Here is a 56853-nt window from a genome sequence, read left to right as displayed (position 1 = left end):
ATAGCCATACCGGTCATAGGCCTCTTTTCCGGACAGCTTTTCCGAAAATCCGTTATCCTGGCCCAGCGCTTCCAGGATCGTGGATGCCTGCTCCTTCTCGGCTTCTGACATCTCTGTCCGTATTTCTTTGGTTCGGGTCTCCGCCGTCCCTCCCTGATCGGCCAGGTAGGCAGCCTTTAAAGCCTCCTCTCTTTTCGCGTACTCCAGAATCCCCTCTTTTCCTCCATAGCGGTCCAGGTTGTAGTCCAGGCTTTCCACGAAGCTCTCGGCTCTTCTTTTGTATTCTTCCGGCAGGGAGGCTTCCGGAAGTTTTTGCAGCACCTCTCGTGCCTTCCGGACCGCTTCTTCATTTACCTCATACTCTACCTTCGGGAAGGTGGGCGTCCAGGCATCAGCGCCAAACACCTTGTTCTTTTTGTTGGCCGGATCAATGGTCTCTTTCCGAAACAGGAGGGAAATGTCTCCAAACTGCGTATGGCCAAGCTCCGCTTTGGTGATCGCGATAGAGGGCATGGGAAATCCGCCCAGCTCCAGATCCTTCAAGAGTTTTTCCTCCGACAGGTTGTGTACGGCGATCAGATCCTTTGTCTCCTCCACCGGCACGTCTAGGGAAAACTTTGTCTTTTCTGCTGCAGGCTTCTGTGTCTCAGCGCCCGTTTCCGCTGCCTGGCTGTTTTTGTCAAAACTTATGCGACGATTTTCCTTGACTTTCTCCCGGAACCGTGTTAGATTTTCAGTAAAGTCAGCAGTTGCAGAGATGTTTGGGTATGGTACCCTTGGGTCGACTTGCAACTGCTGGCTTTTTGTTCGGTTTTCATACAAAATTCGATCTTCTTCCAGTGCGCTTTCAATATAATTTTCCGTATTTCCTCTTCCATAGGCGGACAAAATAAAGTTCGTGTCAATATACGTCCCCCCTATTTTCCCTTTTCCCGCAATCCGGATCGCCGCCATAACCGGCGCGTTCTTTTGATCTAAAATCTCTGTGAAAACCGCAAGATCCAGGCTTTCTGGATCTGTGGTGGATTTTGCGATCAGAACCGGATCCTCCAAAGCTTCCATGGCACGTATCAGCCGTTCAGTTCCCAGTCCATGGTAGTTTACATTCTTCCGGAAGTTTCCTTCCCTCTTCGCCTCTTCAGCTGTCTTCACCACAGAATAGATGTGGTTGCTGGTCATCAGCATCGGGAGATCTCCGATCCCCAGGATTTCCTGGAGGCTTTTGGGTGTGTCCTGGATGTAGATATGGCTCTGCTCCTTTGGATGCTCCAGGGCGTCCTGGATCCGCTCCTCCAGGATGGTCCCTTCAACCACCTCCAGGGAATACTTCACTTCCGCCTCTGTCAGATCGCCGGTTTTGGCCGCCTTCGCCTGATGTTCCGACGCGACGCTTAGCGCATCCAAAATCTGGGTGCGCAGCTTGTTCGCTCTTTCGATATTCATTTCCGCCACCGTCTTGGTGGCCTCGCTCAGCCGGGAACCCGTCAGGGCCTTCTTTAAGGAATCCACCACGTTCTTGATCCAGTCCGCCAGTTTCTGCAGCACGTTCCTTTTAGATGCCTTCTGGTGGCCATCCAGCCACTTCGCGAACTGGCGCATCCCCTCCTTTGAGGTAAACAGGCCGCTTATGCCGTCGTTGACGTACTCATCCATCGCTTCCCGGAAGCTCTTTGTCCCCTCCTGGGCCATATAGGCGCTCTGGTAGCGTCTTCCTGTGCGGCTGAGATACTCCGCGCCTTTGGTATCCACCACGTAGGAAAGGATCGCTTCCTGCACCTCCTTCATCCCTTCGGCGTTCCAGGCCTGCGTATACTCGCCCACAGCTTCATGGAAGAAGGTGGAGAAGGCCTTGTCCGAGCCCGTGTTAAAGACAATCTCGCTGGCCGCTTTTTGGAAGCTTCCGTTGATGTGGGCGTCCATATCATCTTTCAGAACAATGGTAGTCCCTGTCGCTTTGGCATACGCTTCATAAACCGGCAGAAGGGCCACCTCCTGGGTTTTATTGGTCCGCAGGTCCTTGACCGTCCCTGTGCCTTTGCGTATGGCCGTTTTAACGGCTGTTTGGTCTTTGATGGACAATTCCCTGCCTCCCAGGGTAAAAACCGATTCCAGGGTTCTTTCTGGGACGAGAGCAGACATATACCGGTTGGCCTTCATGGTTTCCTTGAAGCTTTTCACACCGGCCGCCCCGGCGTCATAAAAGGTCTGGAAGGCTTTCGTGTATGAGGTGATCGGCACCCCGGCCGGGTAATGCGCGAGATATCCGTTCGCGGCCACCTCCGTGTTCTGGTTTAAGGCCTGGTTCACCAGTGTCTGTACGCCGAAGTTTTTGGCGCGGAAGTCCTCCGCCGAAACCGTCGCCTGGTTGTAGGTGACGGACGCTTGTGTGCCCACTCCCCGGATCCGGATTTCCCGGATGTCTTCCGCGTTTTGTACCGTCCGGGAGGCCAGCTCCTCGGTGCGGCGCCGCACGCCCTCATTGTAGGCGATCCGGGTCTCATCCGTCAGATCCAGCGCATCCTGTGCCGTCCCGTTCGCCCCTTCTAAGTAGGCTTGTGCTTTTGTGGGCCGACTCATCGCCGCATCCAGCTGTGCCTGGGTAACCTTTCCTTCTGTCAGCAGCTTTCCGGAATACTGCTGGTAAGCGTTGTCCGCCAGGCGCCGGGCTGTACCATCCGCCGTTTCCCGGCCGGATCGGTACGCTTCGGTCAGCTCTTCTGCCGTCTGTGCCTTCGCCATGCGATCGAACATCTCACTCTCGGAGATGCCCTGGCTTTGGTACGCCTTCGGAACATCCGTTTCCTCATACGTCTGCTCCGGGATCTCCAAAGACCGGCGGGTTGTCTGCCCGTCCTTTTTGCTCTGCCGCTCCACTGCGTTCGCTTCCGCTTTCCGGTTCCCGCTTTCAATTTCTGCCGTATCCATCACAAGGTTGTAAAGCTTCCTCTGCTCCTGTGTGCGGATGCTCCCTCCCTCTTTGCTCTGGGCGGCATAGTCCCCGGCCAACGCCTGCGCCTCTTTGGCCGTCTCCCAGGCGTTCCGGTTCGTATACGATCCCTCTTCCGTGTCGATGGCCTCTGCGAAGCTCTGGTAATCCCCGTCCGCAAACATCTGTTTGGCAGACTGGGTGTCGGTGACCAGCTTGACGCCCTGGGCGGCGCTGCCCATGATGCCGCCGGAGGCCGCGCCCCCTAAGAAGGATTCGACTGTTCCCTGGATTGCCTCTTTGGTCGCCTTCTGTTTGGCTTCCTCTTCGGTCATTCCCTGGGAAATAGATTCCTGTACAGACTGGTTGTAGGCAGACTGATCCCCGTTGATGATGGCGTCCGCTGCCCGGTTGATGAGATCGCTGGCTACCTCCTCGCTTCCCTCTACCCCTGCCTGCACCAGCACATCGATGACGGCGTTTCGGGCCGCCTTTGTGCCCTGGCTCTTCGCGATGTCCCAGAAATGATCCAAAGACCAGACTTCCGTCGCCATTTCCGCCAAACCGGCCACCAGTGCCGTGGCTACAGCATCATCCGTATCAATCCCCCGGTTCTGGGCTTCCTGGAGGGTGACTGCGTAGGCATTCGCGCCGAAGGAAGGGAGAGTCACCAAGTGGTTCACTGCCTGAGCGGTCTTTTCCGACAGAGACGCCACTCCCAGCCCTTTTCCAATTCCTGCGCCGATCGCCATGTTAAAAGCAGATTCTCCGATCGACGTTCCCACCTGATAAGCTTTCGCTCCCAGTTCACCTGCCGGTAACTCTGCGATCCTCTGGGCAGTCGCATTTTTCCAGTCCGTATTCCTATTTGACAGCCCATAAAAGGTGGAGTTCGTGTTTACCGGGGCTGCCTGATCCGGATAAAATGCCCGGTTAACCGTTTCCATCAGTGCTCCAAAACCTGATACAGGGGATACAGCGATCGCTTTTGCTGTATTCAGGATGCCACCTCCCACATCCCCTGCTGCGCTTCCCGTATGGACAGAATCATAGGCCTTTTGCTGCTGTTCCAAGCGGTCGTAGTAACTGTATAACTCGCTGGCATACTGATTGATCTTTTCAAACTCCTCTTCCGTAACGCCGCTTTCTATGAGCTTGGCCTTCGCCTCACTGACGGCCCTGGTTTGGGCAATCGCTTCCGGATCTTCTCCCTGTTGTGGCTGCTTTCTTCCATCTGCATAGTCCTTATACTCCCGCAGATATCCCTTCTGCTCCTCGGTCAGTTTGGAATTGATGTAATCGGAGGCATACGCTAACTCCTCTTCAGGGGTACGGGTCGTTTTCACCTCTGCCCCTCTTCGGATATTCACAAGCTCATCGATTTCCTCTTCACTCAATCCACTTTTGACAAGCTCGCTTTTCGCATAGGCATCCTTGTCCTGGGTCCGAAGCCCATGTTCATCGGAGATTGCCGCCGCCGCTCCTCTTCTTCCTGCATTTTTATGAAAAGCCAGGATATCCAGATACTCTTCCTGTTCTTTTGTCAGACGATCCACCCAGTCCTCTTTCGCCTTCACTTTCTCATCCCATCGATCGACCGTCATGGCGTTGTCGGCTTCCTCTTTGTACTGTAAAAACTGCCGGAAACCATCCTCTCCCAGGTAATCGTCATAGGTGTCGTTTATGTATTTGGCAGAAGAGGCTGCCTTTTTCCGGGTGGCTACGTCCACGGTCGGGTTTATGGAGAGATCCTGGTATTTCTGGTACTGGCGCAGGCTCTCCTTAACCGCATCGCTCAGAAAATCATAATTCTTTTGGTAGCTGAGTCTGTCTGTATCCGCCTGGGTGAGCTGGTTGTTTAACAGGTTGTTTCCCTGCGCCCGGTAATCCGTCGCTTTTGGATCTATGAAGTTATCGGTTCCCTGGGCATGGTATAAACGTTCCCTCCCCTGATAAATGTCCTGGGTGGGACCTCCGAAGGAAAGCTTCGCCCGGTTTCTTGACTGCTCCTGCGTCCGCTTTTTCTGCTCTGCCCGGATCCTTTCTTCAATCTCCTGGCTATTCCTCTGGGACTGGCCGGCCGTATTCCCGCTTCCCTGAACCGCGCTCTGCCTTCTCTGCTTTTGCGCTTTTCGGATTTCCTCTTCAATCTCTTCCATCGTTCTTGCCATACTTTTTCTCCTTAATAGCTGATGCCAAACAGGTTGGCGTAATCCGCCGCGTCAGAGGCGCTGATTTTTCCGTTTCTTACCAGATCCGTAATCACGTTTCTTCGCATCCCTGGAGACGCCGCCCGGTCGATCTGCAGAACAATGTCGTTGTCCAGGCCTCCGGCTGCGCCAAGCTTCTCCTTCACTCCATTTGCCAGCCTCTGATACCAGGGCACCTTCCCTTCTGTCTCTCCCAGATCAAGTCCGTTTTGGGAGTCGTTCCCAAACAGCGCGCTTAAGGTGTCCTCTTCCTTGGGCGTCAGACTCTCTGTATTGCTCCAGCTGCTGGTGTTCTGGGTACTGCTTGTGTTGCTCCAGTCCCTGGTGTCTGTCTGGCTCCACTGGGAGGTATCCGTCCGGCTCTCGGTCGTTTGTGCGGCATTCCGTTCGTTCCAATATTCCTGGTTCCAGTAGTTCCGGTTGTTGATGTAATCCTGGTAATCGAAGGTCCTTTCATTCTGAAACTGGCTGGAGAGGAAGTCCCGGTTGTCCCGGAACTGGTTATAGTCAAAGGTGCGCTCATCGTTATACCGGTTGTAGGCGTAGGACCGGTCTGCGTTAAACCGATCGTAATCATAGTCCCGCTCCGACTGGTAGTTGCTCTGCGCGAAGGATCGGTCTGCCTGCCAGTCAGACAGAGCATCCCGGTACTGCTGGTATTCGTTGTTATACTGCGTTCCGGCCACGCTGTACTGGTTTAACAGGTTGGCCCCCTCATCCTGATATCTCTGATAGGCCTGGTTATACAGGGTGGGGACGATGTTATTTAATTCCTGCAGGTAATTCTGGTACTGCTGCTGGCCGGCCGTGGCCGCGTAGCTGTTCCCATACCCTCCGGTTAAGGCAGACGCCTGGGCGATGGTGTCCTTCATGGCATTCTTCCCCGCCTGGGTGTACTGCTGCTTATACTGCTGGTACAAGGCGTCCGTGTTCATGTTGTAGCTGAAATCTTCCCGGTTCACAATCTGATTGTAGATGTTGTCCAGCTGTTCCTTGTAGGAGGAATGGAATTCCCCCGGCCGGTTATTTAAGAGGTTCTGCAGGTTTTCATAGGCGTTCTTTACCGTCTCGCTCTGCTGGTACTGTCCGTACTGCTGAAGCTGGCTGTAGGCGTCCTTGACCGCGTCGCTCTGCTGATAGTTCTGGTTCTGTTTCAGCTGGTTTCTAAGATCCGAGACTGCTCCCGACTCTTGGTACGGGTTGTTGTAGCGGTTTAGGTTCGCCTGGGTATTCGCGTTCACTTCCCCGGAAGCGTAGGACTTGCTGGTGGTGGTGGAGGTTCCGCCGCTCTGGGTATGGGTGCTGGATCCGCCCTGGGTGCTGGTATTGGTGGTGGTGGTGCTCCCTCCGGTCGTTTTCTGTGTGGTTTTCTGATAGTTTGCTGCCATGGTCTTGCCTCCTCTGTCTGGTTCACGGTCTGTTTTCTTCTTACCATCTTACAGAATTTAGATGCAAAAAGATACCTTACCACTTTGGGCCCCTTTTAATCACTTAAAAGTTATTGACATTTTAATAACTTTTAAGTATAATATTTGTAGAAAGAGGAAAGTTAATCTTGCACCAGATATATTTTTATAGGGACAAAAACGGAAAAGAACCAGTAGCGGACTATTTAGCCGAATTAGCAAGCAAGAAAGATAAGGATAGCCGTATTAAGCTCAATAAAATTAGAGACTATGTAAAGACTTTGAGCGAGTACGGAACACAAGTAGGAGAGCCTTATATAAAGCACCTTGACGGCGAAATATGGGAGCTTAGACCCCTTAGAGATAGAATTTTATTTGTCGGCTGGGTAAATGGTAGTTATGTACTACTTCATCAATTTATGAAAAAGACACAGAAAACACCCGCAAGAGAGATTGAAAAAGCAAAGCGAGAACTTGCAGACCTTATAGAAAGGGGCGTAAAGTATGAGTAACACAAATAATTCTGCTATCGGCAGAAGCTGGGAAGAAGTAGAAAGAGAGCTTTTCACCCCAGAAGAAATAGCGGAGAGCAATTTAAGAGTAGCTCTTATTGGAGAGCTTATTAAGGCAAGACAGGAAAAGGGCATAAGCCAAAAAAGGCTTGAAGAAATGAGCGGAGTAAAACAGCCAATCATAGCCAGAATGGAAAAAGGGAACACGAATCCACAGCTTGAGACCGTCTTAAAGATTTTAGCTCCACTGGGAAAAACTCTTGCCATTGTTCCGCTTGATCCTACCAAATAACCCGTATAAGGGCCTTGTGAAAAGCGGGCGTCACCGTAAGCCATCCACTGGCTTTTAAGGGGCGCCCGCTCTATTTTTTAATTGACCAGCAGCCATAAGGCTCCTGTGTAGACAATCTGATATTTGCAGCTCTTTCTGTTATTCATATTTTTTATATATAGCAAGCGTCATTATACCAATTTATCATACCCCCCCCCCCATTTTTCTTGCTTTTTTTCATATTGTCAGATATTATAGACTCATAAATAAATATATGAGGGAGGTACTTCTATGACAAAAAAGAGTACAATGTTAAAGGTCATCTCTATTTTGATGATCATCTTCGGAGCGATTGCCCTGATCATCAGTATCGGCGCAGTTGCTGCACTGGGATTCATCAATGACTTGGCAAGTTCCGTAGGTGTGGAGGGCGTTTCCATGGCTTCTGTAGCTCTTCCTTTAATCGCTTCCATTTTGGAGCTGGTTGCAGGAATCGTTGGATTGGCTTCTAAATCCCGTCCGGTGCTGATGGGCTTTGGGGTGATCGTAGTGCTTATCGCGCTCATCTCCCTGATCGTTAATACCGTATCGAGCGGATTCAACGCTATGAACCTGGTATCGTTCGTTTTGCCGATTCTTTACGTGATTGGCGTTGTGCAATGTAAAGCTTCCTAAAAGAGGTTGCTTCTATCGCTTCACCCTTTTTAACCCCTTCCGCCATCCCTGGGCGGCAGGGGTTTTCCATTTCTTATCCGACCAATTCCCAAAGACTTCCGGTCCATACAAAAAAATAAGCCTTCTTTGTTTTAATTGCATTCGCTGCAAGGAGCGTTTCCCCATCGTAAATGGCATCCTGTGTCCCCCCATTGATTCTCAATTTCGGGGATGCAACCGTGTTCCCGTAAGCAAAGCGCACCAGCAGGAGTGCCCCGGTTGTCTTTTGGAAGCCATCCAGCCGTACCTCTTTGACCTGTGCATCTGCTGCTGTGGTGCACTGGACATAGTGCTTTACGTTTTCGCTTCCGTTGAAGGGAATGCCGTCCAACAGGCGGCCAGTTTTCAGGCATTCCGCCTCTGCCGCCGTCCCTTTTAAGTACCCCTCAATGGTTTCCACCATCAAATCTTCCGACAATTCATAGACCTTTCGGTACACTATCACCGCCAGCGCTTCGTATGCGCCCTGTCCGCACAGGCTCCACACTTCCTGCCCCTCCTCCACAAACAGCACAAAGGGCTCTTTTGTATCCTCATGTTCTCCCCCCGGGATCAGGGCCGCATTCCCCAGATACGGCGTATGATAGGTTTCCCCCTCCAATTCCTTCCTCGCGCAGGCATACACGATTTGGTTCCACCGGACAAAATAGTTTTTCCCTTCCTTCATTGGTTCTGACGCACTCAAAAGCTTCACCTGCCCCGCCGACAGTGCGCCGGTATATTGTGCAACCACCTGTTCTCTTTCTATGGCATCCGGTTTATTCTGTAACGCCTGCTGTACGTAAGCGCGCAGGCGCGCATCGCTTTTTTCGTTCGCGCTTGACGCGCTTTCTGTTCCCGTCTGCCCCTCCATCCGGGAGAAAAAGAAGTTTAGCTTATCGGCCGTGTCATGGATCCAGGTGTCGATGGCTGCCAGGCTTTTTTCCACCTGGCCCGGATTTAGCTCCGGCTTCTTAATGACGATATCACTCATGGCTCCTCACTTTCCGCGCACAACGTCCGCGACAGGGTATAGATCCGCACGTCCCCATGTCCCTCCAGCTTCAGCCGGAAATGGTCGCACCTGGTCGGGCAGAAGGAGAAGCTCTGGCTTTTCACCGTGCCTGGGCCACGCAGCACGCCCACCTCCTGCCAGGGGCCGTCGTCATAGCTGATGCTGAGTACGATCTCCGAGCGGATCGGCAGGTACGCGCGCAGGGTCAGCCGGTTGACGTACTTATAATCCGGATACTCATACCCCATCTCCCCGGTAATGGCGTACCATTTCACATACTCCTCCGATACCTCCTGCTCTAAGTAGGCCATGTTGTCGGCATCTCCAAAGCCGTAGACCTTATTCCCCGCGTAGCCGTACATCTGTCCGGAGACGGAATAGGTGAACGCCTCCACGAAAAGGGAGTCCTCCTTGTGCCACAGGTTGTAATCCATATCATAGACAAACAGGGTGGCATTCCCTTTCGCGTCCCTCATGGAAATATAATACTTGTTTAAGCAGGCGCCCGAGACCGCGTTGTAATACAGGCAGCCTTTCCCTAAGGCGTTTGAGATGGACACCGGTGTGCTGCCGTCATAGATGCAGACGTCCGCCACGCTTTTGTAGAGCAGGTATTCCCCGCAGATCGCCAGGGATTTATACGAGCCGTCCTGCACCCCGCGGCAGTTGGTGGTGACCAGCTGGTACTCGGAAGGATACCGGCCGTAAATCCTGTAGATGGCATTTTCCTTGAAAAATGTTGGATACCCCTGGTATTCGATACAGCCGGTAAAGCAGCCGTCTGACCCCAGGGAGATGGCATAAGCGTCGGAGGAGAGTCCCTCATAGCAGTACCAGTTCTTCGGATCCCCAAGCTTCGAGGCGTAGATCTCATTGACCTGCTTTCCGTTTACAATTCCATAATAGCAGCCCCACACCCGGTTGGCGGATACACACACGTAGTTCAGCGCAGGGACTTTCCGCTCTATGGTAAGACGCCAGGTGCTGTCCGTACTCTGGGTGCGCATCACGCTGTCCCCCATAAGCCCCGTGACCACCAGGTAATCCTCTCCCACGTACTGGATGATGCTTCCGGTATTGATCTCCGGTACGGAGGTGTTCATGGATACGGCATCCCCTTGTGCGAACCGGGTATTTAATTGGCTTCCCGGCACCTGGATCTTCACATAGGTGGTCAATACCACGTTCCACATGGAGGCGTCCGCGTCCCACACATACAGCCCTCCGTCGTAGGTATTCAGCCAGTAATCCCCCTCTTTCATCCCCTCCTTGGGCGCTGTGGTAGAAGCGGTCACGTTTCTCTGGTAGCCGTCAGGATCTGCCGCGTCCAGGGCGTTCCCCGTCTCGTCGCAGACCATGTAGGTGACGGTTACGCCTTCCGGCGCGGTATACGCGCTTCCCAGGCTTCCGTAATCCGCCCGGTCCGCCGTATGAAAGTACAGCCCTAAGGGGAAGATCAACAGGTAGGCGCCAAACTTGATCAGCTGCTGCTCGCTTTCCAAATCTGTCATATAGGAGGACAAATCATACGAAGCGCTGCCCAGGTACAGGGTCCCTCCGGAGAGATAGGCCAGGTCCCCGTCCGTATATAGAAGCCCCCGCACCGCATCCGGCAGGGAAGCCAGGACGGGGCGCTTTTTCCTGGGTGAGATGAGCGGATAGTTGTCCGAGCTTAAGTTTTCGCAGTCGTAAAACTCCCCGTCCCCGATTCTTAGGTTATGGTTATACCCCAGCCACTGGGAGATGGACTGGCGGGTGTTCGCATTGTCTGGTACTTCCGGATAAAACACGGCTTCCTCCTTTCCTACAGGCACTCGTGCCGCAGAAACCGCTTGCTTTTTTTGATAGGCCGGTACGTGCGGTTATAATACTGCTGGAAGGTGAGCATGGCATTATTATACAGGCTCGTCATCTGGTTATAGCGCTTCGTTTCTCCCGCATTTAAAGCCTGGCGCATATCCAGGTAATAGGTATACACATCTTCGTAGGGAGGCGGCGCGAGTAACTCCGATTCCAGGCCCCAGGTGTCAAAATAGCGCTCCGGGTCAAAGGGGGCGCTTGTTTCCTCCCCCGGCTTTGTCCGCGGGGTAAAACGTGGGTCGTTTGAATGGGTGAGGACGGTCTCCCGCAGGATCATCCATTCCACCTTTTGGATCCAGGATAGCTTTACCCCTGTATCGATCTGGTTGGGGCGCTCCGCATCATAGGCGCCGATCAGTTCCTGTGCTGTCATGGGTCTTCCTCCTTCTTTTTTGGCCGTTTCTCTTTTTCGCAAAACAGGCAGGGGATGTTTGCCCCTGCCTGTCCTCTATGCGGCCTTTGTGCCGTTTATACCTGCTCTACGGTTTCCGCGTAGGCGTCCGCTTCTTCCCTGGCCGCTTCCGCGTGCTCCAAGATCTCCGCGATCGCTTTGGGCACCTCCACCTCCACGCCGCGCTGGATCTTATAGACCACGCCGTTACAGGAGGCGATCACGTAGTTCGCCTGCCCTTTTGCCTCTTTTGGAAGCTTGATCCGTGTCTTGTCCTCCTTCCAGGACAGCTGCGGCCCTGCTTCCGTCGCTTTCTGTTTCATCGTCTTCTTCTCCTTTCCCGTGCCTCTAAGGATCAGTTCGCTTCGTCCTTGTCGGAGTAGAAGCTTCCTACCTCCAGGCGCACTAGCCGCTCCTGGTAGAGGATCTTCGCCGCGTGGCTGGCCTTCCAGCCGACCGTACTCCTCTGATCCAGGGGATCGGCTGTCCCGGAAGAGCCTCTCTGCTTCACAATCACCTCTAAGGACTCCGCGCTTGGGTCAATGATTCCGTAGGCGTCACGGCCAAAAATCGTGATCGCGTACACCGCCACGTTTTTTTCGTTCGTATCTTTGTAGGTCCAGACCTTCTGGTCCGCGCTTTCGATGAAGCGCACGTTGTGCAGCTTTCCGATCTCGCCGTTATAGATCTCCTGCGGCTGGGCATATTTATGCACGTCCAGCCACTCGGTGGATTCCCGGAGATCATAAGAACAGGAGGGATGGATGATGGCGATGTAGCCGCCTCCCTCCACCTGGGGCGCGCGCATCTTCTTTAAGAGGGTGACTGCCTGGTTAATCAGCGCCGGCGTGACCTTGTCGGCAGACGTAATGGTGGTCCTTGAAGCCTTCCCCCCGCCGTAGATCACCTGGGTTCCGGTGATCACCTCGTTTCTTGTGATGGTATCCAAAGTTTCTCCGGCCTGAGCGCCGTGCTCCTCCGTTACCCCTAAGATGATGGGATCCACCGCCTCTAATTCCAGCCGGTCGGAGATCGTGGTGTAATCGCCGTACTGGGCGATCGCTCCTTCGATCTTGGTCATGTTGACCTTGTTACCGTCCGGGGTGACGCCCTCGGTCAGCGGCGTTAAGGCTTTGGCAAAGGTTTCAAATTTTCTCCACTCCACCTTGTTTCCGCCGTTTTTCGGCAGCTGCTGCTTCTTCCCGAACTGGTTGAAGTAATTCTCCGAACGGCTGTTTTCCAAAAGCGACGTGTCGTAAAACGTCTTCATGGTGGGGGATAAATCGTTGCCTGTGGTATTTGCTGTGGTCACGTTGGTATTCGGTTCTGCAAAGAGCTGCAGGTTTAATTCCGTGTTTCTTGTATGCTCCAAAGGTGCAAACATCTGTTTCTTCCTTTCCGCGAAGGTTACCGGAACGTGATGCGTTCTCCCCGTTCCGCCCTCGCTTTGATCTGGGCAAAGTCTTTTTGGGTCAGTTTACTGGGATCCAGACTTCCAATTTCCGCGCTCGCCTGGGAGGAGGCACCGTTTTCCGAGGGCCTCGCAAGGCCTGACTGGATGGATTTACTGATCTTTTCCTGGGTCTTCTGCACTGCGTACTGCATGCCTCCGGAGAGGATCTCGTCCTTGTGAACCACCTCATAGACAGTCCGAAGCGGCACGCCCACCGCCACCAGGCGGCCAAAGGCGGGATTCTGCATTTCCGCATGCAGGTCAAAATCGGGATACACCGTCTTTAATTCCTTCCCCGCACGCACTAAGGCATCGTATGCCTTCCGGCTTTCCGCTTCCTTCGCGGCTTCGCTTGCGCTTCTTTGAAGCCTCGCGTTTTCTATCTCCAGCTGCTTCATCCGCTTAAGATCCTCCACCTGCATGCCGCGCTGAAAGGCCTCCTCCTCATACATGGAGTTGTCGTCCACAAGCTTCTGGTAGAGGGCCTCATAGTCCAGCCCCTTCTTCTCGTCCGGTACAAGGCCATAGCGCTGCGCCATCAGTTCCATGGCCGGGCGCATCCTATCAAGGATCGCCTGATGGTCCTTCTGGTTTTTAAAGCGGCTGCTTAAGATCTTCTGTACCTGCGTATCGAAGTCCTTTTTATACTTCCCTTTGATCAGCTCCTCAAAGCGTTCCGTCTGTTCCCCTGCAGGTGCGGCCTGCTCTCCGGCTGTCCCTTCCGGGGCCGGGTTTTCTGCTGTGGTGCTTTCTGGTGCGCCGTCTTCTGCTATGGCAGCGCTTTCCCCTTCTGCAAAGCACTGTAAATCTAACATCGGTTGCATGAATAGGGCAATCTCCTTTTTTCAGTCTGTGGGTTCGGCCCACGGCTCCTTTTTCTGCGGGTTCGGCCCGCGGCTCCTGATCCGGATGCTTTTTCCCCGGGCAAGAGGAAAACACCCGTTTGTCTTACAGGATAGCACGTTTTTTTCGTAAAGTATAGTCTACCCCTTAAGGGGTGATGGGACTCTTTTGCACCCTCACATACTCCGGATAAGACTCCTGCAAAAGAAAGAAGCCAGTCAGGATGAGCGCAAGGTCTTTTTCGGCCTCTTCTCCCTTCGCCGTCAGGAATGCGTCCCCGTTTCTTTTCGTCACCTGGGCCTCTGCTTCTTTTCTTGCTGACAGATGGTTTGCCAGGGTGTAAAAGAGGATGCTGGCGGCGGCGCAGACGATGTCACTTCCCCTGGCTGCATACCCGGCATGGCCCTCCACCCGAAGGCTGCAGCTTTCCCGGCTCTTCTCATAGGTGACCACAATCACCGCGGAGTCGCCGTCTGGGAAGCCCGCTGCCTGGCGTTTGTCATGACGGCATTCTCCCCTCCTGCCGTTTTTGTTTCGCCGCCCTGCGTACGGGCCTGCCCTTCCTGAATCCCCCGGTTGATCCCTTTTGCCATTTCTTCCGCCATCCGGGTCTGGCCTCCGGTTAAGGAATCAATGGTTTCCGCCATCTGGAGCATCTGCTGCTGCATCAGGAGCATCTGCTGGTACATCCCTCCGTTTCTTTGCACCTTCTGTACCACCTGCTGTTTTCCCGTAAACTCCATCATGTCCAAAGCCACCAGGGCCTGGTCCGCGTACTGGGGGTTAAACATGCCGTTCCCATAAAACTGCAGGGCCAGCTCATTCTGAGAGAGCTGGGAATAGGCGCTTTCCTTCTGTGCCTCCACCCGGATATCGAAGACCGGCAGCCGGTATCCCATATCCTGCCCGAATTCCACGCCCTGGTGCTTCGGCTGCAGGCCGGCGTTGCTGTAGGAGACAAATTCCTCCTGCCCCTGCTGCCCGGTGATCCGAAACTCTCTTGGCAGATCATAAAACTGACGGATCAGCTCAATGGCCAGTGTGACCACCTGTTCATAGGCCCGGTAGGTAGTCTTGATCTGGTCCCGGCTGGTTTTTCCGGACTGCTCCTGCATGGCGGCGATGGCTGAGGCCGCCGTCACACCGCTTGCCGTGCCCCCGTTGGTGGTGTCCCGGTTCCCGGCTGTCTCTTTGAGCTCGTCAATCTTCTGGTTTAAAATGGCAATGTAGTTGCTGTTCACCAGGGTGGGCGGCGTAATCGGCACCAGGCTGTCCTGGCTTAGATTCCCGTCCGTATGGACTAACAGCGCGTTTGGATCGGCAAACTCCGTTTCATTCATGCCACCGTCGTTCCTCGTTAAATACCTTGGGTTGGCGGTGAACTGCACGTTTTTCTCGAATGCGTTGTTGTAGATGTCAATGGAGGTCTGGGCGTTTTTGCAGACGTCCACAAACCCAAAACCCACCGGCATGCCCGCTTCCGGAAACAAGGCGTCAAACACGAACGGGTACATCCCATGGTCATACCAGCCCTTTGTCCGCATGCTGGGCGCGGATGGGCGCTCCACATAGCGAACCTGGTACTGCCCGTGTTCATCCAAAGCCGGGTTCCCGCGTTCATCGTACACGCCCTCCGCCTGCACCGTGGTTTCCACTTCCGTATCATTCTCTGTCGCGTACAGCACCTCTTCATCCACAAACTTGCAATACTGCAGGGTGCGCTTCCCATCGATTGTTTTGTGGTAATACCAGTCGATCACCGCCGACTTCCCCGTGGTGGAAATGTTTTCGTCGTACCAGTATTTCTTCAGCAGCGTATCCGTATCCTTGTGAAGCTTCCCCCTCAGGTGGGGGTACTGCTCCTCTAAACGGTCATTGTCCACCAGTTCCACGGAAAAAAAGTGTTCGCTTTTCTGGATGTCAGTCACGCCCGGCTGCCAGAACAGGTTTAAAAGATCTAAGGGCCGGATGCTGATGTCCCCTAAACCTCCCAGCTTGCTTCCATCCCAGAACACCCCGAACACTCCGGTCCCGTGCTTTAGCTTATACCACACCTCCTCCGAGTAGACCGCCTCAAACTCATTCTGCTCCAAGACCACCGGAAGGATGGAGGAGAGCTTTTGTGCCTCCTCTTGATCCCCGATCTCCCGGGGCAGGATGCTTGCCGAAGGATAAGAATCCATAAAGTCCGCGTGCTTGCTGATGATGCAATTAAACAGCCACCCGGAAGCCGGCTTGGGATCGTCTAAGGTTTCCTCGGTCTTTAGTAAATCCCAGTGACGCATCTTAAACCACTTTTCGTTGCGGACGATCTTCTCCTCCAGCATCTTTTTTCCGTCCTTGTAGCGTCTTAGTATCTCCCGCGCCCTCCGAAGCTCATCCACCCCAACGGCGGGAGGCGTCTGCGGCTGCTCATACGGCACAAAACCCGGCATCCCTCCGGGGCCCGGATCGTCTCTCTTCGGGCCGAGAGCATCTCCCTGTGCACGGGAGATCTGCTGCCTGAGAGGGCTGGAGGCTGTCCCTTTGGATGTGCCGGCTGTTTCTCTTGTCTCCTTCTTTTTGCTCATGCTCTGTCTCCTCCTATAAACCTTGTTTTGGGTTTCTTCACCCGCTGGTTGAGCGGATCGTCTGCCAGCGAACGTTTTTGCTGCGGCGCCCTTGGCGCGATGGGGCGGTCCATGCACAGATACCGAATTTCGTCTGCGCAGTTGTGCGCTATCACTCCGCCTTGTATGACAAAATCATGGGTGTCTTCCACCTCCATGTTGTATACGTCTGCTTCACCGGCAAACTCAACCTTTATTACTTTCAAGTTTGATTCTCCTCCTCCGATACGCAGCCTTGCAATTATTACTGCAAAAATGATTTCTTCCTTCCCCGTAATGGTAGATCGTCGAAAACTCCTTCTCGCAAAAAGAGCAGTGATAGACTCTTGGCTTTGCAACGATTCGGTTTAATTTCCCACGCATGGAATGCCATTTCCTACCCTCTTCGCTTTTATGCCAGGCTGGGGCTGCTTGTATCGCTTTGTATATGCTTTTTCTTGATCGTTCTTTTTTCTCCGGCGTCATATGCATGGACAAATGTTCGCTCTTTTCCACCAGTAGCAGATTCTCAATCTGATTATTGCTCCGGTCACCGTCCTTATGGTGAACATGAAATCCTTTCGGTATCTCTCCCCTGTGATATTTCCATACTTCCCGATGCAGGCGTTTCCCTTTGCGTTGAAAATAAAGCCCACAAAGGTAAAAGCGTTCGCCTGCGAACTCTTGAATTGTGTCTGATATTTTACTTACCTGCATATCCTTAGCTCCTTCCCCTGCAGTTCTCCAATCGGGCACCACCCCTCATGTTCAGTCAGGATCCTATGATCTTCTGTCCCCGTAAACTGCGTCCCATCTTCCAGCGTCACGGTAAACACCTTGGCCTTTTCTCTGGTCCTCCTTACGTCGTGATATTTATGCCACTTACCATCACTTGATCTTACCTCGCCACTGCTTCCGACCAGATCCTTGATTTTCCTTTGCCCTGTCCGTGTTGTTATCTGTGTGTCACCCACAAGGCAATGATCTTCCAGATTAGTATCCAGATCCTCCGGAATGGTTTCTGAGTACATCATAAGCGGCAGCGTCCGGATCGCCGCTTTGCAGTTGCTGAAGAAATACATCATGGGAATCCCGTGTTCGTCGAACTGCAGCCGGTAATGGACCTGCATCCAGCCAGCAATCCGTTTATGGTCTCCTTTCTCGAAATAGATCCCGTGCTTCGCCGCCGTCTCCGCCACAGACTGGCCACTGGACGCCTCCCAGATGGCCGGGTCGGCCACTCCCTGGATGTGCTTGCCCTTCAGGTATGGGTGCTCGTCTTCGATCTGGCGGATCTTGGAAAACTGCTCCTGCGGCGTCCACTTAAGGCCCTCATTCGGCGTATTTCCGCAGCCATACAGCTCCAGGATCCGGTACAGCCGGCCGTCCTGGTCCACGGCCCACCAGGCGCAGGAAAAAGGCTTGCTGTAGCCGAAATCGTAGGATCTGTAGATCCTCCAGCCAATGGGAATGTCAAAGGGCTCGATCACATGGGTCCAGGCCCGGTCCTCATAGTGCTTGGGATCGTCTAAAAACTCCTCAAAAAACTGCCCCTGAAAGATGTCCCAGCTTCCATTCAGCCAGGCCTCCCGAAGCTTTGGAGGCAGCGCCTCCAGCATCCGCAGGTACTCCGGATCTTTGCTCATCAGTGCCTGGTTATCCGTTACCTTCGCCTGGATAAAGGAATAATCCTCCGGGTTTTCCCCATCCACGTAGCGTTTATCGATAAAGATCCGTTTGATGTAAGCGTGCCCCTGGCCTCCCGGGTTGCAGGTATAATAGATCCGTTTTGGAAAATCGTTCGCCCCACGGCAGCAGGCGGCAATCACCTTTAGCTGGTATTCCGACAGCTGGGTGGCCTCGTCCACGAAGATCACATCGAACTCCGCCCCCTGCAGCCTTCCCAGGTCATCATCTCTTTGGCAGTAGGCAAACTCGATGGTGCTGCCTGTCACAAAGGTGAAGATCCTCCGGGTGGCATTGTATTTGGCAATCCCAAGCGGAAGCAAGAGATCCTTTAACTGCCGGATATGGTTCTTCTCCAGCTCCTCATAGGTCCTTCGCACGATCAGCATCTTGATCCCCTCCCGCCGAAGACCTAAGATGATTGCCTTGAACCGGATCGACCAGGACTTCCCGCCGCCCCTGGCACCTCCATAGCCTACATACCTGTGCGTATCCTTTAAAAACATCCACTGTTTTTCACTGGGTTCGTTTAGCCTAAGGATGACCTTTTTCATCGGTCTGCCTCCTCTGCCTTTTTCAGCTCGATCTCTATCTTCGTCTGCTCCTGCTCCTGTGGTTCTATGCCGTAATATTCCTTCAAAGCCCTTATCGCCGTCTGCTTGTCGTACAGCTTGATCATCGGGCGCCCGTAAGGATCAAACCGTATTTCCTGGATCGCCCGGGTATCGAGGGAGTCCAGATCCTTGATTTTGGCCGTTAAGCGTCCGCTTTTGTCCCTTCCCAGCTCATACACCTTCCCCAGATCCGCCGAGGCAATGGCGATCTCTGTTTCCAGGATCAGGGCCCGCACGGAGGCTGCGTCCTGCCCCGCAAGATCGATGGCCCTCTGCTTGAGCGCTTCCCGCCTCTCTGCCACCTTTGGATCCTTCAAAAGCTTCGAGGCCTGCGCATCAATCGCCGAAACCTTCCAGTTCTTACAGCCATAGGCGGCCTTGTAGGCGTCCCGCTGGGTGGCGCCACGCAAAAGCTCCTGCACAAACCGTTCCTGCTTGTCCGTCAATTTCGTTTTCCTGTTCATCTGCTGCCCTGCCCTATAGTCTTTATTGTGACATATTTGGAGGGATTTTCATACCTTACCCCTAAGGGGGTAAAATGGGGGCGTTTGGGAGGAATTTTGCAGGTGGCCATTTACCTTAGGTGTTACTTAGGTGTTTTTTGGCCCTTAAAAATGCCGGCAGTACCAGTATTTATGCGGGGTTTGGGGGTGTGGTAAACTGCCCGGTTTTGGAGGGTGTTTTTTAGGGGGTATCGGCCCTTTTTTAGGGGGGAGAGACCCTTTTTGGGGGTGAAAACGCTCGGCCTTGTCTCACCCCCTTCCAAAAACGGGAAAAAGAGCGGGCCTTGATCCGCTCCAAATGCGCATATTTCCTATACTCCAGAGTATCCCGTAACTCATGCCCCTGTCGGGGCAGGGGAACAGCACACGCTGTTCCACAGGGTATACTCCAGAGTATCCCGCAACACATGCCCCTGACGGGGCGGGGGAACAGCTTTGCTGTTCCACAGGGTATACTCCAGAGTATCCCGCAACACATGCCCCTGACGGGGCGGGGGAACAGCTTTGCTGTTCCACAAGGTATATCTGCGGGGCATTCGTAAAGACGCTCCCTATGCTTCACGTATCCTCCTCCAGTGCCCGGTACAGCGGGCAGTTCCAATAGTACCCGGTGCAAAAGTCTTCCTTAAAGGCGTCCTTCTTCCGTTTTCCGGCAAAGATGTTGTTGGTGTACCTCCCGCACAGGCCCTCGCATTTGATCTCCAGGCGGTTCTCCCGCTTGTAAAACGGGCACCGTACGTACCGGTCTTCCTGATAGTTCGTTCCCATCACCCGCTCCTTTTCCCATCTGTCTAGTAAACCGGCAGATCCTCCCTGCAATCATAAAGCTCCGGCGCGCTTAAAGGCCTGCTCTTTTCTGCCTCCTCCAAGCCTTCGGCCTCCCCGTCTGCTTTGGTTTTCCCCTTTCGCACGGCCAGCTGTTCCTCCAGAATGCAGATACGTTTTGCCAGTTCTTTCAGCATCCGTCTGTACTCTGTCTGTTCCCGATCGCGCTCCTCCAGGATATCTCCTATCCACCGGGTAATCTGTTCCTCCAGCCTCTGCAGACGATTTTTCATCTTTATCCGGTCTTCGATGAGTGTTTTGTATTCTTTTCTGGTTCGTTTCATGTCGTTCTCTCCTTCCAATTTCTGCAGGATGCGCAGCGCTTCTTGCTGCTGACCAGCACCCCTTTGATCATCGTTGCCTTAGGGCAGGACGGACGCACATACACCGCATAGCTCCCAACCTCTTGTACATGGATGCAGGTTTCATACTTTGCTTTCATCTTCCTTGTCCCCTCTCCGCTTTCCGCTGCCGCCGCCCCGGCAGCTTGCTTGAAGGTTTGCACTTTAGGGATGAGGGGTTCTCCTTTCTTTTCTCTTTATTTGATCACATGGCGGATGGATCACACCTGTACGTCTTATATTTTGATTCGGGCATTACCCCGGGTATATCGGCTATGCTCAGCTGGCCCTCTATGTCCTCTGCCGCCTTCTTCCGCTGCCCTCCCTGGATCACGGGTACTCCCTGGTAATCCAGGTTAAAGGCCTTGCAGGCAATGTGCTGGGGCTGCCAGTCCGTTTCCGGTGTTTCTGTTACCCCGTAAATCCTGCACTTATAGGCTGTCCTCTGCCTCTGCTTTACTTTTACGAGGTTGCGGCACCACTTGCAGACATTCCGGTAATCGGCTCCTTTGCTCCATTGATACATCTTTGATATTTTGCGCATACTCTTTTTCCCTCTTTCTTTTGCTTTCTGCTTTACTTCCTGGCAGTTCCCCGAAATAGGCGTTCCGTTTGCTTTCTCCTGGGAAACAGCCATAGGTTTCACAGTCCTTTAGCGGGCAATGCTCACAGTCCGGAAAGACGCAGCCTGGCGCTTTCTTGTAGCTCATTTGTAATTTCTCCCAAAGATTTCAAGGAAATCAAGATCCGGAAAACGCTTTTCAAAGGCCTCCTGGCCAAGCCGGTGAAGAAGAGCGGCTATTTCCTGGTTTCTGTGTGCTGCCTCTTTCCCTTGCGTATGATGCTCCGGACACAACGGTACGGTCAGGCCGTACTGTTCCGATGCCTTCCGGTTCGGCCCTCCGAACACGTGATGCGTGTGCAGCACTCTCTTTTGCCTCTCATCCTCATGCAGGAGCGCGCACAAAAAGCAAGATCCGTTGTGAGCAGAGGGCAAAATGCTCCGTCTATGCCTGATGCGTTTTTTCTTCCATTCCTGCTTTGGATATCCGGTCATATTTTTCCCTTTCTGGTAAAATATTCACTTTTTCTGATTGTTTTGTTGGTATCAATAAAATGCCCCTCCGATTCAGTATTTACTGATTTAGACGCCAATTTTTCCCCATCTGATTTTCTATAACGATTTTCACTTTTATGCCCCTTCCCCCTGTTCGATCTGCCGCAGCTGTTGCCAGGTGAAGCATTCCCGAATGCCGTGTTCATCCACAAACAGGCCGAAAAACCGGTATTTCTCCATGAGCACCATCTTTTTCTTCTTTGGCCGTTTCGTCTCAGGATCATATCTTTTCACCTGTACTTCTGTCCCCAGCATCATTCCATCCACCTCCCTTCATCTTTTCCTGCATCCACTCTGTATAGGCGTGCTTCCCCCTCTTACAGAGGATCGTATGCTCCTTCGCCTTCAGCCAGATATGCATCCATTCCTTCTGCCAGGCAATCGGCGCTTTCTTCCCGGTCAGAAAGTTCTGAGCCGCCCATTTCTCCAGCTGGCTCTCCAGCATGTTCAGCGTCCAGGCGTCCGGCGCATGGATCGTGATTTCACAGGGCTTTTGAAACCGGGCCAGGGCTTTTTTGATCGCCATCACCATGCTTCCATGGAAGCTCTCCTCCACCTCAAAGAACTCGTCTTTGGTCCTTATCTCTCCCCTGACCGTACTTTCCAGCACGTAGCCTACGATCCGCTGTTTCTTTTTCGGTTCGCGGCTGTCGGCCTCTATGTATACGTTTGCCTGCATGTTCTTCCCTCCTTAGCCGTATCATGGTGTACCTTCGGTACTGATAGCCCGTCACCGGGTTGATCCCCTCCCGGACGTTCAACAGATAGTACCCCTTCTTCGATTCCGGCTCCTTCTTCCATCTGACTAACCGCTCCTCCTTGGGAAGCGGAAGCGGCATGTTCCGGCTGGTCCCATAGCTGGCTTCCCGGATGCGGGGAAGAGACAAAGATCCGTCCTTTTTCGTTTGGGTGGTGCGCGCATCTTTCGTCAGATAGCTGGCCAGCTTCGTGAAATCCTCATCGTAGATTTTTTCATTTTTCCGGATCTGTGTCAGATAGGTCCCTCCATGGGGCCAGGCCTTGCGTACGATGTCCCCGCTCTCCCCAATCTCCTTGACCACCAGGTGGATGTGCCAGGCTCCTTTGGTCCCCCTCTCAATGTTTCGGATCCAGAAAAGGGGCTTTCCCCGTTTTTTGTATTCTTTGCGCACCTTCCCGATCGCCCTCTTAAAGTCCCGCAAAGCTCCTTTCATATCCTTTGGTCGCTCCCTGGGCTCATAGGTCCAGGTCGCGAATAAATCACCCGGGTCAAAGTATTCCAAAAGCCTCTGGCGGGCCCGGCGCATCTTGTGATACGCATTGACTTTCTGCATCTGCTCGTTCGTTGCCTTCACCTTCTTTTCCCGACGCTTCCCGGGTGACCCGTAATTCCCGTCATGGTATTCTTCCACGTCTATGATCTCTCCTTTTCGTAAGACCGTCGTTTTTCGCTTTACTCCCATCGCACCCGCCCGCCTTTGGCTAAATTTAATATCTTTATCGAGGTCGAAACAGGCGAAAAAAACGCCTGTTTCCCTCTTGCTTTTGGGGGCCTATGCATGCTATAATAAGCATGACTTAACGATTCCAAATTTTATAATTGCTTGGGATTCAGCACATGGGGCCCCTCCTATGTGCTGTTTCTTTTTATCCAAAGCTGCTGGTCAATTTCTCCAGCATAGAGCTTGCCTGCCCTTCCGTCAGCTCCATCCAGCTGTACCCTCTCTGAAACAGCCAGCTCTCTAAATCGACCCGGTTTGCGTCGCACAGCTCCTTGATCTCGCTTTTCTGGCGCTCACTGGCCGGACGGCACTGCCTCTTTGGATCCTCTCTCCTTACCTCCTGCTCTCCGGTCGCTATCGCGAAGGTACGCAGCAGCATATATTTATACGCATTGGTCAGGGCCTTCCCCATCCCTTTGTCCGTAGAGTCAAACCCCTCTCCCTGGGATGCTACCTCCACAAACTCCTCTGGTTTTTCCGTGTTCACGATCCGGTAAGTGACCGATACGGTCGTCAGCTGACCTTCCCGGTGGCTCTCCTGACGCACCGGCAGGATCACAAGCCCTGTCTCTAACAGCTTCTCACGGACGGCCTCTGTCACTTTTCTGGCACTTAAGGTTCTGTACTTCATCTTCCCGTATTCCGCTTTCCCATCTTTCGACAGGTAGCCAACCGCTGCCATCACTTCGTAAATCTTCTGATATACGTTCATCTCTTCTTCCTCCTTTTCTCCTCTTCATCCTCCAGATACCCCAGCTTGTCCGCCAGGTCCCCTAACAGGAACAGCTCCCCGCCTTGGCTTTCGATCCGAAAGGAGCCGGCATGGTCCAGCCAAACCCTGTATCCCATCCCCTGCGGGTTCTTGCGCGTCATCCGTTCCTTCATTTGTTGGTTCCTCCTCCTGTTTTCAGACGCTGTGTACACTTTCTGTCGTTTTTGCACGCAATTTTTGTCGTTTTTCTTGACTTTTTTCTCAGTCCACCTTACAATGAGGATACAACTAGTGGTCTCCTTACTATTATCCTCTGGCCCCGGATTTGGCTCATTCCGGGGCTTTTGCTTGAGGTAAGCTCATCTTTTGACCAAATCGAAGATCCTTCTGAGCTGGCTACTTGTGTAGCAACTATCGCCGGCAGTCACGACTCCGATCAAAAAGCAACGGATACGGTCATCCTCCCAACCTGATGTCTCTCGCAGCTCTCTTACCTCTTTTACTATCCATGTGTATTGTCTTTCAAGCTCTGCCTTTTTCATGTTGCCTCCTTCCCCGCCCAGCTCTGGGCGATTAAGGCACCCACCAGTAGCGGGATTGCCGCCAGCCCCCAGCGTGGGTCTTGTTCTACCCGATATAATAATATGATTCCGGCAACTCCTGCGGCAGCCGTTAAAACCTTCAACAGCGTTCTCTTGTGCCGCTGCCAGTATGTAGGCTGTGGCCGCTGACGTAGGTGGATGTTCCCGGCCTGGGGCCATTCTGTCCATTCAGGCATCTGTTACACCTCCTTCCCAATATGCCGGTACAGCTTCCGGCGGTAAATCACATATGAGTTTTGTTTGTTCCCAGTCTTTTCCCGTGGGATTCGTTCTCCGAAATCCCATATCCCGGCTTTGATCCTCTCTCGGACAGCCTGTGCATTGCAGCCTAAAATCCGTGCAGCTTCAGGCACTGACATGGTTTCTTTCGCTGGATCGCGGCAATTTGATTCTTGCATCTCACACCACCTCCTTCTCTTCTAACAGTTTCTCGATCGATACGCCGAAGTAATCAGCTACCTTTTGTACCTTTCGTATTCCGGGCTCGTTTTCATTCCACTTGCAGATACTGCTACGCGGAAATTCAAGTTCTCTTTCTAGCTTGATAACTGGGATATGCCTCTCGTCACAAAGTTTTTTTACATTGTCGTATAGCAATGTTTTTCCTCCTTTCTCATAAACGCTTTTTTGAAAATAATACGCAATTTTATTGACTTTTTGCGTAAAATATTCTATAATCAGAATAACCACAAACTGAAAGCTATTTTACATATTGATATTACGTATTATTTTCAACTTTCTACATTTCATTATACGTATTATTTTCAATATGTCAATACCTTTTGCGTATTTTTTTCAACTTTTTTAGGAGTGCGTTATGTTGACATATGAGATGATTAAAGAGTTGTGTAAGCAAAAAGGCGTGACAGTTACAGGCACTGAAAAAGAATTGGGATTTGCCAGAGGATCTTTATGTAAAATCAATACGAGCAAGCCAAGCATGGAAAAAGTCCAGAAACTTGCAGATTATTTTGATGTATCTGTAAACTATCTTATGACAGGAAAAGAAAACGAAGGAGACAAATATTACTTAAATGATGATACCGCCGCAATGGCACAGAAATTATTTGAAAACAAAGATCTGAAGGTTCTTTTCGATGCAGCCCAGGACGCGACCCCTGAGGACCTAAAAACTACTTATGATATGCTTATGGCATTGAAAAGAAAGGAGCGCGGTGACAATGACACCGGTTGTTAATGTCGTCCTTATGGATTGGCCAGATACCAAGGCAAAGGAAATAGTAACAGAAAATGAAGATGGAAGTTTTACAATTTTTATAAACGCGAGAATTTCAACGGACGCTCAGGCTAAATCATATTGGCACGGCATGGAACACATCAAAGGATTAGATTTTCAGAGGGAAGACGTGCAGCAGATCGAAGCGCTGGCGCATGCGCAAAGTCAACATTCGCCACAGGTCGGAACTCAAGATCAAAAGCCTGTGATTATGACCGGAAATCAGTTTCTTAAGCGCATACAGGCCATTAAACGCAGGCAGAGGCGCATCCGTAAAGAACTGGCGCGGGTTGAAAAAGACATGCAAAAGCTGGAACGCTACGGAGTAGATTTCTTCGCGCGAGCGGAAGAAGAACATTTGTATGGAGGATTGTGATTAATTCGCCACTGGCGTTTTAATTTCCCGCCCCACGGGGCGGGGCACCTTGACAATATAATATGCTTACCAGGGCAGCCAGTAGAGCGGCTACGGTTCCTCGTCCTGAGTCTTGACAGGAGGGGATGCTTATGAACACATATGAAGAGTTTATGATTATTTTAGCATTTGCTGGTTTAATTGTATCCATCCTCAATTTGACACATAAGAAATAGCCGCCCTGCTCTCTGGAAAAGAATAGGCGGCTAAATCTTTAGCTTACATATTTTTGCCAGAACGGGGAGCCCTAACCTCCCTTACTGGCTGTCTTGTTAAGTATATTATATGTCAACATCACTATTTTGTCAAACAAAAACCGGCCCCTGCGCCAACAGGAACCAATCTAACCGAATGCGATTCCATACGGTTAAGAAGTTAGACAAAAAGGAGGAATATGGATAAAACAAAACTTACATTTATAAAATCTAAATATGACAGTATACTACAAAACAATGATGATTATGGCATCGAATTTTGGTATGCTCGTGACCTAATGCCGTTACTTGGATACGAGCGATGGGAAAATTTTGACAAAGCAATTCTTCGCGCGATGGATTCATGTCAAACTAGCGGCATTGATACCTTTGATCATTTTCGTGAGGTCACGAAATTGATCCAAATAGCTAAAGGTGGGCAACGACCTGTTAAAGACTATATGTTAACAAGATACGCTTGTTATCTTATCGCTCAAAATGGCGATCCAAAAAAAGAAGAAATCGCATTTGCGCAAAGCTACTTTGCTGTTCAAACTCGTAAGCAGGAGATTATTGAAGAAAGACTGTCATTTATTGAAAGAACAGCAGCTCGCGACAGGCTTAAAGAATCTGAAAAAAGACTTTCTCAAAATATATACGAAAGGGGAGTTGACGATGCCGGATTCGGCAGAATACGTTCAAAAGGAGATTATGCATTGTTTGGTGGAAATACCACTCAAGAAATGAAACAGCGACTGGGCGTTAAGGAGAATCGTCCTTTAGCCGACTTCCTCCCGACGTTAACGATTGCGGCCAAGAATCTCGCCACAGAAATGACCAATTATAATGTAGAAGAAAAAGATTTGCGCGGAGAATTTTCTATTACAGAAGAACACGTGCAAAACAATTCTTCTGTAAGGGATATGTTGGGAAGGCGAGGTATTAAACCAGAAGAACTTCCGGCATCAGAAGATATAAAAAAGCTTGAACGTCGTGTTAAATCTCAAGACAAAAAAATTGTTTCAAATTCCGGAAAGCTTCCGGATAATCCATAATAAAACCGGCCCGGTGCTACCAACACCAGACCGACCGATCTCCGAAGAGATACACTATTATGACCATGTATATTGTATCATCTTCGGAGCAGCCACGCAAGAGAATAAAAGTTCTCTGGCTGTTATTTTTATGCGCTTTTTTAGGAGGATGATACTATGCCAAAGAGAAAAAAATACCCTAAACTGCCAAACGGTTACGGAAGCATCCGCTATCTGGGTAAAGGCCGGCGGAACCCGTATGCAGTCCACCCGCCAACAACAGAATTTACGCTGGATGGACAGCCGATGGTACCGAAAGCCCTGTGCTACGTAGACGACTGGATAAAAGGATTCACAGTCCTGACGGCCTACAAGGCGGGAACCTATACTCCAGGCATGGAAAAGACACTGGAAATCGGCGCCGACAGCAGATCAGATCTGGCCAGCGTAGCCCAGCGCATCCTCGCGGACTACAATCTGGTTAAGGGTGTAAAGACACAGGAAAAGAGCAAGACATTCAAAGAGGTATATGAGGAATTTTACCACTGGAAATTTGAGACGGATCAGAGCCGCGAGTATGCAAAATCCACATTAGACAGCACTAAAACGGCCTTTAAAAACAGCGCCTCCCTACATGACAAGACTTTTGCCGACTTGCGTCACCAGGATCTACAAGACGTTGTGGATAATTGCCCTCTGAAACACGCCAGCAAGGAGCTTATAGTTTCTCTGTTCCATCAAATGTATGGATACGCAGAGATTTATGAGTTGTGTGAAAAGGACTACTCTGCGCATGTCAAGATCAACACTGAAGATGATGACGAACATGGCGTACCGTTTACTGATGATGAGCTAAATATTCTCTGGGCACATAAGGACAATGATATTGTGGCATTTATCTTGATCATGTGCTATTCAGGATTTAGAATTCAAGCTTACAAAACGATAGAAGTCAATCTAAAAGAAAATTATTTCAAAGGCGGCGTGAAAACCCGCTCCAGTAAAGATCGCATTGTCCCGATCCATTCGGCTATCCGTCCATTTGTATATAAGCGGTTAAAAAAATACGGATGTCTGTTGGGGCGCGTGGCCACGTTGCGAGAGGATATGTATATCTCTCTGGAAGCTATTGGCATCCCCAAACACACTCCGCACGACTGTCGGCACACATTCTCCCGACTTTGCGAGAAATTCAAGGTCGAGGATAATGACCGAAAGCGAATGCTGGGGCACAGCTTCGGGTCAGACATTACCAATCGAATCTATGGACACCGCACTTTGGAAGACCTTCGGGTAGAAATAGAGAAGATAAAAATTTGTGACTAACCTGTGACAAACCGTTCCGTTTTATCCAATTTTTTTAACCCAAATTTCAAGACATTTAAAACGCCGAAAACCATTGATTTTACTGGGGTTTCCGGCGCTTTTGCCTATAAATTCAGCATTGTCTAAATTGTATGAAAATTTAATAGCATTTTATGAAACGCCACCAAAATTTCCAAAGATTTCCGTGCTTTTTGCAGAAATAACTCTCTAAACGGTGATATACACAGAGACATTCCTTTACTTCCTGCGCCGTAAGCATTTCTTCCGAAAAGCAGGCATGCTCGCCCAGTTCCATAAACCGGACAAACTCATCCGGCTCCAACAGCTCAAAATCCTCCTGCACCTTTTTCGCATAATCGGCATCCGACAGTCCCTCCGGGGGATGATATCCGGCGCTTCCCATCATCTTCTCAGTCTCTCTTACAATCGCCAGAACCGCTCTGCTGTAATTTCGCAGCCCGAATTTCTTGTTTCTCCTCATGCAGATCCACATCCGCCGCAGTACAAGCACCAGAACTGCGGCGGCGGCAGCCGACAGTACCAACAATACAGCCGGCAGAGCCGGCGGCAGCGGCCGTTCTAAGGTCTTCGTCTCCGGCGCTCCCGGAATCTCCGCTCCCGATGGCGTCCTGTCGGGAGCCGGAGTCTCTTCCTTCGTAGGCCCAGGCGTCTGAATCGTCACAGCCTCATAGGGGTCCGCACCGCCTATTTCCGCCTGTGCAGCATCGCCGCCGCCACTGGAAAATCCCGGCGTCATCTCAACCGGAACCCATCCCAGCTGTGGAACAAAGACCTCCGCCCAGGCATGGGCGCTCTCATCTTTCACCTCCGCGGTATAAGAACCTTCCTCATTCTCCCGGAATTCCGAAGGCTTGGCAATATACCCCGTCACATATCTGGCCGGATACCCTGACAGACGGTACATCAATACAGCCGTGCTTGCAAAATGGGTACAAAAGCCTTCTTTCTGGTCAAAAAAGAAATTTTCCGTATAATCCACATCGGAGGGCAGAGGTCCCAGGTTCAGACTGTAGCTGCAGCTTGACAGATCTTCTCTGATCATATCTGTCACTTCTATGAGAGTCGGATAATATCCATTCGCGCCGGTAAAAGCCTGAATCCGCCCGTTTACATGCTCCTTCATCCTGTCCAGTCTATCTTTGGGCACATACATATAATTTTCCGACACATATTCTTCATAGGCGCTCATCCCCTGAAATTCCTCATTCCCGCCGGCATAGACGGTGGAATACAGATATGGGCTTATCAACAGCGGCGAATCTTCGATCAGCGATCCCTCAAATCCTGAACTGCCATTTCTCAGAGCCTCACCGTCCGCCAACAGCCGCGGCATACCGGAATCCCCATTTAATACACTGGAAAAATACGGGAGGTATGCATAGTCCCCGGCCACCTCCTCAAGCTCCATATCAAACGCCACCTGGTCAGCGCCGGAAGCCCCCAGCCACTGATAGGGAAAAGACTGCAGCAACGCTTTCGCCTGCTCCCCGGCCTGACCTTCCTCATAGATATTCCAGCTCTCCGCAGCAGCGTTGAAATTCTCATCTGATATTTCCTGCCAGTATTTCCCCTGATACACCCCTCCTATAAAGCCTTTAAAATAAATTGCCTGATCCGGCCGGCGGCCGGCTGTCACACGAAGCGCCGTCACATGCTCCCGTCGCGCCACCTGATTGGATAGCGCTCCACTCTCAATCATTCCCTGCCAGTTCCCGAAGGGACTGTTTCCCTGAAACACCGAATCCTCCAGCGCATTGCCCAGCCTGGCCTCCACCCGGTTTTGGAAATCCTGTACGTCAGGGTGCAGCGCGATCATTCTCTCCGTAAGCGGCGGGCTTATCACAAAATAGCTGATAAGGGCTACAGCCCCCGCCAGCAAAAGCCCACAGATACCAGCCTTTGCCTGCATACACCCGGATGCGTCTCTGCCTCCCCGGCTCTTCATGCAGGTAATTCCATAGGCTGCCAGCACTGCAGTCACAGCCGGCACCGGCTGTGGGAACTGATTAACCGTAAGCCCGGCGCACAGCAAAACCAGCGTCATGAGAATTAATGCCCTGGCCCTTCTCTTCCATATAATTGAATAAGCAGCAAAAAACAAGGCTATGGCGGCTCCCGCCGCTATGACCGGTATCAGAGATTCCGGCTCGCTATCCGCTTCCAGATACCCCGGGCTGTACTGATAATGTTCCTGGATATATCCGGCATAAGTATTGGCGATCCATGCCAGTCCCCGCCAGATTTCGTTCCACTGCCAGTACACGGCAGCCGCAACCCCCGCCGCTGTGACAGGCACCAGGATTCTCATTGTTTTCTTAGACAGAAATACCAGCGCATACCAGAGATCCCAAAAGACTACAATAGCCGTCACCCATCCGGTGGAAATATCCAGCCGCATCATAGAAGAAAACCAGAATGCCAGAGACAGCGACGCGATTAGGTAATAGAGATACCAGACACTGTTCCACGGGTTCCCGGAAATTTTACCGTTATCCCGGCCCGCCCGATATCTGCCGGGAGTCAGCCGGATGGACCGGTCTTCACTCTTTCCCAATACAGCGTCCCTCCTTTCCACAGACGGCACTGAAGATCCAGCCGGAAAATAACCGCGAAATTCTCACCGGGATATCTGCTTCTGTACATCTGTTCTATATCAACTGTTTCTTCATAGGGCATCACCTGGAACAGCATCCCGGTAAGCTCATGAACGTCCTCTGGCTTTTCCATCTTTTTTCTGAAAAGCTCTCCGCTGCTTCTGTCATACCAGGCCGCATAATTCCTGCTGCCCGCCTCTAAAAGCCCTGCCTCCAAAGACAGCACCGTTTCCAGATAATCATCCGCCGTCTCCCAGCAGGACAGCTCACCTGCCTCCCCGTGTAAATCCAGAAAGACAGCCGTCTGACAGCTTACCGGAAGGCTGAACTCCTTCACCATCAGCTCCTCCGATCTGGCCGTCATTTTCCAGTGGATGCTCTGAAGGCGGTCGCCCGCCCGGTAGGGCCTGACCTGAAAGACTTCAGAAGGGTCATTCCCTCCTTTCCCCTTATCGAAGTCATCACTTTCGCCGGACAGATATGGTAGTTCCTCCTCTGCCTCCACAGGAAAATCAAAAAGCCCGGGAAGGACGGATATGATCTCCCGCTGCTCTCCGGGGACCACAAAAGATAACAGCCCCAGATAATCCCTGACCCTCACACGGTCAGCACAAATAACCAGCCGCCCACAGTGTTCGCTGGCCAACTGGTATTGATAACAGCTCTGACTCCTTCCATCTGCCCAGACTGTCAGTTTTTTCGTCGTCTTTTGATTCCTGAACTGATTCCAGTAAGTGATCCGTATATCCGCATTCATAACGGGTAATACCGTAGGATTCCACAGCCTCAGCTCAAATGACACATCTTCCCCCCGGTCGGCCATGGGAATAGGTACCAACAGCCGCACCTGAAGCTTTCCCGCCGTCCGCTTTGCCACAAAAAACAGCGGAACCGGAAGGAGAAGTTCGATCACCAGAAAAGTGACCAGCAACGAGTTTTCATAGAGAATTGCCAGATATGCGGTTGCTGCCGCACCAATACAATAGATGATAAAACGTTTCATATGATTATTGTTTTCTCCGCACGGTCGGTTTAGCTGTCTGGTTCAGAATCTGTTCCAATACTGCCTTTTCTGTCACCCGGTTAATTCTCGCCTTGGAATTTAACCGGACCCGGTGGCATGCCACGTCCAGATAGACTGCTTCCACATCGTCCGGTATGCTGTAGGTACGATTCATCAGAAACGCTCTCGCCTTAGCCATCTGCGTGATGGCGATGGTCCCCCGCGGGCTCAGGCCCAGTTCAATCAGCGGATGATTTCTGGTGGCCTGGACTAGCCTTCCAATGTATTGATACAGCACATCATGGACATAAATGCTGTCCACCGTCTGCTGCATGGCCGTGAGATCAGCCGCAGTCATGACCCCGCGGACCTCAGCCAGAGGGTCTCTCAAGACTTTTCCCTTTACGATGGCTATTTCCGCATCCATATCAGGATATCCCATAGTCATGCAGATCATAAACCGGTCTACCTGCGATTCCGGAAGCATCTGCGTTCCGGCGCTTCCGATGGGATTCTCGGTGGCAAGGACAATGAACGGAGACGGAACCGGTTTACTCACACCGTCTACTGTTACCCTTCCCTCTTCCATCACCTCCAGGAGGGCCGCCTGAGTCTTGGGCGACGTGCGGTTAATCTCATCCGCCAGCAGCAGGTTGCACATGGCGGCTCCCGGCTGATAGACAAATTTACCCGTATCCTTCTGATACATGGAAAACCCCGTAATATCCGCCGGAAGCACATCCGGCGTGAACTGTATCCTGTTCTGCTTCAAGGCCATCGCCCTGGAAAATGCCAGCGCCATAGTCGTCTTACCCACTCCTGGTATATCCTCCAGCAATATATGACCGCCCGCCAATATCGCGGTCATCACCTTAAAGATACAGTCGTCTTTTCCTATTACCGCCTTCCCGATCTCCTGCATGGCCAACCGGGCCATTGCGTTATTCAACTCTGCTGCCAATCCCTTTCCTCCTTATTATTCTCCCCGAAAGCTCCCCGCCTGTTGCCGCTTTCCCACATCCAGTATTTACAATCCGTCCCAGCGGCCTGCCTTCTCATACCGGCTTGCAGACATCTACCCAGGCCTTCGCGCGGGAAAGCTCGAATAATTCCCCGCAGGTCAGCTCAATGGCAGAGCTGGCGCTCCCGGCCGCCGGAAACACTGTGGTAAACCGTTTCATCGATTCATCCAGATAGACCTCCGTATGGGGCGGATTCGCAAACGGGCAGACCCCGCCGATCGCATGTCCGGTCAGCTTTTCCACATCTTCTCCTTTGGGCATCTTCGCCTTCATTCCAAAGAAGTGTTTAAACTTGCTGTTATCCACCTTCTGATCTCCCGCCGTCACCACCAGGAGACAGCTCCCCTCTTCCTTTCCGCAGAAGGAAAGGGTTTTTGCAATCCGCGCCGGCTCCACTCCAACCGCCTGGGCCGCCAGCTCCACCGTAGCGCTGGACTCGTTGAATTCCCGTATATCCTGTTCTTTTCCAAATTGTTTCATATATTCTCTAACTTTATCAATTGCCATTTTCTCTTACCTCATAATCGTTATAAGTCTTCCGAACACTTCACCTTCAGAATCCGCAGAACCGATTCATCCAGCCGTTCCCTGGTGATTCTGCCGTCATTCACCGCATTCAGCACTGCCTGATAAGCTTTCTGGAAATCTGCCGGCATCAGGAGCATGTCCGCTCCCGCCAATATTGCCTGTACTGCGGCGTCCTCTGTGGTATAGTTCTCTGTGATCGCCCCCATATTCAGGGCGTCCGTTATGATGATTCCCTGAAATCCCAGCTCCTGACGCAGCATCTGGTTCATCACGGCTTCTGACAGAACGGCCGGCGTACCATCTCCTGTAATCTGCGGAAGGGATATGTGGCCGACCATCACCGCCCTGGCACCCGCTTCTATCCCGGCCCTGAAGGGGAGGAATTCACACTGGCGCAGCTCCTCAAGAGTCCTGTCGGAATATGCAAATCCCTCGTGGGAATCCTCCTCTGTGGCTCCATGCCCCGGAAAATGCTTCAGCACTCCCCATACCCCCTGGGCCTGAAGCCCCCGGATCTCCTCAGCTACCATTTCCGAGACCACCAGCGGGTCTGCCCCAAAGGAACGCCTGCTCACTACCGTGTTGCCAGGGTTCACCAGAACATCTGCATCCGGCGCAAAATCCATGTCAAATCCATAGTCCGACAGATATGCTCCCAGGGTGCTTCCCGCCTCCCGTGCTTTCCCGGCGTCCCCGGTTTCCCCAATGAGGTACATGTCCCCCACATCCTCCACGGGAAATCCTTCCTTTCCCGCTATACGGGTCACGGTCCCGCCTTCTTCATCAATCCCCAGAAAAGGTGACACTCCTATCCTATTTATACCGGTCTCCCGGAGTCCGGAGGTCATTTCCCGGATCTGGCCCTCACTCACAATATTATTGCCAAAAAAGATCAGTCCGCCCACCGGATACTGCTCATAGGATTGTTTCAGTGTATCCCCGGCCCGCGTGGCGCCGGATACGCCGCACAGCGCATCCGGCGTGATATAGAATAGCTGCGCCGTCTTCTCCTCCGCCGTCATACGGTTCAAAAGCTCCTCCTCCGGCGATTTGACACTTTTCCCCTCCTGCAGGCCTTCCACAGCCTGCTCACTCTCGCTGTTCTGAGTCTCTGGTGAGATTTGGTCCTTCGCATTCGTCTCCATGACGTCCTCTGCCTCCGGCTTTTCACTCTGAAGCTCATTCTGAAACTCACGGATCTCATTCTCCATTTCGCGGGCTTCCTGCCTTAACTGGCTGTTTTCCCGCTTTTGACGGACCACCATCATTCCAAACAACAAAATGGCAATGATCTCACCGATTATCAAAAGAAGTAACAGGATATTTGATCTATTAATTTTCATATTCACAAATGTAACCGATTCTTCCGGCATAATTGGGCCAAATGTCCACCACATCTTCCGGCACGTCATTCAACACCCATCCGTTAACGTCAGAGTTGTAATACATCGTCAGGTACAATTCCTCATATTCCCCATCCTGAAAGCTGGGTTCTCCGCTCAGCCATTTACCGTTGATAGGACAGGAAATGTCGTTGACGGGATTCGCCGTGAGAAAATTCCGGTCACTGTCCACCCAGCTATATACATTACTTTGGGGACCTCTGCCTCCTCCAATATAGAATATGGTCTTAGACAGGCCCTGTGCTTCAATTTGAGCAGTAATTTCTTCAAATTCTTCTAGAGTCTCAATTGTGGCCAGATACCCTCCTCTGGCGATGCAGCCGTTAAAGGCCTCTTCCCAGCCGCCGTCTGAAACGATCAATTCATAAGTATGCGCCTTCAGCTCCGGCGTCGGAGCCGCTGTCACAGTAACCTTAGGGGCTTCAGAAGGAGCCGGTTCAGATGTTGGAGCAGCCGCAGCCGTGGGTGTCTTCTCTGCCCCTGCTTCCTTTTGCCCCATATCCTTTTTACCCGAATCCTTTTTATCCGGTTGATCCCCGAACGCCGACGAGACTGTTCTCTCCTGCTCTCTCTCCTCCCTCGCCGTTTCCTTTTCAGAGTCCCGGTTCATGAGATAATGAGCGCCCAGCCCAATCCCCACACCTGCAGCCAGCACCAGTGTAACAAGACCCACCAGTAAAGGCACATGATTTTTCTTCCCGTTATCTCCGGCCCGATCGGTCTGTTTTCCTCCTGCCGTTTCGGGCTGATCTTCTACCGCTCTGGCATCACCAGACCGCGGAGACGGCGTCTCCAGTTTCGCCCCACAGTATTCACAGAACTTGGACTGGTCTTTGTTTTCCTTTCCGCATTTTGTACAAAACATAAGATTCTCCTCTTTTATCCGGTTATCTGACCATAAACCGAATATGCGTCAAGAATGTTAAATTGCTCCGTATGGTGGTTTCCCTCTGCATGTGCCGTAACTAAAATGTACTCCTCTCCCTGAATGACCGCGAGACTCGCAAGGCAAAGCTGTGCTTCATCGGTATAACCGGTCTTGCCGCCTTCTATCACTGCTCCGTTGCTCAGTGTATCCGTATCCATCTTCTGGAACATGGTACTGGCCAGATAAAGGCCTTCCGGATGGTATTCCGTGGGCGTACAGGTATAATCATGAGCCGTAAATACTGTGCGGAAAGTCTCGTTCAAAAGGGCATTTTCTAAAAGCCTGGCAAGATCCGCACAAGTGCTGTAATGATTGTCATCATGAAGGCCGGAGTCTGTGACAAAATGCGTGTCTGACAGCGCCAGCTCCTGGGCTTTCTGATTCATAAGTTCTACAAAACCAGCCTCCGATCCTGCGATGCGGTCTGCAAGCGCCACGCAGGCGTCAGCTCCTGACGGCAGCATCACACCATACAGAAGATCTCTCACCGTAACTGTCTCCCCTGCGCTGAAGCCAGCCATAGAGGCTCCCTCCTCATACAGTGGGTTGATCTGCTCCGCCGTCAGTGTAATTTGCTCTTCCAGATCCGGAAGATTCTCTATGGCTACAAGCGCCGTCATGATCTTCGTCATAGAAGCCGGATATATCCTGTCCGCCGCTCCTTTATCCAGCATCACCGCATGATCCCTTAACCTGACCAGAATCGCATGAGAACTATAAACTGTGTCCGGAGACAGTTTCTGTACCTCCACGACAGAAGGAGCCGGAGCTTCCGTTGGCTCTGCCGTGCCCGCAGGCTGTATTTCCTCCGGGGTCACCGTTTCCGCCTGGAGGCCAGGTTTGCTATTTGAAACGCTTTCCTGCTCCAGAGAAGACCCGGAGGCAGCCGGCGATGCATCTTCATTACGCTTACCGGTATTCAAAAGCTGTATTGCCAGCACGACGAGCAACCCCGCCAGAACTATAACCACCGCCACACACTTTATAATCAGCCCTTTTCTGCTTGCCTTCACCGGCTTTTTCCCATCCTTCTCTGGAGAAAACTTCTGGGAAAGCTCGTCCTTTTTCTGTACTGCCTCAGCCTGGACCGGCCCCTTTTCGTTCTGCGGCGCCTGACTGCCGCCTGTTTTTTCTTTACTTTCTTCAGATTCCAGATTATCCGGATTCATGAACCATATCCTCCATATATTTTATCCATAATTTATCTGCTCTTCCCTAATCCCATTCTTTTTCGAGAAAAGCAGTGATGTCTACAGCCCTTGGCGGACATCCCTTCAAAGATTTTTCAAAACATCTGGTACAATTGCCCACGCCGATTTTGCCGCCTTTCCCCTTATAGCCCTGTCCTATGGCAACGGGCGTATGTTTACCTGAAAGCTGACCACGAACCTGCAGGCGGTCCAGCGCATAGATCAGGGAACCATAGCATGCGCTGCAGGCGTCCGCAGGCTCTGTATAGGCGGCCAGCTTCTTCACTCTCCCTGTCATCGGCAAGGTGCGCCGTTCCAGCGTGCCTTCGTTTAGCTTTGTAACCACGGCTCCCTGTGTATCTCTGCTGCCCACGCCCAGCTGTTCCGCCAATACAATATAAGGAACCTCTTCCGAGTGGTATCCCATTGCCTCGCAGACAAACGAGTCGCACAGGACCGGGTCCCGGAATCCCAAAATCCTGTCCATCTCCACAGGATTCCCGCCTTCCTCAAAATCCAGGTCCCCGCAGATATTATCCACCAGAATAAAATCATTGCGCACGACCGTGTTCAGATGAGCAATGGGCTTGTGAAGGCCCATGGTGTGAAACCTCCTTTTCTCTGAATCCGGAATAACCCCCTTCATATTCTTGAGGGCGCAGGTCACTGTCGTCTGACAATGGCCTTTTAAAACCGGCATATTAATCATGAAATCCACCTTCATGGCGGCGTCGCACACCTTCAGATTTATCCCTGCAGCGTCATATTCCCTCGACCGCTCCTTCTTAATATCTATAAAGGGGATCTGATACCGCTCTATAACTTCCCGATATCCACAGACTCTTAACGCATCCTGTGTGTCCGCTCCTACCCAGGAGCTTTCCATCACCGTTATATTTGTGAAACCATGATCTGTCAGATACTCCAGCGTCCCGTCCAAAAGCTCAGGGTGGGTGGTTGCCCCGGCGGATGCCGGCTTCGGAACTACCATATTAGGCTTCAGGCCTATATGCCGTTCCCTCGAACCAATAAGCCCGGCGAGATCCGCCTGCTCCAGAACCCGCTTAGCCATAGCTTTATAGTCATCCCCATGAATGATCAAAATCTCATTTTTTACCAAACTACAAGCCCTCCTGTCTTAACTTTCCAGGCATAACTGCTGCCGCTATTATACCACGGCTGAGCAAAGCCTGTAAATCACCTTCATAATTAACAGACTTCTTCTACAATATCCCCAGCCTGGCCTGCAGTCTTTCCAGAAATTTTTGAACAGCCCTGGAGAATACCTGATATTTCTTCCATACTAAGATCAGACGCGCTTCCAGACGCGGTTCCAAAAGCCGGAAGCACAGATTGCTGTCTCCGGTAGTATTAATCAGCTTATCCAGACACAGCGCATATCCGAATCCTTCGTCCACCATAAGCGCCGCGTTATAAATCAGGTTATACGTCGCCGCTATATTCAGGCGTTCAAAATCACCTCCGTACCAGCCGGATAATTCATTTCTCATGACAGCCTGGCGGGAGCCGAGGATTCGCAGTCCCTTCAGATCCTCCGGCCTGACTGCGTTTTTTTCTGCAAGGGGACTGTCCTTCCTCATCAGTAACCCCCATACATCCGTAGCCGGAAGGGTGATATAGTCATACTTTTCCGTATTGGCAGAGCCTACCAGAATTCCAAAATCCAGCAGCCCTTTATCCAGCCGTTCCGTCACATCGTCGGCATTTCCGCTGAACAGATGGTAGCAGATATCCGGGTAATCCTCCTGCAGATCTCTGGCTGTCTGCGCGATAAGACGCATGGCATCCGTCTCTCCGCCGCCAATATATATATCGCCGCTGATAATTTCGTCCTTTGCGTGAATCTCTGCCTCCGTCTTATCGGTCAGCTCCACAATCTCTTCGGCCCTTCTCCGGAGCAGCATCCCCTCATCTGTCAAAATCACACTGCGATTACGTTTGCCTCTGACAAACAGTCTTGTGCCCAGCTCATCCTCCAGTTCCATCAACTGCCGGGAAAGCGTCGGCTGCGTAACGTGAAGGTACTCTGCCGCCCTTGAAATGCTCTCTTCCCTCGCCACCGCAAGAAAATATCTAAGAACACGAATCTCCACCGTACATCCTCCCTTGCTAAAATATTTTATAAGCTTCTGTCAAAAGTATAAATCCGCTTTTTAATACCCGTCAAGCATGGATTAGTATTTATCATAAGTATTTGTAATTTAATTAATTATTCCTTATACTGGAATTGAAGGAGGCAGCTAGATGAAATTGACCACTGCACGGCTCTCGTCCAACTTTTGAAGGATGCAGGCTGTAACCCTGAAATCATTCACCAGTTTCTGTCAGCTATGGAAAAAGGGCGGACAGAGGAAAATCTTCATCTTCTGTATAAGCACAGACAGCAGTTAATCACTGTCATCCACAAGGATCAGAAGCAGCTCGATGTCCTGGACTTTCTGATCTATACTCTCAAAAATCATGAAAAGGAGTGTTGAATATGATTTATAAAGATTTTCAGAATTTAAAACTTTCTGCCCTGGGTATGGGCGCCATGCGTCTTCCCGTCATCGGCGGCGACGACGGGGCTGTCAACGAGGGGGAGACAGAACGCATGGTCAGCTATGCCATGGATCATGGAATCAACTATTATGACACTGCCTGGGGTTATCATAACGGCCAGTCAGAACTCGTCCTGGGTAAAGCCCTTTCCAAATACCCAAGAAACAGCTTTTACCTGGCAGATAAGTTTCCGGGGTATGACCTGTCTAATATGGGGAAGGTTAAAGAAATCTTTGAAAAACAGCTGGAGAAATGCGGAGTAGAATATTTTGACTTTTATCTGTTTCATAATGTCTGTGAAATGAATATAGATGCCTACCTGAATGAAGAATATGGAATCTATCCCTATCTGATGCAGCAAAAAAAATCCGGCCGAATCCGCCATCTGGGTTTCTCCGCCCATGGAAGCTATGAGGTGATGAAACGTTTTCTTGACGCATACGGAGACAGCATGGAATTCTGCCAGATTCAGCTGAACTATCTGGATTGGTCCTTCCAAAATGCTAAGGCAAAGGTAGATCTGCTGGCAGAATACCAAATCCCTGTCTGGGTGATGGAGCCTCTGCGCGGAGGCCGGCTGGCGTCACTATCCGATGAATACGCTCAAGAACTGAAGAACCTGCGCCCGGAGGAGAGTATCCCTGCCTGGGCCTTCCGCTTTCTTCAGTCTGTTCCCGGCGTTACCATGATACTTTCCGGCATGTCAAATTTTGAACAGCTTCAGGAGAACATTCACACCTTCAAAGACAACAAACCATTGAACGAACAGGAGCTTCTCTGCCTGCTGGATATCTCCGGCCGCATGGTGGGAAAAATCGCGCTGCCCTGCACCGCCTGCCGCTACTGCGTCAGTCACTGTCCAAAGGGCCTGGATATCCCTTCTCTTCTTGCGCTGTACAATGAACATTGCTTTACAGACGGCGGTTTTATCGCCCCAATGGTAATGAACACGATCCCGGACGAAAAACGCCCCAACACCTGTATCGGCTGCAGAAGCTGTGAAGCTGTCTGCCCTCAACAGATAAAAGTTTCAGAAGCAATGGAAGATTTCTCCCACCGCCTGGGCATGTGAAACGGAGGCTCATCAGACATGGACTATCAAAAGCTTTCTAAAAGTCTGGCAGCCGCTGATACAATTCATGAAGGTTCCGCTTTGCATGGATTCATGCATGTGGCCGCTGATGACGCGCGAAAGATAACGTCAGAGCTAAATAACTCTTACCACACCCAGGAGGAAATCCGGTCATTAATGAAAAAACTGACAGCAAAAGACATAGACACTACCTTCACACTTTTTCCTCCTTTCTATACCGACTATGGAAAAAATATAACCATCGGAAAACATGTATTTATTAATTCCTGCTGCCATTTTCAGGATCAGGGAGGCATATTTGTTGGCGACGAGACTCTGATTGGCCATAATGTGGTGATCGCAACTCTCAACCATGATTTTTCTCCCGAACACCGGGCTTCCATGCATCCCGCCCCTGTCCACATCGGAAAAGGCGTCTGGATCGGCTCTCACGCCACAATTGTGCCCGGAGTCACAATTGGAGATCATGCGGTAATCACAGCAGGCGCTGTGGTAACAAAAGATGTACCCGCATTCGCCGTCGCCGGCGGGGTTCCCGCGAAAATCATTAAATATATCAAACAGGAGAATAATTATAAGTAAAAATATCTTAATATTGTCTAGCAGTCCGCGAAAAGGCGGTAATTCAGATATACTCGCTGATGAATTTGCGAAAGACTCCACAGATTAAAGGCTTCCTGGCCTGCCAGAAGACCAGCCGCTGCGCCATCCATGACGACGCTGATCCAATTGTACAAAAAATGCTGCTTGCGGATGTGATTGCTTTTTCCACACCAATTTATTTTTATGAAATGTGCGGGCAGACGAAAAGGGGGCCATTAAGGAAAGTCCTGCCCTTGAAGAAGCCTATAGATTAGGAAAAGAGATAAAATAATCAAATAAGAGGGAGTGATTAACCACTGCCCTCTTTTATTACCATTCTGAGAGAATCCAGTCTTCCGGCGCAGACGCCATCGTTGATTTCCGCACTACAAGCCTCCCATCCATCAACACTTTATTCACAGACTCACAGTTGCCTGGATTCTCAATCCGGTCCAATAGGATTTTTGCAGCTTCTATGCCCGCATGCTTTTTTTTAATATGTATGGTAGATAACGAAGGTTCTACAATGCTGGCTATAAATATATCGTCATAACCAATCAGTTTGATATCCCGGGGCACCTCCTTGCCATATTCCTTCAGCACTTTCAGCGCTCCAATTGCCATCTGGTCATTGCCGCAGAATATTCCATCCAGATCGGGAACATTTTCAAGCAGCTCTTTCATCGCCAAATACCCACCCTGATGGCTGTAATTACCCTTTGCAATCATCTTGCGCTCATTTACCTCTAACCCATACTCATTCATAACGTTCAAGTAACCCTCGATACGTTCTTCTGCAATTTCCATATAACCAGGGCCACTGATATGGCATATTTTCCGACATCCGCAATCAATTAGATGTCTAACAGCCATTCTTGAATTCTCAAAGCCATCAAAGTATACAGAATCTATACCATAAGGCGTAAGATCCCGCTCCAGGCTCACCAGCGGAGTCGGTTTAAACTTATTCACTGCTTCCAGAAGCTTCCGGCAGTAACGTTCTATGTGTTCTTTTGATGCCACAGACGCGAAGATTATCCCGTCTACCCGATTGTTGATATACTGCTGGAACAATTCAAACTCATAATTCTCCGCGGACCGGTCGCCATAAGCAGAACGTGCATCAGAAAGAACAATCTGATATCCTCGCTCCGTAGCGATCTCACTAATTCCTTTGACAATATATGGGTAGAATACACCATACATATCTCCTGTAATAATCCCGATGATACCGGAATGGTTACTCTTCATTCGCTGTGCAATAGGATTTGCTTCATAAGCCAGTTCACGTGCTGCAGCCCTCACTCGCTGAGCGAGTTCAGGGCTCACATACCTTTTTCCATTTAGCACATTTGACACGGTAGAAATAGATACACCTGCTTTTTGTGCGACATCTTTTATTCCATTCATAGAATTACTCTTCCTTTATCTCTATATTTTATTAGTATAAACTTTTCATTCTATTTCATCAAGTAATGTATGGATAAATATGGATGTCCTTTTCCCGCATCTCGAATATTATTGTCCGTAGTAGGCATTCGTCCCATGTTTCCGGTAAAAATGCCTGTCTCTTATGGCTGCCTTTAGTGGCTTGGCCGACTGCGAAAGCTGTTCCGTCAATAAAGCCATTTTAGCCGTTTCCTCCAGCACTACTGCATTGTGTACAGCTTCTTCTGCATTGCTTCCCCAAACAAACGGTCCATGACCAGCCACCAATACCGCCGGATTGTGCAACGGCGGTATTTTCCGTGCCAGCAGAGTTTCAACAATCACTAAACCCGTATTTTTCTCATAGTCACCCGCTATCTCTTCATCGGTTAGCTGACGGGTACAACCAACCGACTCATAAAAATAATCTGCCTGGGTGGTTCCATACAGTGGCAGTTCCCGGCACGCCTGAGCCCAAGAAGTAGCCCACACGGAATGGGTATGGACAATCCCTCCTATTTCTGGAAAAGCCCGGTATAATTCCAGGTGAGTGGCCGTATCGGAGGACGGTTTTAACCGCCCCTCCACCACATTTCCTTTTAAATCCATCACAACCAGATTCTCCGGGTCCAAATCCTCATATTTCACGCCGCTGGGCTTAATCACCATATAACCGCTTTCCCGATCAAACCCGCTGACATTGCCCCAGGTATACGTCACCAGCCCCCGGAATGGTAATTCCATATTTGCTTCATATACTTTTGTCTTTAACCGCTCCAGCATGTTCTTTTTCCTTTCTGCTTAATTAAGGATATCTTTCTTCATCCGCCAGCTTATCTAAAAAAGATCGCATCATAAAACAGACCGATTCTAAATCCTCTCTCCAGCGGCTGTTTCCTTTGTACCAAAATTCTGCCGTATATTTACGTACTCCTAAACTCCAGGCTTTTTCAATCATCTGTTCAAAAGGTACATGTCCGCTCCCGTATGGTACCTCACGGAATATACCAGGAAGCGATTCCTTCAGATGCAGGGCTGTAATATGACCTTTCCCACAAAACAGATCCTCCAGCACATCCGTATGATACGCATAAGCTGCGTTGACTAGATTTCCGGTATCTGGGTAAACATTTAAATAAGGAGACTGTATCAGATTCACATAGCCCATGGATTTCCTAACAGTATTCATAAATTCCGTCTCCATAGTCTCAAATCCCAGCATGACCCCCGCGCATGCTGCCATTCGTACTGCCCGGTCCAAATTGTAAGCAAAACGCTTCCTAGTATCCTCCGTAGACGTTTCATAATATACATCATAGCCAGCAAGCTGAATCAGCCGGATACCCAAATCTTCTGCCAGTTCTATCGCCAGCTCCATAATTTTGATTCCCCGAACGCTGGTCTCTTCATCTATGCTGCCTAAAGGATATTTCCGATGGCCCGACAAGCACATCGTACGGATAGGAACTCCCGTTTCATACATGAGCTTCACTAACTCCAACCGTTCCTGTTTTGACATATACAGACGGGATAATTTTTGCTCTGTCTCGTCTATGCTAATCTCCAGGCAGTCATAGCCGGCTTCTCCCGTATGCAAAAGCTTTTCTTTGAAGCTTAAATTTTCCGGCATGGCTTTTTCATATAATCCCAGTGTGTACACTTTCATACTATTCGTATCTCCTAATTTTCAAAATGCTTCCACACTCCGGCCATGCCCTCAATTACGCTTCGGTATGCGGAATATTTTTCTTCATAGATGTCTTTGTACTGCAGCCGGGGCAGAACAGTTTCCGTGATTTTGACCGTCCTGGCAATAGCTGTACGATAGTCGGAATAAATACCTGCGGCTATGCCTGCCGCCATAGCCGCGCCCTGGGCTCCCAATTCTTTGTCTGCGATCACATCTACCGGGATCTGCAAGGCATCAGCAAAAATCTGTACCCAGACCCTCGAATTCGCTGCCCCTCCGGATAAGCGGATTGATTTCGGTTTCTCTCTGTTTTTCAGGAGTTTATTTACATGTGTCAAATGAGAAAACACGATTCCTTCATAGACTGCCCGAAGCATGTGTTTTTTATTATGATAGGCTGTAAGACCCACAAAAGTGCCCTTGGCCAGCGGATCCTCGTTGGAACCATTCAAAAATGGCAGAAAAATAATACGGGAATCCCGAGGATCGATTTCTTCCACCCACTGGTTAGTAAGTTCATACACAGACACACCCTTTTGATCTGCCTCTTCTTTTTCATAATTCATCAAACTGCGGATAAACCACTCCATATTTCCGGCCGATGTGGGACTGCTCTCCTCCACCAAATAATAACCGGGAATACAGAACATGGAATTCAGAGCAACACTGCCATTCAATACTGGTTTTTTCCTGATAAATTCGTTGATGCTCCAGGTACCAGCAATCATACACATCTGCTCCTCATCAGAAAGCCCCGACGCAATCCCGCAGGCATTCACATCAAACATTCCCGCCGCTACCGGTATCCCTTCCGGAAGGCCCGTCTCCAGCGAGGCTTCATGGGTCACATACCCGCAGATATCCGTAGACTGCCTGAGCTCGGGAAGCTTTTCGTATACGCGTTCTAAGCCAAACAGCTTCAGCAGCTCTCTGTCATACTTTCCTGTGTTGAGATTTACCAGATTGCCGCCCGTAGAGTCCGAATATTCCGCATATGCCTCTCCTGTCAGCTTATATCGAATGTAGTCTTTTACCATGAATATATACTGGGTTCGTTCCAGCACCTCCGGCTCATGATCTTGAAGCCAGGCCAGGATGCTCACGGGCTGGCAAGCGAGGATTTCCTGAAAGGATTTCTTAAAAACCTTCTCTTTTGTACCGTCTTCCCCCCACCGTTTCACATATTCCCAGGCTCTGGTATCCGTAGACATAATTCCCCTGTAAGACGGCTTGCCGTCGTATCCCACCAAATATAGGCCCTTACCATGTCCGGATAGAGACACTCCGGCAATTTCTTCTGAACGGACGCCGCTCTGTTCAATCGCTTTACGCACCGTCATAGAATTAACCCGCCATAGCTCATCCATATCCTTTTCTGTGTAGCCCGGCTTCGGTGTCAGTGTCATTGTAGGCCAACCGGCCGCTGAAACCTGTGTCCCATCTTTATCAAACAGCGCGGCCTTAGAAAAAGTGCCGCCGTTATCTATTCCCATCAAATACTTCATAATCGTTCCTCTAAGCGGGGAGCTTCCGGCACGTCCGGACAGTTAGGTCCGAAATGCTTCAATACCACCAGCGGCTCTACTTTGCTGGTATTGCGGATGCACACGCCTTCCGCCGCAGCCTGCTCCGATACAAAAAACTCATCACTGCTCTGCTTCCCAAAGTGGATCAGGGTTGGAGTTTCCGCGCTATAGGTGCCAAATACTCCATGGCCCTGGATAAATACACAGCCATAGGCAGCACCGTCCCGAATCACAACCGTCTGACCCGGATAGACTGTCAATTCCTTGGCAGCGATGTAGGGATTACCATAGACGATCCATTTCTGAGAATAACTCTCTGTCTCCGTCTCTGTCAGCGGCCTGCGGAAATAATGCTTTTTATAATGAGGATCCACATTTTTCTCCCAATCCATCAGATTGAAAATATAATCAATATCTCCCTTTTTATCTTCCGGACATTCTTCATCCAGCATTTCCGGAGGATATACCTCTCCGGACACGATATTTTCATAGACAGAATTCACATCGGAATTCCATTGTGGTTCATAGGTAAGCACGGATGCGGGCGCATGAATCACCCCTGCCGGCGTATACCAGCCGGTTCCCAGCTGGATGCGGTAGGCTCTGGAAAGTTCGGTGATTTTCGTATCATCCTCCGCAAAGCGCCGGATTCTTTCTTTAATCTCCTCCGGATCCACATCAGGGTCAAATCCAAAATAGGTATATCCTGCCTCCCCAAAGTGATTGTTTAATTGTTTGGGAAAATAATAATTTTCAGGTTTTCCCAGCTTACCCACCCGGGCCGCCGCCTCAAAAGTCAGATGCAAATGGTGAAACAGCGGGTTTTCATTATCGAAAAATTTTGAATACATGGGCCAGCCGTTATACTTGTCCATCAGCTCCTGACCTACTAGTTCTGCGCCCAAAACTTTTATCGCGTCCCGCAGGGAAAATTTCAGGTCATTATCATAATCGGCACACACATAGCTCATGCCTTCGTCTGCTTTTGCCAGCTCACCATTCTGCGCGGCAATCGTGGAAGAAAACCAGCGTTCAGTAATGGAACCTCGCGCCATACCGAAAGCAAAATAGTCGTCTGGATGCAGTTTTAACCGGTGCCCGGCCTTTCCAAAACGCCTGGGTACAAAAGCCGGAAACAAGCGGAAAATACCGCCGCCCTTTTGGAAGGTTTCTTTAATCACCTTTTCATCCCTGACCGCATCCGTCACCACAAGATTTCCAATTTTAGCCGCTTCCTCCAGCCTTCGTTCCAATTTTTCATCTGCCTGTCTGATTAGTTCTTTTTCTGTCATATTCAATCTCCTTTTAACAGGCGGTGCCCATCCCTGAGGGAGCGCACCGCCTTTTCACTTAAATTACGCCCTTTTGCAGCATAATGTTCGCATATCTTTCTTTTGTGGCCGTCTGCACAATCACGTAGGCCGTTCTGGACCGCTCGTAAAACTCCATCCGTTCCATATAGCTGAAATCCTTAAATTTTCCCCCTTCCTCTGATACTGCTAAAATGTTCCTATACTTGGACCAAATCTCAGGCAGGGGTTCTGTGTCCTTTGGTTTCATTAGTGTGACCGGATCCGGCACAAAATCATCCAGTGGGAAAAACTTTATCACCGCTTCCAGAAGCTCCGGTATCTCTACCCCGTCCAGGCGAATGATCCTTTTTGCACAGGTGCTGGCCGGATAATTTCCATCAGCCAGCAATAATCGGTCGCTGTGTCCCATATCCATCATGTACATGACCAACTTCGGCGGCAGAACAGCCGGAATTCTTTTCAGCATAAGTACCTCCCCGCAGTCTGTTCATCTGCTCTTCTTTATTTCCACTCCGCTACGTTTTCTTTGGTGATCAGCACATAGGGGATCAAAGTTTCCTTTTCCACCGCTTCGCCTTTTACCGCCTTAACTGCCGCTTCAACAGCGCCAGCTCCCTGGCCGACAGCATCCTGATAGACCGTACCAATCATTTCTTCTGATTCCACAAGCGCCAGCGCATCCGCAATGGCGTCAATGCCGACTACCTTGATAGAATCTTCCATGCCAGCCGCTTGGATTGCCTTTAACGCACCGATAGCCATCTCGTCATTCTGAGCCACTACTCCATCGATCTGGTCGCCCATCTGCAGCCAGTTTTCCATCAGTGTCATCGCTTCCGCGCGATCCCAGTTGGCCGTCTGTTCGGCTACGATCTTAATGTCCGGATAATTAGCCAGAACTTCCTCGATACCCTGAGAACGGTCCAGCTGCGCTGAATGGGAGGTCGGCCCTAAAATGACCACAATATTCCCCTTGCCGCCCAGCTCATCTGCCATACACTGCATGGCAAGCCTTCCAGAATCTACCGTATCTCCGCCTACGTAACAGGTTGCTTCGTCCACATTATCAACCAACCCATTCACCACAACGATGGGAATGTCCGCCTCATTGGCAGCGTTTACACATGGCACACAGCCACTGGCATCATAGGGGTTCAGTATAATGGCATCACATTCATCTGTAATAAAAGACTCCACCTGCTTCAACTGCTCTTCCGCCGATCCCTGTCCGTCCAGCTCCACCAGCTCAATGCCCATCTCATCCGCTTTGTTCCGAGCTGCCTCAGCCATGTAAGTGATAAATTCATTAGACAGATTCTGGTATGAGATACCAATCTTCATACCACCCTCAGTTTTGGATGAAGAAGACTCTGCGCTTGAGGAAGACTCTGGAGTTTTGGTTGCCTCCGGCGAACTCTTGGAAGCGGATGCTGAAGTGCTGTCCGCGCCCCCTTTATTACCTCCGCAGGCGGTAAGTCCCACCAACATACTCATCATCACCAACATCGCTACTCTTTTCTTCATGATTAAAACCCTCCTTTAAAATATATGTTATTTTCTTTTAGCAGCCTTTGTTTTGATATCTATCAACACCGCAGCAATAATAATAATTCCTTTCACAATCTGCTGCCAATAGGAAGATACCTTCAAAAGATCAAGCCCGTTATTCAGAACGCCCACAATCAAAGCGCCAATTACGGTACTAACCACACTACCTTCCCCTCCCGACAGGCTTGCACCGCCAATAACGCAGGCTGTTATCGCATCCATTTCATATCCTTCTCCTGCTGACGGAGAACCAGTCATAACTCTGGAAGAAATGATAATTCCTGATAACGCGGATACAAATCCCGCTATCATGTAAACAATCAATTTTACTCGTTTTACATTGATTCCAGATACCTTGGCAGACTGCTCATTTCCGCCTACCGCATATACATGTCTACCAAATTTAGAGTAGCGCAGGAACAACACGCCCACCACGATTACGATCAGGAAAATGACCACCGGATAGGGAATTTCGCCAAATAGCATGCCGCCGCCGATGGCGGTGTATTCTTCACTCAGGTCAATAATCGGCCTGCCGTTATTGTACAGCAGAGCAAGACCCCGCAGAGAAGTCATCATACCCAAGGTAGTAATAAACGGAGGCACATCACCATAAGCGATAATGATGCCGTTTAAAGCCCCTGCAGCCGTACCTGCCAGCAATCCCGCCAATACAGGTACAAATAACGGAAATTGTCCCGGATGGGCCAGGCTTGTGGATATCATCGCCACCACTCCTGTAATGGAACCCACGGACAGGTCAATACCGCCAGTAACAATTACAAAAACCATTCCTACCGCGATAATACCGGTCATAGATACCTGCCTGAACACGTTGACAAAGTTCTTAATGCTCAGAAAGGACGGCGATAAAATGGATAAAACCAAACAAATCAGAATCAGTATCAATACAATTCCAAATCTTTCAAACAAGGTGCCTGCGCTCACTTTTTTACGAGCTGTCTTCATTTCGTATCCTCCACTTTTCTGCCAATCGCAAGATTCATAATTCTTTCCTGGCTGAATTCATCTCTTTTCAGCTCACCGGTCAGCTTTCCATCATGCAGGACGATTGCCCGGTCGCTCATTCCTATGATTTCCGGCATTTCCGAAGAGATCATAATAACGGCTTTGTTCTTAGCGGCAAATTCCGACATCATTTTATGGATTTCCGCCTTAGCTGCCACATCAATACCCCTGGTAGGCTCATCGAAAATCACCAACTCAGGATCTCCCAGCATCCATTTCGCCAGAACTACTTTCTGTTGATTTCCTCCGCTCAGGGTTTCCACCTTTACATCCAACGACGGGCATTTTACCTGGAATTCTCCGGCTATTTTTTCCGCTGCCTTCCGCTCCTTCTGTAGACGGAGAAATATATTACCAGCACAATAGTCATTGAGGTGAACTATGGATATATTTTCCTTAACTGACGCGTTCAGGTTCAGCCCCAGCGCTTTGCGATCCTCGCTCACCAGCGCAATGCCCCTCCGGATGGCATCCCCTTCAGACCGGATATGGACCTTTTTTCCTTCGATCAAGATTTCCCCTCCATCCAAGGGAACCATCCCGAATATAGCTTCCGCCAGCTCTGTACGCCCGGCTCCCATCAAACCTGCAATCCCCAGAATTTCACCCCGGCGCACTTGAAAGCTGACATTTTCAAATTTATTGCGTACGGTGGCATTCTTGACCTCCAGGTACACGCCTCCCGGCCTACATTCCAGCTTCGGGTAAATGTCCTCAACGGTCCTTCCAACCATGGCGGCAATCAACTGATCTTCCGTCAGATCCTCCGCCTTTTCCTGGCAAATGAAATGCCCATCCCGCAGAACTATGATGTCATCAGCAATCCTGAAAATCTCGTCCATTTTGTGTGAAATATAGATAATCGTCTTGCCTTGTTCCTTTAGTTTTGTAATGATACGGAACAGTTCCTCCACTTCGGTATCTGTGATAGCTGATGTGGGTTCATCCATGATGATGATGGATGCATCAAAGGACACCGCTTTAATGATTTCGATCATCTGCATCTCCGCAACACTCAGATCTTTCATCCTGGTTCCCGGATCTATGGATATATTCATAGAGTCCAAAAGAGCTTTGGCTTTCTTGTTCTGTTCCTTAAAATTAACGAAACACTTCAGCTTCCCGGAAATTTCCCGTCCCATAAATATGTTTTCCGCCACAGTCATCAGCGGAACCGGATTCAATTCCTGATGAATCATGGAAATCCCATTCTCCCTGGAATCCTGCAGGGAATTTAGCTGTACCTTCTGGCCGTCTATGTAAATTTCTCCGGTATATTTGGTATTGAGGCCAATCAGTATTTTCATCAGGGTGGATTTTCCGGCGCCGTTTTCACCCATCAGCGCTGTCACTCTCCCTTTGCGGAACGATACGCTTACATCACTCAGCGCTTTAACGCCTGGAAATTCAATGGTAACGTGTTCCATCCGCAATGCATGTTCTGAATTGTTCATGTCTCTCTCCTTTTCTTCTGGCTATCAGACATCTTCTCACACGCGTTCCATGCACCTTCTGCAGAGATCCGTCCATTTACGGTAGCGTCCCGGATCTTTTTGGCAAGTATGGGTATCCTTCAGAATGATTTCCACACAGTTGTCTCTGGTGGCCTTCAGCATTTCAGTCACATATCTTTCCAGAAATTCTTCGTTGTAGTCGTTAATAAAATAGGAAGGATTAGGTTTCCAGGAATAGACGGCCCGTTTCCCGATACGTTCGGCACATAACTCTATGTTTGCCCAGGGGGAAACGGAGATTCTTCTCATATTAGGAGCCTGAAATACGTAATCCAGTTTATTCTCCAGCGGTTCACAGCAGCCATAGGCCGCCAGACCAAAAGGTTCTAAAAGCCTTCTTTCATACTGCATTACAAATTCCTCATGCATGGCCGGAGACACATTGGTAAACTCCTGTGACTCAGCCAGAGCCCAGAGGTTTTTCAGGCTTTTCGCTCCATTTTCATCCTGGGGTAAATCTCTGGTATAGCCTACGCCGCCGGTACCGTTATAGGAAAAATCATTATTTAACTCTAGCAGATTCATTTCCTGATACTGGCGGATTACATTCCTGAAGCCCTCCTCAAAAATTGACATAGCTTCATGGGTCATTTCCGGCTCTTCGTACAGATCATACATGACATTCTGAAGACCGCGAAGATCAGTATACATCTCCATCAGGTTAAAAATAATGTATTTCTTTCCCACCAGCTTCACATTCAGGATATCTCCCAATATTTCCTGCTGGATTTCAAACCGCTGTTTCGTAGCCGTTTCATCATAGGATACAACGGGCGCCTTAATTTTCTTCAAATCCGAGGCATCCTGGATCAAAGGATGAAACGGCATAGCCTTTTCATTGAAGCTGAACCCTTTTGTCCAGACCATCGGACAGTAACCAATCGTACTGTCCACCTGAAATACATTTCCTACAGGCGCGGTACCCTCTCCCGGCTTTCTTAAACCCCATCCTGTATCGGTAATGATCTTGCTGACCTCCCAGGAATTTTCCACTACAGAATCATCATTAATATTCTCCGCCCGATAAAGTCTTGCTCTCAGCATCCATTCCATTTCTCTGGCCTGCTCATCCTCACAAACCAGCATCTCCGGCGTAATCACCTCACGCCAACCACCTTCGGGAAATACCAAAAGAAGTGGTTTTGTACTCTTTAAATCGTTGTGCTGATACCAGCTTTCCTTTCTTTCTGTCATTACCGGATCTTTTGCCAATTCTTTCACACGTGACGCCAGATCGCGAATTAATTGCCTCTCCATTTTCGAAATCATACTTTACCTCCGCCAATTAAAAAAACGTTTTTCTTATAATTGAATGGTACTTTAAAAAAACGTTTTTGTCAATTATTTTGTATTTTTTATAAAAATTTTGTTATTTTACCCTAAAAAATATTATATATTTTGTAGATATTTCATAAATTTTATAGGGCTTTATTATATTTTTAAATTTAGTAAAAAAACGTTTTTTCATATATTCTTATTTATAGCGCAAAACATCATTCGGAAGTTATAAAAGGCAAGGAAAAAATACCGCTTGGGAAGAATTAAAATGTTAGAATAATAAATTTTACTAGACCGTATGACAGCTATGTTCAGAAAAGTAAAAGAAACTGATTTCAAAGACTTATTTTTCAAAAAAAGAGTTGTATCAAAGATCAAGCATTACTAGGGCAGCCGAACAGGCGGCTTAATAACGGGCATTTCAACATTATTCATAAAAAATAACCATCCTGCTCTATAACAATAAATAAAATGGTTATTTCTGTTTAATCGTTCCCCATGTCAATTGAAAACAGACAGATATTCAATAATCCCAGTACCGATCTGGAAAAAGGTTCAGATATTAAAGCACCAAAGTGAAATTCGGCAACTATCTTTAATGAAAGTTATGTATACTCCCACATCATGGCAGGTAAAAATAATGCTCAAAATAACTAACAAAAATCTAACATTTACTTTGGGATACTTTAGCATAGATCAAGATACAAAAAAAATAGCGGGAATCCGCATAAATACCGGTTTCTCCGCTATCTCTTCATGTGAAGCATCGGGGATTCGAACCCCGGACAACTTGATTAAAAGTCAAGTGCTCTACCACCTGAGCTAATGCTCCAAAAGTGCCTAGTTCCGGAATCGAACCAGAGACACGAGGATTTTCAGTCCTCTGCTCTACCAACTGAGCTAACTAGGCACAAAATTGCGGGAGCAGGATTTGAACCTGCGACCTTCGGGTTATGAGCCCGACGAGCTTCCAGACTGCTCCATCCCGCGATATATGAAATTTTTTCGGCCGTTCGGCCAAGCCGATGATCGGACTCGAACCGATAACCTGCTGATTACAAATCAGCTGCTCTGCCAATTGAGCCACATCGGCACAAGAGCCACATTGGCAAATGGATGGTGGTGGATTCGAACCACCGAAGGCATCGCCAGCAGATTTACAGTCTGTCCCCTTTGGCCACTCGGGAAACCATCCAAATTAGAACTTAATGGGGCCTACAGGGCTCGAACCTGTGACCCTCTGCTTGTAAGGCAGATGCTCTCCCAGCTGAGCTAAGACCCCATTCTCCTCACAGCATAGCTGTTCGGCTTTGCTTAAAAAAAATATATTAGTCAAAATAACGACCCGGATCGGGTTCGAACCGACGACCTCCGCCGTGACAGGGCGGCGCTCTAACCAGCTGAGCCACCGGGCCGTAAAAGGTATTGACATACCTTCAAAACCGCATACACAATCTTTCATCTTTTCCCCTGCTTTTCTCTGAACGCCTGCCTTCTTCTGGTCAAGCCCTCGACCGATTAGTAACAGTCAGCTCCACACATTGCTGCGCTTCCACCTCTGCCCTATCTACCTCGTCGTCTTCAAGGGGTCTTACTTCTTCTTAGAATGGGATATCTCATCTTGAGGGGGGCTTCACGCTTAGATGCCTTCAGCGTTTATCCCTTCCGGACTTGGCTACCCTGCCATGCAGCTGGCGCTGCAACAGGTCCACCAGCGGTCCGTCCATCCCGGTCCTCTCGTACTAAGGACAGCTCCTCTCAAATATCCTGCGCCCACGCCGGATAGGGACCGAACTGTCTCACGACGTTCTGAACCCAGCTCGCGTACCGCTTTAATGGGCGAACAGCCCAACCCTTGGGACCTACTACAGCCCCAGGATGCGATGAGCCGACATCGAGGTGCCAAACCACTCCGTCGATGTGAACTCTTGGGAGTGATAAGCCTGTTATCCCCAGGGTAGCTTTTATCCGTTGAGCGATGGCATTCCCACTTAATACCACCGGATCACTAAGCCCTACTTTCGTACCTGCTCCACCCGTCGGTGTCGCAGTCAAGCTCCCTTCTGCCTTTACACTCTCTGGATGGTTTCCAACCATCCTGAGGGAACCTTTGGGCGCCTCCGATACCCTTTCGGAGGCGACCGCCCCAGTCAAACTCCCCGTCTGGCATTGTCCCCCGCCCGGTTCACGGGCGCAGGTTAGAAACCCAATACTGCAAGGGTGGTATCCCAACATTGGCTCCACGGCAACTGGCGTCACCGCTTCATAGCCTCCCACCTATCCTGTACATGCAATACCGAATCCCAGTACCAAACTGGAGTAAAGCTCCATGGGGTCTTTCCGTCCTGGCGCGGGTAACCAGCATCTTCACTGGTACTTCAATTTCACCGGATGCATTGTCGAGACAGCGCTCAAATCATTACGCCTTTCGTGCGGGTCGGAACTTACCCGACAAGGAATTTCGCTACCTTAGGACCGTTATAGTTACGGCCGCCGTTTACTGGGGCTTAAATTCAAAGCTTCGCCGTTCGGCTAACCTCTCCTCTTAACCTTCCAGCACCGGGCAGGCGTCAGCCCATATACTTCACCTTTCGGTTTCGCATAGACCTGTGTTTTTGCTAAACAGTTGCTTGAGCCTATTCTCTGCGGCCTGCTCTCGCAGGCACCCCTTCTCCCGAAGTTACGGGGCCATTTTGCCGAGTTCCTTAACAATGCTTCTTCCGTCGGCCTTAGGATTCTCTCCTCATCCACCTGTGTCGGTTTACGGTACGGGTACAGTAAAAGCAATAGCGGCTTTTCTTGGTACATGGCTCACACGCTTCCCTACTATATTTCGGTCCGCATCACGTCTTCGGCTTGGCCGGCGGATTTGCCTTCCGGCCACCTACCTCGCTTGCACGCGGCTTTCCACTCCGCGCCCGTGCTTTCCACATACGTCCCCACAGTTCTGTTTTACTGCAGTGCAGGAATCTCAACCTGCTGTCCATCGGCTACGGCTTTCGCCCTCGCCTTAGGTCCCGACTTACCCAGGGCAGATCAGCTTTACCCTGGAAACCTTAGATATTCGGCCGAGAGGATTCTCACCTCTCTCTCGCTACTCATTCCGGCATTCTCTCTTCAAGGCATTCCACAGCTCCTTACGGTACTGCTTCTTTACGCCTTCAATGCTCCTCTACCATGCCCCTTTCGGAACATCCTGAGCTTCGGTGTCGTGTTTCAGCCCCGGACATTTTCGGCGCAGGACCTCTCGACCAGTGAGCTATTACGCACTCTTTGAATGTGTGGCTGCTTCTGAGCCAACATCCTGGTTGTCTTTGAAATCCCACATCCTTTTCCACTTAACACGCACTTTGGGACCTTAGCTGCAGGTCTGGGCTCTTTCCCTTTTGACTGCCCAACTTATCTCGTGCAGTCTGACTCCCGGTCATCAATTACGCGGCATTCGGAGTTTGATATCTCTTGGTAAGCTTTGACGCCCCCTTAAGAATTCAGTGCTCTACCTCCGCAAATCTTGACCGAGGCTAGCCCTAAAGCTATTTCGAGGAGAACCAGCTATCTCCGGGTTCGATTGGAATTTCTCCCCTACCCACACCTCATCGCCACCCTTTTCAACGGATGTGCGTTCGGCCCTCCACTACCTCTTACGGCAGCTTCAGCCTGGACATGGGTAGATCACCCGGTTTCGGGTCTGCCTGCTCTGACTCCTTCGCCCTCTTAAGACTTGGTTTCCCTTCGGCTCCGCAGCTTCTGCTGCTTAACCTTGCCAGAGACGGCAACTCGCCGGACCGTTCTACAAAAAGTACGCGGTTCCACGCATGATCGTGGTTCCACAGCTTGTAGACACAGGGTTTCAGGTTCTCTTTCACTCCCCTCCCGGGGTCCTTTTCACCTTTCCTTCACAGTACTATGCGCTATCGGTCACTGAGGAGTATTTAGCCTTGGGGGGTGGTCCCCCCTGCTTCCCACAGGGTTTCCCGTGTCCCGTGGTACTCTGGATCCTGCCGGGCTGTTCCTGATTTCGTCTACGGGGCTTTCACCCTCTCTGGCTGGCTTTCCCAAAACCATTCCCCTATCATTCACAATCCCTTGCGGCAGTCCACAACCCCGCGATGCATGCATCACGGTTTGGGCTCCTTCCCTTTCGCTCGCCGCTACTTAGGAAATCGATGTTTCTTTCTCTTCCTCCGGGTACTTAGATGTTTCAGTTCCCCGGGTTCCCCTCCATACGTTATGGATTGGCGTATGGATCTATGAGGTCTTCTCATAGGGGTTTCCCCATTCGGATATCTCCGGATCTATGGATATTTGCTCCTCCCCGAAGCTTTTCGCAGCTTGTCACGTCCTTC

Annotated in this window: 57 protein-coding genes, 7 tRNA genes and 1 rRNA gene (2 of these 65 only partly in view); 11 read left to right on the top strand and 54 right to left on the bottom strand. The window is 50.3% G+C overall.

What is annotated here, in order from left to right:
- A protein-coding gene (locus H9Q79_RS14325; RefSeq protein WP_249328585.1) for a MuF-C-terminal domain-containing protein crosses the window boundary here: on the bottom strand, window positions 1-5097 show its start. It extends 5835 nt beyond the left edge of the window; only the first 5097 of its 10932 coding nucleotides appear in the window; it begins with the start codon at window positions 5095-5097; the stop codon falls past the left edge of the window.
- 11 nt (window positions 5098-5108) lie between these two features.
- Complete coding sequence (locus tag H9Q79_RS14320; protein WP_249328584.1) at window positions 5109-6524, bottom strand: hypothetical protein; 1416 nt, start codon at window positions 6522-6524, stop codon at window positions 5109-5111.
- 167 nt (window positions 6525-6691) lie between these two features.
- Here H9Q79_RS14320 and H9Q79_RS14315 point away from each other — a divergent pair, with 167 nt between their 5' ends.
- The 3 genes from H9Q79_RS14315 (at window position 6692) to H9Q79_RS14305 (ending at window position 8000) form a co-directional block, all read left to right on the top strand.
- A complete protein-coding gene (locus tag H9Q79_RS14315) occupies window positions 6692-7054 on the top strand; it encodes a type II toxin-antitoxin system RelE/ParE family toxin (RefSeq protein WP_118647195.1) in 363 nt (120 codons plus the stop codon).
- A complete protein-coding gene (locus tag H9Q79_RS14310; RefSeq protein WP_118647197.1) occupies window positions 7047-7346 on the top strand; it encodes a helix-turn-helix domain-containing protein in 300 nt (99 codons plus the stop codon). Before H9Q79_RS14315 ends, H9Q79_RS14310 begins: the two co-directional genes overlap by 8 nt.
- A gap of 270 nt (window positions 7347-7616) precedes the next feature.
- Window positions 7617-8000: a hypothetical protein gene (locus H9Q79_RS14305; RefSeq protein WP_249328583.1), complete on the top strand. Its 384-nt coding sequence runs from the start codon at window positions 7617-7619 to the stop codon at window positions 7998-8000.
- 73 nt (window positions 8001-8073) lie between these two features.
- Here H9Q79_RS14305 and H9Q79_RS14300 read toward each other — a convergent pair whose 3' ends face one another.
- The 25 genes from H9Q79_RS14300 to H9Q79_RS14185 all read right to left on the bottom strand — a co-directional run bounded on the left by H9Q79_RS14300 (window position 8074) and on the right by H9Q79_RS14185 (window position 24646).
- Window positions 8074-9012, bottom strand: coding sequence for a hypothetical protein (locus H9Q79_RS14300; protein WP_249328582.1), 939 nt, complete (start codon window positions 9010-9012; stop codon window positions 8074-8076).
- Window positions 9009-10823: a hypothetical protein gene (locus H9Q79_RS14295; RefSeq protein WP_249328581.1), complete on the bottom strand. Its 1815-nt coding sequence runs from the start codon at window positions 10821-10823 to the stop codon at window positions 9009-9011. Before H9Q79_RS14295 ends, H9Q79_RS14300 begins: the two co-directional genes overlap by 4 nt.
- A gap of 14 nt (window positions 10824-10837) precedes the next feature.
- The gene (locus H9Q79_RS14290; protein ID WP_118647205.1) at window positions 10838-11266 is read right to left on the bottom strand and encodes a hypothetical protein; all 429 of its coding nucleotides are present in this window, start codon (window positions 11264-11266) and stop codon (window positions 10838-10840) included.
- A gap of 95 nt (window positions 11267-11361) precedes the next feature.
- Window positions 11362-11607, bottom strand: a complete 246-nt coding sequence (locus H9Q79_RS14285) for a hypothetical protein (protein WP_118647207.1) — start codon at window positions 11605-11607, stop codon at window positions 11362-11364.
- A gap of 32 nt (window positions 11608-11639) precedes the next feature.
- Window positions 11640-12668 carry a N4-gp56 family major capsid protein gene (locus H9Q79_RS14280; RefSeq protein ID WP_118647209.1) on the bottom strand — a complete coding sequence of 343 codons (1029 nt, stop codon included), beginning with the start codon at window positions 12666-12668 and terminating at the stop codon, window positions 11640-11642.
- A gap of 23 nt (window positions 12669-12691) precedes the next feature.
- Window positions 12692-13561 (bottom strand): hypothetical protein, encoded by an 870-nt coding sequence (locus H9Q79_RS14275; protein WP_147371490.1) that lies wholly within the window; start codon window positions 13559-13561, stop codon window positions 12692-12694.
- Between the two features lie 166 nt (window positions 13562-13727).
- A complete protein-coding gene (locus H9Q79_RS14270; protein ID WP_249328580.1) occupies window positions 13728-14039 on the bottom strand; it encodes a ribosomal-processing cysteine protease Prp in 312 nt (103 codons plus the stop codon).
- Complete coding sequence (locus H9Q79_RS14265) at window positions 14036-16150, bottom strand: portal protein (RefSeq protein ID WP_118647215.1); 2115 nt, start codon at window positions 16148-16150, stop codon at window positions 14036-14038. Before H9Q79_RS14265 ends, H9Q79_RS14270 begins: the two co-directional genes overlap by 4 nt.
- On the bottom strand, window positions 16147-16395 hold the full coding sequence (locus H9Q79_RS14260) for a hypothetical protein (protein ID WP_118647217.1): 249 nt from the start codon (window positions 16393-16395) through the stop codon (window positions 16147-16149). The genes H9Q79_RS14265 and H9Q79_RS14260 overlap by 4 nt, the downstream gene beginning before the upstream one ends.
- Window positions 16376-16885: an HNH endonuclease signature motif containing protein gene (locus H9Q79_RS18685; protein ID WP_408646439.1), complete on the bottom strand. Its 510-nt coding sequence runs from the start codon at window positions 16883-16885 to the stop codon at window positions 16376-16378. The genes H9Q79_RS14260 and H9Q79_RS18685 overlap by 20 nt, the downstream gene beginning before the upstream one ends.
- A complete protein-coding gene (locus tag H9Q79_RS14255; protein ID WP_249328579.1) occupies window positions 16876-18408 on the bottom strand; it encodes a phage terminase large subunit in 1533 nt (510 codons plus the stop codon). Before H9Q79_RS14255 ends, H9Q79_RS18685 begins: the two co-directional genes overlap by 10 nt.
- Window positions 18405-18932 (bottom strand): terminase small subunit, encoded by a 528-nt coding sequence (locus H9Q79_RS14250; RefSeq protein WP_118647223.1) that lies wholly within the window; start codon window positions 18930-18932, stop codon window positions 18405-18407. Before H9Q79_RS14250 ends, H9Q79_RS14255 begins: the two co-directional genes overlap by 4 nt.
- Window positions 18933-19529: 597 nt before the next feature.
- Window positions 19530-19739: a hypothetical protein gene (locus tag H9Q79_RS14245; protein ID WP_118647227.1), complete on the bottom strand. Its 210-nt coding sequence runs from the start codon at window positions 19737-19739 to the stop codon at window positions 19530-19532.
- Window positions 19740-19762: 23 nt separating this feature from the next.
- Window positions 19763-20080 (bottom strand): hypothetical protein, encoded by a 318-nt coding sequence (locus H9Q79_RS14240; RefSeq protein WP_249328578.1) that lies wholly within the window; start codon window positions 20078-20080, stop codon window positions 19763-19765.
- A complete protein-coding gene (locus tag H9Q79_RS14235; RefSeq protein ID WP_249328577.1) occupies window positions 20077-20238 on the bottom strand; it encodes a hypothetical protein in 162 nt (53 codons plus the stop codon). Before H9Q79_RS14235 ends, H9Q79_RS14240 begins: the two co-directional genes overlap by 4 nt.
- Before the next feature lie 104 nt (window positions 20239-20342).
- Window positions 20343-20681 (bottom strand): hypothetical protein, encoded by a 339-nt coding sequence (locus tag H9Q79_RS14230; RefSeq protein ID WP_147371491.1) that lies wholly within the window; start codon window positions 20679-20681, stop codon window positions 20343-20345.
- A gap of 162 nt (window positions 20682-20843) precedes the next feature.
- Window positions 20844-21194 (bottom strand): hypothetical protein, encoded by a 351-nt coding sequence (locus H9Q79_RS14225; protein WP_147371492.1) that lies wholly within the window; start codon window positions 21192-21194, stop codon window positions 20844-20846.
- A gap of 135 nt (window positions 21195-21329) precedes the next feature.
- Window positions 21330-21512, bottom strand: a complete 183-nt coding sequence (locus H9Q79_RS14220) for a hypothetical protein (protein WP_118647236.1) — start codon at window positions 21510-21512, stop codon at window positions 21330-21332.
- Window positions 21513-21811: 299 nt separating this feature from the next.
- The gene (locus tag H9Q79_RS14215) at window positions 21812-22696 is read right to left on the bottom strand and encodes a rolling circle replication-associated protein (RefSeq protein ID WP_249328576.1); all 885 of its coding nucleotides are present in this window, start codon (window positions 22694-22696) and stop codon (window positions 21812-21814) included.
- A 184-nt stretch (window positions 22697-22880) separates the two neighbouring features.
- On the bottom strand, window positions 22881-23447 hold the full coding sequence (locus H9Q79_RS14210) for an ERF family protein (RefSeq protein WP_118647240.1): 567 nt from the start codon (window positions 23445-23447) through the stop codon (window positions 22881-22883).
- Window positions 23444-23620, bottom strand: a complete 177-nt coding sequence (locus H9Q79_RS14205; protein WP_249328575.1) for a hypothetical protein — start codon at window positions 23618-23620, stop codon at window positions 23444-23446. Before H9Q79_RS14205 ends, H9Q79_RS14210 begins: the two co-directional genes overlap by 4 nt.
- Before the next feature lie 186 nt (window positions 23621-23806).
- On the bottom strand, window positions 23807-23989 hold the full coding sequence (locus H9Q79_RS14200) for a hypothetical protein (protein ID WP_118647242.1): 183 nt from the start codon (window positions 23987-23989) through the stop codon (window positions 23807-23809).
- Window positions 23986-24225 carry a hypothetical protein gene (locus H9Q79_RS14195; RefSeq protein ID WP_118647244.1) on the bottom strand — a complete coding sequence of 80 codons (240 nt, stop codon included), beginning with the start codon at window positions 24223-24225 and terminating at the stop codon, window positions 23986-23988. The genes H9Q79_RS14200 and H9Q79_RS14195 overlap by 4 nt, the downstream gene beginning before the upstream one ends.
- A 3-nt stretch (window positions 24226-24228) precedes the next feature.
- Window positions 24229-24447, bottom strand: coding sequence for a hypothetical protein (locus H9Q79_RS14190; RefSeq protein WP_249328574.1), 219 nt, complete (start codon window positions 24445-24447; stop codon window positions 24229-24231).
- A 1-nt stretch (window position 24448) separates the two neighbouring features.
- Window positions 24449-24646 (bottom strand): helix-turn-helix domain-containing protein, encoded by a 198-nt coding sequence (locus H9Q79_RS14185; protein ID WP_249328573.1) that lies wholly within the window; start codon window positions 24644-24646, stop codon window positions 24449-24451.
- 220 nt (window positions 24647-24866) lie between these two features.
- Between H9Q79_RS14185 and H9Q79_RS14180 the strand changes: the two genes are divergently transcribed.
- The 5 genes from H9Q79_RS14180 (at window position 24867) to H9Q79_RS14165 (ending at window position 28255) form a co-directional block, all read left to right on the top strand.
- Window positions 24867-25247 (top strand): helix-turn-helix domain-containing protein, encoded by a 381-nt coding sequence (locus H9Q79_RS14180; protein ID WP_249328572.1) that lies wholly within the window; start codon window positions 24867-24869, stop codon window positions 25245-25247.
- A complete protein-coding gene (locus H9Q79_RS14175) occupies window positions 25231-25662 on the top strand; it encodes a hypothetical protein (protein WP_249328571.1) in 432 nt (143 codons plus the stop codon). Before H9Q79_RS14180 ends, H9Q79_RS14175 begins: the two co-directional genes overlap by 17 nt.
- Window positions 25663-25787: 125 nt before the next feature.
- The gene (locus tag H9Q79_RS18680; protein WP_408646438.1) at window positions 25788-25877 is read left to right on the top strand and encodes a putative holin-like toxin; all 90 of its coding nucleotides are present in this window, start codon (window positions 25788-25790) and stop codon (window positions 25875-25877) included.
- A 218-nt stretch (window positions 25878-26095) separates the two neighbouring features.
- Window positions 26096-26950 (top strand): DNA damage-inducible protein D, encoded by an 855-nt coding sequence (gene dinD, locus H9Q79_RS14170; RefSeq protein ID WP_118648023.1) that lies wholly within the window; start codon window positions 26096-26098, stop codon window positions 26948-26950.
- A gap of 156 nt (window positions 26951-27106) precedes the next feature.
- Entirely contained in the window at window positions 27107-28255 is a 1149-nt protein-coding gene (locus H9Q79_RS14165) for a tyrosine-type recombinase/integrase (RefSeq protein ID WP_249328570.1), read from the top strand.
- 139 nt (window positions 28256-28394) lie between these two features.
- Here the strand turns inward: H9Q79_RS14165 and H9Q79_RS14160 are convergent, their stop codons facing one another.
- From H9Q79_RS14160 to H9Q79_RS14120, 9 genes are all read right to left on the bottom strand, one after another.
- Window positions 28395-30830: a transglutaminase-like domain-containing protein gene (locus tag H9Q79_RS14160; RefSeq protein ID WP_249328569.1), complete on the bottom strand. Its 2436-nt coding sequence runs from the start codon at window positions 30828-30830 to the stop codon at window positions 28395-28397.
- On the bottom strand, window positions 30797-31873 hold the full coding sequence (locus H9Q79_RS14155) for a DUF58 domain-containing protein (RefSeq protein ID WP_249328568.1): 1077 nt from the start codon (window positions 31871-31873) through the stop codon (window positions 30797-30799). Before H9Q79_RS14155 ends, H9Q79_RS14160 begins: the two co-directional genes overlap by 34 nt.
- A gap of 4 nt (window positions 31874-31877) precedes the next feature.
- The gene (locus tag H9Q79_RS14150; protein ID WP_249329730.1) at window positions 31878-32810 is read right to left on the bottom strand and encodes an AAA family ATPase; all 933 of its coding nucleotides are present in this window, start codon (window positions 32808-32810) and stop codon (window positions 31878-31880) included.
- A gap of 118 nt (window positions 32811-32928) precedes the next feature.
- Complete coding sequence (locus tag H9Q79_RS14145) at window positions 32929-33402, bottom strand: YbaK/EbsC family protein (protein ID WP_118648029.1); 474 nt, start codon at window positions 33400-33402, stop codon at window positions 32929-32931.
- 20 nt (window positions 33403-33422) lie between these two features.
- Window positions 33423-34634, bottom strand: coding sequence for a glycoside hydrolase family 3 protein (locus tag H9Q79_RS14140; RefSeq protein WP_249328567.1), 1212 nt, complete (start codon window positions 34632-34634; stop codon window positions 33423-33425).
- Between the two features lie 121 nt (window positions 34635-34755).
- Window positions 34756-35691: a zinc-ribbon domain-containing protein gene (locus tag H9Q79_RS14135; protein WP_249328566.1), complete on the bottom strand. Its 936-nt coding sequence runs from the start codon at window positions 35689-35691 to the stop codon at window positions 34756-34758.
- A 14-nt stretch (window positions 35692-35705) separates the two neighbouring features.
- Entirely contained in the window at window positions 35706-36923 is a 1218-nt protein-coding gene (locus tag H9Q79_RS14130; RefSeq protein ID WP_249328565.1) for a D-alanyl-D-alanine carboxypeptidase family protein, read from the bottom strand.
- A gap of 46 nt (window positions 36924-36969) precedes the next feature.
- Window positions 36970-38064, bottom strand: a complete 1095-nt coding sequence (locus H9Q79_RS14125; RefSeq protein WP_118648037.1) for a DUF362 domain-containing protein — start codon at window positions 38062-38064, stop codon at window positions 36970-36972.
- Window positions 38065-38167: 103 nt separating this feature from the next.
- The gene (locus H9Q79_RS14120; RefSeq protein WP_249328564.1) at window positions 38168-39058 is read right to left on the bottom strand and encodes a LysR family transcriptional regulator; all 891 of its coding nucleotides are present in this window, start codon (window positions 39056-39058) and stop codon (window positions 38168-38170) included.
- A 386-nt stretch (window positions 39059-39444) separates the two neighbouring features.
- On the opposite strand from H9Q79_RS14120, the gene H9Q79_RS14115 reads away from it, so the two are divergent.
- From H9Q79_RS14115 to H9Q79_RS18545, 3 genes are read left to right on the top strand one after another with little or no spacing between them, the layout of a single operon-like run.
- Window positions 39445-40578, top strand: coding sequence for an aldo/keto reductase (locus H9Q79_RS14115; RefSeq protein WP_249328563.1), 1134 nt, complete (start codon window positions 39445-39447; stop codon window positions 40576-40578).
- Window positions 40579-40596: 18 nt separating this feature from the next.
- Window positions 40597-41181: a DapH/DapD/GlmU-related protein gene (locus H9Q79_RS14110; protein WP_249328562.1), complete on the top strand. Its 585-nt coding sequence runs from the start codon at window positions 40597-40599 to the stop codon at window positions 41179-41181.
- A 41-nt stretch (window positions 41182-41222) separates the two neighbouring features.
- Window positions 41223-41456 (top strand): flavodoxin family protein, encoded by a 234-nt coding sequence (locus tag H9Q79_RS18545; protein ID WP_334298981.1) that lies wholly within the window; start codon window positions 41223-41225, stop codon window positions 41454-41456.
- Window positions 41457-41511: 55 nt separating this feature from the next.
- Here H9Q79_RS18545 and H9Q79_RS14100 read toward each other — a convergent pair whose 3' ends face one another.
- From H9Q79_RS14100 to H9Q79_RS14015, 18 genes are all read right to left on the bottom strand, one after another.
- On the bottom strand, window positions 41512-42591 hold the full coding sequence (locus H9Q79_RS14100; protein ID WP_249328560.1) for a LacI family DNA-binding transcriptional regulator: 1080 nt from the start codon (window positions 42589-42591) through the stop codon (window positions 41512-41514).
- Between the two features lie 108 nt (window positions 42592-42699).
- The gene (locus tag H9Q79_RS14095) at window positions 42700-43392 is read right to left on the bottom strand and encodes an L-ribulose-5-phosphate 4-epimerase (RefSeq protein WP_283245084.1); all 693 of its coding nucleotides are present in this window, start codon (window positions 43390-43392) and stop codon (window positions 42700-42702) included.
- 22 nt (window positions 43393-43414) lie between these two features.
- Entirely contained in the window at window positions 43415-44275 is an 861-nt protein-coding gene (locus H9Q79_RS14090; protein ID WP_249328559.1) for an L-ribulose-5-phosphate 3-epimerase, read from the bottom strand.
- Window positions 44276-44289: 14 nt separating this feature from the next.
- Window positions 44290-45804 (bottom strand): FGGY-family carbohydrate kinase, encoded by a 1515-nt coding sequence (locus tag H9Q79_RS14085; protein WP_249328558.1) that lies wholly within the window; start codon window positions 45802-45804, stop codon window positions 44290-44292.
- Window positions 45801-47117, bottom strand: a complete 1317-nt coding sequence (locus H9Q79_RS14080; RefSeq protein WP_249328557.1) for a cupin domain-containing protein — start codon at window positions 47115-47117, stop codon at window positions 45801-45803. The genes H9Q79_RS14085 and H9Q79_RS14080 overlap by 4 nt, the downstream gene beginning before the upstream one ends.
- Window positions 47118-47175: 58 nt before the next feature.
- Window positions 47176-47604, bottom strand: coding sequence for an RbsD/FucU family protein (locus tag H9Q79_RS14075; protein WP_249328556.1), 429 nt, complete (start codon window positions 47602-47604; stop codon window positions 47176-47178).
- 35 nt (window positions 47605-47639) lie between these two features.
- Window positions 47640-48662: a substrate-binding domain-containing protein gene (locus tag H9Q79_RS14070; protein WP_249328555.1), complete on the bottom strand. Its 1023-nt coding sequence runs from the start codon at window positions 48660-48662 to the stop codon at window positions 47640-47642.
- 27 nt (window positions 48663-48689) lie between these two features.
- Window positions 48690-49655: an ABC transporter permease gene (locus H9Q79_RS14065; RefSeq protein WP_249328554.1), complete on the bottom strand. Its 966-nt coding sequence runs from the start codon at window positions 49653-49655 to the stop codon at window positions 48690-48692.
- The gene (locus H9Q79_RS14060; protein WP_249328553.1) at window positions 49652-51169 is read right to left on the bottom strand and encodes a sugar ABC transporter ATP-binding protein; all 1518 of its coding nucleotides are present in this window, start codon (window positions 51167-51169) and stop codon (window positions 49652-49654) included. Before H9Q79_RS14060 ends, H9Q79_RS14065 begins: the two co-directional genes overlap by 4 nt.
- A gap of 36 nt (window positions 51170-51205) precedes the next feature.
- The gene (locus H9Q79_RS14055; RefSeq protein ID WP_249328552.1) at window positions 51206-52498 is read right to left on the bottom strand and encodes a hypothetical protein; all 1293 of its coding nucleotides are present in this window, start codon (window positions 52496-52498) and stop codon (window positions 51206-51208) included.
- 768 nt (window positions 52499-53266) lie between these two features.
- Window positions 53267-53339: transfer RNA gene (locus H9Q79_RS14050), tRNA-Lys, on the bottom strand.
- A 5-nt stretch (window positions 53340-53344) separates the two neighbouring features.
- A tRNA-Phe gene (locus H9Q79_RS14045) sits at window positions 53345-53417 on the bottom strand.
- Window positions 53418-53423: 6 nt separating this feature from the next.
- Window positions 53424-53497, bottom strand: a tRNA-Met gene (locus H9Q79_RS14040).
- Window positions 53498-53527: 30 nt separating this feature from the next.
- Window positions 53528-53600, bottom strand: a tRNA-Thr gene (locus H9Q79_RS14035).
- Window positions 53601-53620: 20 nt separating this feature from the next.
- A tRNA-Tyr gene (locus H9Q79_RS14030) sits at window positions 53621-53702 on the bottom strand.
- Window positions 53703-53716: 14 nt separating this feature from the next.
- Window positions 53717-53789: transfer RNA gene (locus tag H9Q79_RS14025), tRNA-Val, on the bottom strand.
- A gap of 59 nt (window positions 53790-53848) precedes the next feature.
- Window positions 53849-53922 (bottom strand) — tRNA-Asp (locus H9Q79_RS14020).
- An 83-nt stretch (window positions 53923-54005) separates the two neighbouring features.
- Window positions 54006-56853: ribosomal RNA gene (locus H9Q79_RS14015) — 23S ribosomal RNA — on the bottom strand; it runs 49 nt beyond the window's last position.

This window comes from Wansuia hejianensis (assembly GCF_014337215.1).
Classification (GTDB): Bacteria; Bacillota; Clostridia; order Lachnospirales; family Lachnospiraceae; genus Scatomonas; species Scatomonas hejianensis.
This window is presented reverse-complemented; position numbering and strand designations above follow the sequence as displayed.

Excerpts from the sequence above, each read along its gene's own strand:
- H9Q79_RS14075 (WP_249328556.1), bottom strand. The coding sequence starts at position 47,604 with ATGCTGAAAAGAATTCCGGCTGTTCTGCCGCCGAAGTTGGTCATGTAC.
- H9Q79_RS14280 (WP_118647209.1), bottom strand. The coding sequence starts at position 12,668 with ATGTTTGCACCTTTGGAGCATACAAGAAACACGGAATTAAACCTGCAG.
- H9Q79_RS14195 (WP_118647244.1), bottom strand. The coding sequence starts at position 24,225 with ATGCCTGAATGGACAGAATGGCCCCAGGCCGGGAACATCCACCTACGT.
- H9Q79_RS14145 (WP_118648029.1), bottom strand. The coding sequence starts at position 33,402 with ATGGCAATTGATAAAGTTAGAGAATATATGAAACAATTTGGAAAAGAA.
- H9Q79_RS14090 (WP_249328559.1), bottom strand. The coding sequence starts at position 44,275 with ATGAAAGTGTACACACTGGGATTATATGAAAAAGCCATGCCGGAAAAT.
- H9Q79_RS18685 (WP_408646439.1), bottom strand. The coding sequence starts at position 16,885 with ATGCAGGTAAGTAAAATATCAGACACAATTCAAGAGTTCGCAGGCGAA.
- H9Q79_RS14130 (WP_249328565.1), bottom strand. The coding sequence starts at position 36,923 with ATGAATCCGGATAATCTGGAATCTGAAGAAAGTAAAGAAAAAACAGGC.
- H9Q79_RS14100 (WP_249328560.1), bottom strand. The coding sequence starts at position 42,591 with ATGAATGGAATAAAAGATGTCGCACAAAAAGCAGGTGTATCTATTTCT.
- H9Q79_RS14165 (WP_249328570.1), top strand. The coding sequence starts at position 27,107 with ATGCCAAAGAGAAAAAAATACCCTAAACTGCCAAACGGTTACGGAAGC.
- H9Q79_RS14065 (WP_249328554.1), bottom strand. The coding sequence starts at position 49,655 with ATGAAGACAGCTCGTAAAAAAGTGAGCGCAGGCACCTTGTTTGAAAGA.
- H9Q79_RS14250 (WP_118647223.1), bottom strand. The coding sequence starts at position 18,932 with ATGAACAGGAAAACGAAATTGACGGACAAGCAGGAACGGTTTGTGCAG.
- H9Q79_RS14290 (WP_118647205.1), bottom strand. The coding sequence starts at position 11,266 with ATGACAGCACAGGAACTGATCGGCGCCTATGATGCGGAGCGCCCCAAC.
- H9Q79_RS14320 (WP_249328584.1), bottom strand. The coding sequence starts at position 6,524 with ATGGCAGCAAACTATCAGAAAACCACACAGAAAACGACCGGAGGGAGC.
- H9Q79_RS14155 (WP_249328568.1), bottom strand. The coding sequence starts at position 31,873 with ATGAAACGTTTTATCATCTATTGTATTGGTGCGGCAGCAACCGCATAT.
- H9Q79_RS14225 (WP_147371492.1), bottom strand. The coding sequence starts at position 21,194 with ATGACCGGATATCCAAAGCAGGAATGGAAGAAAAAACGCATCAGGCAT.
- H9Q79_RS14215 (WP_249328576.1), bottom strand. The coding sequence starts at position 22,696 with ATGGGAGTAAAGCGAAAAACGACGGTCTTACGAAAAGGAGAGATCATA.
- H9Q79_RS14110 (WP_249328562.1), top strand. The coding sequence starts at position 40,597 with ATGGACTATCAAAAGCTTTCTAAAAGTCTGGCAGCCGCTGATACAATT.
- H9Q79_RS14240 (WP_249328578.1), bottom strand. The coding sequence starts at position 20,080 with ATGAAACGAACCAGAAAAGAATACAAAACACTCATCGAAGACCGGATA.
- H9Q79_RS14245 (WP_118647227.1), bottom strand. The coding sequence starts at position 19,739 with ATGGGAACGAACTATCAGGAAGACCGGTACGTACGGTGCCCGTTTTAC.
- H9Q79_RS14080 (WP_249328557.1), bottom strand. The coding sequence starts at position 47,117 with ATGACAGAAAAAGAACTAATCAGACAGGCAGATGAAAAATTGGAACGA.
- H9Q79_RS14210 (WP_118647240.1), bottom strand. The coding sequence starts at position 23,447 with ATGAACGTATATCAGAAGATTTACGAAGTGATGGCAGCGGTTGGCTAC.
- H9Q79_RS14060 (WP_249328553.1), bottom strand. The coding sequence starts at position 51,169 with ATGAACAATTCAGAACATGCATTGCGGATGGAACACGTTACCATTGAA.
- H9Q79_RS14205 (WP_249328575.1), bottom strand. The coding sequence starts at position 23,620 with ATGAAGGAACGGATGACGCGCAAGAACCCGCAGGGGATGGGATACAGG.
- H9Q79_RS14190 (WP_249328574.1), bottom strand. The coding sequence starts at position 24,447 with ATGCAAGAATCAAATTGCCGCGATCCAGCGAAAGAAACCATGTCAGTG.
- H9Q79_RS14265 (WP_118647215.1), bottom strand. The coding sequence starts at position 16,150 with ATGAGCAAAAAGAAGGAGACAAGAGAAACAGCCGGCACATCCAAAGGG.
- H9Q79_RS14220 (WP_118647236.1), bottom strand. The coding sequence starts at position 21,512 with ATGATGCTGGGGACAGAAGTACAGGTGAAAAGATATGATCCTGAGACG.
- H9Q79_RS14085 (WP_249328558.1), bottom strand. The coding sequence starts at position 45,804 with ATGAAGTATTTGATGGGAATAGATAACGGCGGCACTTTTTCTAAGGCC.
- H9Q79_RS14275 (WP_147371490.1), bottom strand. The coding sequence starts at position 13,561 with ATGCAACCGATGTTAGATTTACAGTGCTTTGCAGAAGGGGAAAGCGCT.
- H9Q79_RS14135 (WP_249328566.1), bottom strand. The coding sequence starts at position 35,691 with ATGTTTTGTACAAAATGCGGAAAGGAAAACAAAGACCAGTCCAAGTTC.
- H9Q79_RS18680 (WP_408646438.1), top strand. The coding sequence starts at position 25,788 with ATGCTTATGAACACATATGAAGAGTTTATGATTATTTTAGCATTTGCT.
- H9Q79_RS14115 (WP_249328563.1), top strand. The coding sequence starts at position 39,445 with ATGATTTATAAAGATTTTCAGAATTTAAAACTTTCTGCCCTGGGTATG.
- H9Q79_RS14140 (WP_249328567.1), bottom strand. The coding sequence starts at position 34,634 with ATGGAGAATGAGATCCGTGAGTTTCAGAATGAGCTTCAGAGTGAAAAG.
- H9Q79_RS14305 (WP_249328583.1), top strand. The coding sequence starts at position 7,617 with ATGACAAAAAAGAGTACAATGTTAAAGGTCATCTCTATTTTGATGATC.
- H9Q79_RS14070 (WP_249328555.1), bottom strand. The coding sequence starts at position 48,662 with ATGAAGAAAAGAGTAGCGATGTTGGTGATGATGAGTATGTTGGTGGGA.
- H9Q79_RS14180 (WP_249328572.1), top strand. The coding sequence starts at position 24,867 with ATGTTGACATATGAGATGATTAAAGAGTTGTGTAAGCAAAAAGGCGTG.
- H9Q79_RS14255 (WP_249328579.1), bottom strand. The coding sequence starts at position 18,408 with ATGAAAAAGGTCATCCTTAGGCTAAACGAACCCAGTGAAAAACAGTGG.
- H9Q79_RS14235 (WP_249328577.1), bottom strand. The coding sequence starts at position 20,238 with ATGAAAGCAAAGTATGAAACCTGCATCCATGTACAAGAGGTTGGGAGC.
- H9Q79_RS14200 (WP_118647242.1), bottom strand. The coding sequence starts at position 23,989 with ATGAAAAAGGCAGAGCTTGAAAGACAATACACATGGATAGTAAAAGAG.
- H9Q79_RS14300 (WP_249328582.1), bottom strand. The coding sequence starts at position 9,012 with ATGAGTGATATCGTCATTAAGAAGCCGGAGCTAAATCCGGGCCAGGTG.
- H9Q79_RS14150 (WP_249329730.1), bottom strand. The coding sequence starts at position 32,810 with ATGGCCCGGTTGGCCATGCAGGAGATCGGGAAGGCGGTAATAGGAAAA.
- H9Q79_RS14285 (WP_118647207.1), bottom strand. The coding sequence starts at position 11,607 with ATGAAACAGAAAGCGACGGAAGCAGGGCCGCAGCTGTCCTGGAAGGAG.
- dinD (WP_118648023.1), top strand. The coding sequence starts at position 26,096 with ATGGATAAAACAAAACTTACATTTATAAAATCTAAATATGACAGTATA.
- H9Q79_RS14310 (WP_118647197.1), top strand. The coding sequence starts at position 7,047 with ATGAGTAACACAAATAATTCTGCTATCGGCAGAAGCTGGGAAGAAGTA.
- H9Q79_RS14175 (WP_249328571.1), top strand. The coding sequence starts at position 25,231 with ATGACACCGGTTGTTAATGTCGTCCTTATGGATTGGCCAGATACCAAG.
- H9Q79_RS14095 (WP_283245084.1), bottom strand. The coding sequence starts at position 43,392 with ATGCTGGAGCGGTTAAAGACAAAAGTATATGAAGCAAATATGGAATTA.
- H9Q79_RS14055 (WP_249328552.1), bottom strand. The coding sequence starts at position 52,498 with ATGATTTCGAAAATGGAGAGGCAATTAATTCGCGATCTGGCGTCACGT.
- H9Q79_RS14230 (WP_147371491.1), bottom strand. The coding sequence starts at position 20,681 with ATGCGCAAAATATCAAAGATGTATCAATGGAGCAAAGGAGCCGATTAC.